The sequence below is a fragment of the Rhodospirillaceae bacterium genome, assembly GCA_040219235.1.
Taxonomy (GTDB): domain Bacteria; phylum Pseudomonadota; class Alphaproteobacteria; order Rhodospirillales; family Rhodospirillaceae; genus WLXB01.
On sequence record JAVJSV010000016.1, the window covers coordinates 55329 to 112999 of the forward strand.

Annotated in this window: 56 protein-coding genes and 1 tRNA gene (2 of these 57 cut by a window edge); 43 read left to right on the plus strand and 14 right to left on the minus strand. The window is 51.7% G+C overall.

Annotated elements, in window-relative coordinates; translation table 11 throughout:
* The 27 genes from RIC29_14810 to RIC29_14940 all read left to right on the plus strand — a co-directional run.
* Positions 1 to 123, plus strand: the 3' end of a protein-coding gene (locus RIC29_14810; GenBank protein ID MEQ8736195.1) for a hypothetical protein. It extends 207 nt beyond the left edge of the window; the window shows 123 of its 330 coding nt (coding positions 208-330); its start codon lies off the left edge, out of view; its stop codon occupies positions 121 to 123.
* Positions 124 to 138: 15 nt separating this feature from the next.
* Positions 139 to 471, plus strand: coding sequence for a cell division protein ZapA (gene zapA, locus RIC29_14815; protein MEQ8736196.1), 333 nt, complete (start codon positions 139 to 141; stop codon positions 469 to 471).
* Between the two features lie 194 nt (positions 472 to 665).
* Positions 666 to 1277: a 5-formyltetrahydrofolate cyclo-ligase gene (locus tag RIC29_14820; GenBank protein MEQ8736197.1), complete on the plus strand. Its 612-nt coding sequence runs from the start codon at positions 666 to 668 to the stop codon at positions 1275 to 1277.
* Positions 1274 to 2092 (plus strand): TIGR00282 family metallophosphoesterase, encoded by an 819-nt coding sequence (locus RIC29_14825; protein ID MEQ8736198.1) that lies wholly within the window; start codon positions 1274 to 1276, stop codon positions 2090 to 2092. Before RIC29_14820 ends, RIC29_14825 begins: the two co-directional genes overlap by 4 nt.
* 126 nt (positions 2093 to 2218) lie before the next feature.
* Positions 2219 to 2962 carry a YebC/PmpR family DNA-binding transcriptional regulator gene (locus RIC29_14830; protein MEQ8736199.1) on the plus strand — a complete coding sequence of 248 codons (744 nt, stop codon included), beginning with the start codon at positions 2219 to 2221 and terminating at the stop codon, positions 2960 to 2962.
* Positions 2963 to 2989: 27 nt separating this feature from the next.
* On the plus strand, positions 2990 to 3508 hold the full coding sequence (ruvC, locus tag RIC29_14835) for a crossover junction endodeoxyribonuclease RuvC (GenBank protein ID MEQ8736200.1): 519 nt from the start codon (positions 2990 to 2992) through the stop codon (positions 3506 to 3508).
* A complete protein-coding gene (gene ruvA, locus RIC29_14840; GenBank protein ID MEQ8736201.1) occupies positions 3505 to 4140 on the plus strand; it encodes a Holliday junction branch migration protein RuvA in 636 nt (211 codons plus the stop codon). The genes ruvC and ruvA overlap by 4 nt, the downstream gene beginning before the upstream one ends.
* Positions 4133 to 5170, plus strand: coding sequence for a Holliday junction branch migration DNA helicase RuvB (gene ruvB, locus RIC29_14845; protein ID MEQ8736202.1), 1038 nt, complete (start codon positions 4133 to 4135; stop codon positions 5168 to 5170). Before ruvA ends, ruvB begins: the two co-directional genes overlap by 8 nt.
* Positions 5167 to 5637 (plus strand): YbgC/FadM family acyl-CoA thioesterase, encoded by a 471-nt coding sequence (locus RIC29_14850; GenBank protein MEQ8736203.1) that lies wholly within the window; start codon positions 5167 to 5169, stop codon positions 5635 to 5637. Before ruvB ends, RIC29_14850 begins: the two co-directional genes overlap by 4 nt.
* Before the next feature lie 6 nt (positions 5638 to 5643).
* On the plus strand, positions 5644 to 6369 hold the full coding sequence (tolQ, locus tag RIC29_14855; GenBank protein MEQ8736204.1) for a protein TolQ: 726 nt from the start codon (positions 5644 to 5646) through the stop codon (positions 6367 to 6369).
* Between the two features lie 2 nt (positions 6370 to 6371).
* Entirely contained in the window at positions 6372 to 6812 is a 441-nt protein-coding gene (locus tag RIC29_14860; protein ID MEQ8736205.1) for a biopolymer transporter ExbD, read from the plus strand.
* 11 nt (positions 6813 to 6823) lie between these two features.
* Positions 6824 to 7645 (plus strand): cell envelope integrity protein TolA, encoded by an 822-nt coding sequence (locus RIC29_14865; GenBank protein ID MEQ8736206.1) that lies wholly within the window; start codon positions 6824 to 6826, stop codon positions 7643 to 7645.
* Between the two features lie 41 nt (positions 7646 to 7686).
* Positions 7687 to 9021, plus strand: coding sequence for a Tol-Pal system beta propeller repeat protein TolB (tolB, locus tag RIC29_14870; protein ID MEQ8736207.1), 1335 nt, complete (start codon positions 7687 to 7689; stop codon positions 9019 to 9021).
* Positions 9022 to 9211: 190 nt separating this feature from the next.
* The gene (gene pal / locus RIC29_14875) at positions 9212 to 9712 is read left to right on the plus strand and encodes a peptidoglycan-associated lipoprotein Pal (GenBank protein ID MEQ8736208.1); all 501 of its coding nucleotides are present in this window, start codon (positions 9212 to 9214) and stop codon (positions 9710 to 9712) included.
* A 139-nt stretch (positions 9713 to 9851) separates the two neighbouring features.
* Complete coding sequence (gene ybgF / locus RIC29_14880; protein ID MEQ8736209.1) at positions 9852 to 11159, plus strand: tol-pal system protein YbgF; 1308 nt, start codon at positions 9852 to 9854, stop codon at positions 11157 to 11159.
* A 3-nt stretch (positions 11160 to 11162) separates the two neighbouring features.
* The gene (gene tilS, locus RIC29_14885; GenBank protein ID MEQ8736210.1) at positions 11163 to 12203 is read left to right on the plus strand and encodes a tRNA lysidine(34) synthetase TilS; all 1041 of its coding nucleotides are present in this window, start codon (positions 11163 to 11165) and stop codon (positions 12201 to 12203) included.
* Positions 12204 to 12409: 206 nt separating this feature from the next.
* Complete coding sequence (gene ftsH / locus RIC29_14890; protein ID MEQ8736211.1) at positions 12410 to 14347, plus strand: ATP-dependent zinc metalloprotease FtsH; 1938 nt, start codon at positions 12410 to 12412, stop codon at positions 14345 to 14347.
* A gap of 326 nt (positions 14348 to 14673) precedes the next feature.
* On the plus strand, positions 14674 to 15471 hold the full coding sequence (gene folP / locus RIC29_14895; protein MEQ8736212.1) for a dihydropteroate synthase: 798 nt from the start codon (positions 14674 to 14676) through the stop codon (positions 15469 to 15471).
* A 92-nt stretch (positions 15472 to 15563) separates the two neighbouring features.
* A complete protein-coding gene (gene glmM / locus RIC29_14900; GenBank protein ID MEQ8736213.1) occupies positions 15564 to 16931 on the plus strand; it encodes a phosphoglucosamine mutase in 1368 nt (455 codons plus the stop codon).
* A 24-nt stretch (positions 16932 to 16955) separates the two neighbouring features.
* Positions 16956 to 17792 carry a bifunctional hydroxymethylpyrimidine kinase/phosphomethylpyrimidine kinase gene (gene thiD, locus RIC29_14905; GenBank protein ID MEQ8736214.1) on the plus strand — a complete coding sequence of 279 codons (837 nt, stop codon included), beginning with the start codon at positions 16956 to 16958 and terminating at the stop codon, positions 17790 to 17792.
* Between the two features lie 10 nt (positions 17793 to 17802).
* The gene (locus RIC29_14910) at positions 17803 to 19680 is read left to right on the plus strand and encodes an SLC13 family permease (protein ID MEQ8736215.1); all 1878 of its coding nucleotides are present in this window, start codon (positions 17803 to 17805) and stop codon (positions 19678 to 19680) included.
* Positions 19681 to 19812: 132 nt separating this feature from the next.
* Positions 19813 to 20982 (plus strand): phosphoserine transaminase, encoded by a 1170-nt coding sequence (locus tag RIC29_14915; GenBank protein MEQ8736216.1) that lies wholly within the window; start codon positions 19813 to 19815, stop codon positions 20980 to 20982.
* Between the two features lie 5 nt (positions 20983 to 20987).
* On the plus strand, positions 20988 to 22565 hold the full coding sequence (gene serA / locus RIC29_14920) for a phosphoglycerate dehydrogenase (GenBank protein MEQ8736217.1): 1578 nt from the start codon (positions 20988 to 20990) through the stop codon (positions 22563 to 22565).
* Positions 22566 to 22696: 131 nt separating this feature from the next.
* Entirely contained in the window at positions 22697 to 23857 is a 1161-nt protein-coding gene (locus RIC29_14925) for an ATP phosphoribosyltransferase regulatory subunit (protein MEQ8736218.1), read from the plus strand.
* Between the two features lie 6 nt (positions 23858 to 23863).
* On the plus strand, positions 23864 to 25153 hold the full coding sequence (locus tag RIC29_14930) for an adenylosuccinate synthase (protein MEQ8736219.1): 1290 nt from the start codon (positions 23864 to 23866) through the stop codon (positions 25151 to 25153).
* 141 nt (positions 25154 to 25294) lie between these two features.
* Complete coding sequence (locus RIC29_14935; protein ID MEQ8736220.1) at positions 25295 to 27457, plus strand: protein kinase family protein; 2163 nt, start codon at positions 25295 to 25297, stop codon at positions 27455 to 27457.
* Positions 27458 to 27937 carry a hypothetical protein gene (locus RIC29_14940; GenBank protein ID MEQ8736221.1) on the plus strand — a complete coding sequence of 160 codons (480 nt, stop codon included), beginning with the start codon at positions 27458 to 27460 and terminating at the stop codon, positions 27935 to 27937. It begins immediately after the preceding gene.
* On the opposite strand, the gene RIC29_14945 is transcribed toward RIC29_14940, so the two are convergent.
* On the minus strand, positions 27934 to 28914 hold the full coding sequence (locus tag RIC29_14945) for an RluA family pseudouridine synthase (GenBank protein ID MEQ8736222.1): 981 nt from the start codon (positions 28912 to 28914) through the stop codon (positions 27934 to 27936). The two genes, RIC29_14940 and RIC29_14945, sit on opposite strands and share 4 nt — an antisense overlap.
* Positions 28915 to 28996: 82 nt before the next feature.
* On the opposite strand from RIC29_14945, the gene RIC29_14950 reads away from it, so the two are divergent.
* The 4 genes from RIC29_14950 (at position 28997) to RIC29_14965 (ending at position 31803) form a co-directional block, all read left to right on the plus strand.
* A complete protein-coding gene (locus RIC29_14950; protein ID MEQ8736223.1) occupies positions 28997 to 29311 on the plus strand; it encodes a hypothetical protein in 315 nt (104 codons plus the stop codon).
* A gap of 14 nt (positions 29312 to 29325) precedes the next feature.
* Positions 29326 to 29748, plus strand: coding sequence for a M67 family metallopeptidase (locus RIC29_14955; GenBank protein MEQ8736224.1), 423 nt, complete (start codon positions 29326 to 29328; stop codon positions 29746 to 29748).
* 93 nt (positions 29749 to 29841) lie between these two features.
* Positions 29842 to 30966 carry a histidinol-phosphate transaminase gene (locus RIC29_14960; protein ID MEQ8736225.1) on the plus strand — a complete coding sequence of 375 codons (1125 nt, stop codon included), beginning with the start codon at positions 29842 to 29844 and terminating at the stop codon, positions 30964 to 30966.
* Positions 30967 to 30969: 3 nt separating this feature from the next.
* On the plus strand, positions 30970 to 31803 hold the full coding sequence (locus RIC29_14965; protein ID MEQ8736226.1) for an aspartate/glutamate racemase family protein: 834 nt from the start codon (positions 30970 to 30972) through the stop codon (positions 31801 to 31803).
* Positions 31804 to 31808: 5 nt separating this feature from the next.
* Here RIC29_14965 and RIC29_14970 read toward each other — a convergent pair whose 3' ends face one another.
* Positions 31809 to 32444: a hypothetical protein gene (locus RIC29_14970; protein ID MEQ8736227.1), complete on the minus strand. Its 636-nt coding sequence runs from the start codon at positions 32442 to 32444 to the stop codon at positions 31809 to 31811.
* 219 nt (positions 32445 to 32663) lie between these two features.
* Here RIC29_14970 and RIC29_14975 point away from each other — a divergent pair, with 219 nt between their 5' ends.
* On the plus strand, positions 32664 to 34019 hold the full coding sequence (locus tag RIC29_14975; GenBank protein ID MEQ8736228.1) for a hypothetical protein: 1356 nt from the start codon (positions 32664 to 32666) through the stop codon (positions 34017 to 34019).
* Between the two features lie 117 nt (positions 34020 to 34136).
* Positions 34137 to 34784 (plus strand): hypothetical protein, encoded by a 648-nt coding sequence (locus RIC29_14980; protein ID MEQ8736229.1) that lies wholly within the window; start codon positions 34137 to 34139, stop codon positions 34782 to 34784.
* Here RIC29_14980 and RIC29_14985 read toward each other — a convergent pair.
* The 7 genes from RIC29_14985 to RIC29_15015 all read right to left on the minus strand — a co-directional run bounded on the left by RIC29_14985 (position 34781) and on the right by RIC29_15015 (position 41021).
* Complete coding sequence (locus RIC29_14985) at positions 34781 to 35218, minus strand: hypothetical protein (GenBank protein ID MEQ8736230.1); 438 nt, start codon at positions 35216 to 35218, stop codon at positions 34781 to 34783. The two genes, RIC29_14980 and RIC29_14985, sit on opposite strands and share 4 nt — an antisense overlap.
* 217 nt (positions 35219 to 35435) lie before the next feature.
* Positions 35436 to 36557 carry a molybdenum ABC transporter ATP-binding protein gene (gene modC / locus RIC29_14990; GenBank protein ID MEQ8736231.1) on the minus strand — a complete coding sequence of 374 codons (1122 nt, stop codon included), beginning with the start codon at positions 36555 to 36557 and terminating at the stop codon, positions 35436 to 35438.
* A gap of 3 nt (positions 36558 to 36560) precedes the next feature.
* The gene (gene modB, locus RIC29_14995; protein ID MEQ8736232.1) at positions 36561 to 37256 is read right to left on the minus strand and encodes a molybdate ABC transporter permease subunit; all 696 of its coding nucleotides are present in this window, start codon (positions 37254 to 37256) and stop codon (positions 36561 to 36563) included.
* 4 nt (positions 37257 to 37260) lie between these two features.
* The gene (gene metC, locus RIC29_15000; protein MEQ8736233.1) at positions 37261 to 38466 is read right to left on the minus strand and encodes a cystathionine beta-lyase; all 1206 of its coding nucleotides are present in this window, start codon (positions 38464 to 38466) and stop codon (positions 37261 to 37263) included.
* A gap of 67 nt (positions 38467 to 38533) precedes the next feature.
* Positions 38534 to 39112 (minus strand): carboxymuconolactone decarboxylase family protein, encoded by a 579-nt coding sequence (locus RIC29_15005; GenBank protein ID MEQ8736234.1) that lies wholly within the window; start codon positions 39110 to 39112, stop codon positions 38534 to 38536.
* Between the two features lie 23 nt (positions 39113 to 39135).
* Entirely contained in the window at positions 39136 to 40005 is an 870-nt protein-coding gene (locus RIC29_15010; protein MEQ8736235.1) for a sulfurtransferase, read from the minus strand.
* 23 nt (positions 40006 to 40028) lie between these two features.
* The gene (locus tag RIC29_15015) at positions 40029 to 41021 is read right to left on the minus strand and encodes a cysteine synthase A (protein MEQ8736236.1); all 993 of its coding nucleotides are present in this window, start codon (positions 41019 to 41021) and stop codon (positions 40029 to 40031) included.
* Positions 41022 to 41140: 119 nt separating this feature from the next.
* On the opposite strand from RIC29_15015, the gene RIC29_15020 reads away from it, so the two are divergent.
* Together RIC29_15020 and RIC29_15025 are read left to right on the plus strand one after the other, a co-directional pair.
* Positions 41141 to 42379 (plus strand): bifunctional alpha/beta hydrolase/OsmC family protein, encoded by a 1239-nt coding sequence (locus RIC29_15020; GenBank protein ID MEQ8736237.1) that lies wholly within the window; start codon positions 41141 to 41143, stop codon positions 42377 to 42379.
* A 30-nt stretch (positions 42380 to 42409) separates the two neighbouring features.
* A complete protein-coding gene (locus tag RIC29_15025; protein MEQ8736238.1) occupies positions 42410 to 43447 on the plus strand; it encodes an NADP-dependent oxidoreductase in 1038 nt (345 codons plus the stop codon).
* 246 nt (positions 43448 to 43693) lie between these two features.
* Here the strand turns inward: RIC29_15025 and RIC29_15030 are convergent, their stop codons facing one another.
* Complete coding sequence (locus RIC29_15030; protein MEQ8736239.1) at positions 43694 to 44152, minus strand: hypothetical protein; 459 nt, start codon at positions 44150 to 44152, stop codon at positions 43694 to 43696.
* Positions 44153 to 44301: 149 nt separating this feature from the next.
* On the opposite strand from RIC29_15030, the gene RIC29_15035 reads away from it, so the two are divergent.
* On the plus strand, positions 44302 to 44832 hold the full coding sequence (locus RIC29_15035) for an ester cyclase (protein MEQ8736240.1): 531 nt from the start codon (positions 44302 to 44304) through the stop codon (positions 44830 to 44832).
* Positions 44833 to 44953: 121 nt separating this feature from the next.
* Entirely contained in the window at positions 44954 to 46048 is a 1095-nt protein-coding gene (locus RIC29_15040; GenBank protein ID MEQ8736241.1) for an EAL domain-containing protein, read from the plus strand.
* On the opposite strand, the gene RIC29_15045 is transcribed toward RIC29_15040, so the two are convergent.
* The 4 genes from RIC29_15045 to RIC29_15060 form a co-directional block, all read right to left on the minus strand.
* Positions 46035 to 46970 (minus strand): sulfotransferase family 2 domain-containing protein, encoded by a 936-nt coding sequence (locus RIC29_15045; GenBank protein MEQ8736242.1) that lies wholly within the window; start codon positions 46968 to 46970, stop codon positions 46035 to 46037. The two genes, RIC29_15040 and RIC29_15045, sit on opposite strands and share 14 nt — an antisense overlap.
* Positions 46971 to 47194: 224 nt before the next feature.
* Positions 47195 to 47503 carry a hypothetical protein gene (locus RIC29_15050; GenBank protein ID MEQ8736243.1) on the minus strand — a complete coding sequence of 103 codons (309 nt, stop codon included), beginning with the start codon at positions 47501 to 47503 and terminating at the stop codon, positions 47195 to 47197.
* Complete coding sequence (locus tag RIC29_15055; protein MEQ8736244.1) at positions 47496 to 48107, minus strand: RNA polymerase sigma factor; 612 nt, start codon at positions 48105 to 48107, stop codon at positions 47496 to 47498. The genes RIC29_15050 and RIC29_15055 overlap by 8 nt, the downstream gene beginning before the upstream one ends.
* A 139-nt stretch (positions 48108 to 48246) precedes the next feature.
* Positions 48247 to 49515: a D-amino acid dehydrogenase gene (locus RIC29_15060; protein ID MEQ8736245.1), complete on the minus strand. Its 1269-nt coding sequence runs from the start codon at positions 49513 to 49515 to the stop codon at positions 48247 to 48249.
* Positions 49516 to 49688: 173 nt separating this feature from the next.
* Between RIC29_15060 and RIC29_15065 the strand changes: the two genes are divergently transcribed.
* The 6 genes from RIC29_15065 to lon all read left to right on the plus strand — a co-directional run.
* Positions 49689 to 51233 carry an NAD(P)H-hydrate dehydratase gene (locus RIC29_15065; GenBank protein ID MEQ8736246.1) on the plus strand — a complete coding sequence of 515 codons (1545 nt, stop codon included), beginning with the start codon at positions 49689 to 49691 and terminating at the stop codon, positions 51231 to 51233.
* A gap of 135 nt (positions 51234 to 51368) precedes the next feature.
* Positions 51369 to 51455: transfer RNA gene (locus tag RIC29_15070), tRNA-Leu, on the plus strand.
* Between the two features lie 131 nt (positions 51456 to 51586).
* Entirely contained in the window at positions 51587 to 52942 is a 1356-nt protein-coding gene (gene tig / locus RIC29_15075; protein MEQ8736247.1) for a trigger factor, read from the plus strand.
* Between the two features lie 61 nt (positions 52943 to 53003).
* Positions 53004 to 53663 (plus strand): ATP-dependent Clp endopeptidase proteolytic subunit ClpP, encoded by a 660-nt coding sequence (gene clpP, locus RIC29_15080; protein ID MEQ8736248.1) that lies wholly within the window; start codon positions 53004 to 53006, stop codon positions 53661 to 53663.
* A 209-nt stretch (positions 53664 to 53872) separates the two neighbouring features.
* Positions 53873 to 55138, plus strand: coding sequence for an ATP-dependent Clp protease ATP-binding subunit ClpX (gene clpX, locus RIC29_15085; protein ID MEQ8736249.1), 1266 nt, complete (start codon positions 53873 to 53875; stop codon positions 55136 to 55138).
* Between the two features lie 168 nt (positions 55139 to 55306).
* A protein-coding gene (gene lon / locus RIC29_15090; GenBank protein ID MEQ8736250.1) for an endopeptidase La crosses the window boundary here: on the plus strand, positions 55307 to 57671 show its 5' portion. Its footprint extends 44 nt past the window's final position; the window shows 2365 of its 2409 coding nt (coding positions 1-2365); it begins with the start codon at positions 55307 to 55309; its stop codon lies off the right edge, out of view.

Here is a 57671-nt window from a genome sequence, read left to right on the forward strand (position 1 = left end):
GCCGCAACTCAGGTCGCTGATCGCTTAGATCAGACGATTGAAACGCTTGATACTTCAGATGCTGGCGATACTTCAGAATCCGTTAAGGATAGCAGTATCCATGCACAAGGCGCTCCGGGCTAAAGGTAAAATATAGATATGGCCCAAGTTTCGATAACTCTGCGTGGCAGAACCTATCAGATCGCTTGTGATGATGGACAAGAGGCTCATTTGAGTCGTTTGGGACGGTATCTGGACGAGCGTGCCACCAAGCTGCTGGAGTCAACCGGCCCCGTATCCGACAGCATGCTGTTGGTTATGGTGTCGCTGTTGATCGCAGATGAGCTCTCCGATGCGGCTGGGGAACTCGAAAATTTGAGGCGTAGCGGCAAAGGTGAGGCCCGGATTGAAGCCGAAGAAGCAATCGTGACCGCAATAGACGCAATGGCAACACGCATCGATAGCCTTGCTGAAAAGCTTGAACGTCCCTAAGTTGCGGCTGTGGAGCTGTCTGGTGCGTCAGGCTGTGGTTACTCCCAGGGGCGATATCGTAAGATCGGGAGCTGCCTCTCGTAGGGCTCTGGCTCTATGATCGCGGCGCCCACATTAACCCTGTGGCCCATGGCGAGGTCACGTTAGCCGACGGCTGTGACGGCTCCACGTTCTTTTTAGTATAGGTTTTGAGAATGTCACAATCGGCCCAGGGCCAAAGCCAAGCCGAAAAGGCTGCCCTCAGGTCTGAGATGCTCGCATTGCGGAAAACCCTCAAAGCCAGCCATCCAAGAGCTTCTAGCCAGCTTAGCGCGCAGTTAGAGCGGCATATTAAGTTTGGCCCACAAACTGTGATTGCGGGCTACTTTGCGATCGGTGACGAAATCGACCCACAAGAAGCACTCATGCGACTGCAAGACCGAGGAGCCACACTCTGCTTGCCCGTTGCAGGTCAGTCCGGTGAAGTTCTGACCTTTAAGGCTTGGCGGGTTGGTCAACCGCTAGACCGCGGACGTCACAAGACTTATCAACCGGGCGCGCACTCTGACGAACTTGTGCCCAGTGTAGTTTTGGTTCCAGTGGTCGCATTTGATAGTGCAGGGTTCCGGCTTGGGTTTGGCGGCGGGTACTATGACCGAACTTTAAGTTATCTAAGGCAAAGCAATAATATAGTAGCCTATGGAGTAGCGTTTGATGAACAACAGGTTGAGGCCATTCCTGTTGAGCCATTTGATGCTCAATTGGATGGTGTTTTTACGCCGACACGATTTATTGAAACCGAATGTGTTGGGCAGGTCTCGCTATGAGGGTGATGTACCTTGGCGACATTATGGGCAAAGTCGGTCGTCAGGCTGTGATTGACTTAGTGCCAGAGTTACGCGACCGGCTTGGCCTGGATTTTGTTGTCGCTTGTGGGGAAAATGCAGCCCACGGCTTTGGCATCACAGTCAAGATTTGTGAAGCTTTGTTCGCGGCTGGTGTCGACGTCATTACGACTGGCAATCATGCCTGGGATCAACGGGAGATCATTGATTACATTCCAACGGAACCCCGCTTATTGCGGCCTCTGAATTACGCAGAGGGCACACCAGGTCTCGGCGCTGGCCTTTATCAAACAGCAGATGGACGTCGTGTCGCCGTATGTCAGGTCATGGGTCGTTTGTTCATGCCGCCGATTGATGACCCGTTCCGCGCTTTGGAAGGCTTTCTGGCCGGGACTCAACTGGGCAGGGATGCAGATGCGATTATTGTGGATATTCACGGTGAGGCGACCAGCGAAAAGACGGCCCTTGGGTGCGTGGCGGACGGCAGAGCTTCGCTTGCTGTAGGAAGTCATTCCCATATTCCGACAGCGGATACGCGTATTCTTCCTGAAGGCACTGGGTATCAAACTGACGCAGGGATGTGCGGACCTTATAATTCTGTAATCGGCATGGATGCGGGGATTGCTTTACGGCGCTTTGTGGCGAGCCTTCCAGGAGAGCGGTTGGAGCCTGCGACGGGACCTGCGACGCTGTGCGGCGTGGTGGTGGCCACCGATGACCGTACCGGCCTGGCGGACACAATTCATCCCATCCGTGTAGGGGGCGAATTGGCGGAAATCCTTCCCCCAGCCGCGTAACATCGCTTGACAGCGGCAGGCTCCGCTTGTCATTCAGAGGCCCAACGTTTGCTGGGTGAGAAACACAACATCTGGTATGCTACAATAAAGTGGGTCGCCGCTATTGGTGGCCGCAAGGACGGTGTTATGGCGGGTCATTCCAAATTCAAGAATATCATGTTTCGCAAGGGTGCTCAGGATAAGAAGCGCTCTAAGCTGTTTACCAAGCTGGCAAAAGAAATCACTGTTTCGGCAAAAATGGGTATGCCTGACCCGGATCACAATCCGCGGTTGAGAGCTGCCATTGCGGCGGCGCGCGCCCAAAGTATGCCCAAAGACAATATCCAAAGAGCCATAGATAAGGCGACCGGTGGTGACAGTGAGAATTATGAAGAAGCCAGATACGAAGGCTATGGGCCGGGAAACGTTGCGCTGATTGTCGAAGCCTTGACAGATAACCGCAACCGCACAGCTGCAGAGGTCAGAACGGCCTTCAACAAGGGCGGCGGAACAATGGGTGAAACCAATAGCGTTGCTTTTAGTTTTGACCGTGTTGGCCTGGTTAAGTACTCCGCCGATGCCGCAAATGAAGAGGGCATTATGGAAGCGGCCATTGTGGCAGGCGCAGCTGATGTTGAGTCCTCAGAGGACGGGCATGATATTTACTGCGATCCCAATGATCTCAATATCGTACAAAAAGCCTTGGAAGATGCTCTAGGCGAGCCTGAAAGCGCCAAATTGGACTGGCGTCCACAGACTACAGTCGAGCTTGACAAAGAAAACGCTGAAAAGCTTTTCAACCTGCTTGAAGTGCTGGAAGACAACGATGACGTCCAAAATGTCGCGGCCAATTATGAGATCGACGACAGCATTTTAGCTGAACTCGGCTGACTGACGTCTGAACCACAGGAATTACGAATGGCCATTCGGCTCTTAGGGTTAGACCCAGGACTTCGCGCAACGGGATGGGGCGTTATAGATGTCGATGGTAACCACCTTAGCGCAGTGGCGAATGGGACGGTGTGCGCATCTGCCAAAGATGATCTCGCAATTCGGCTGCAGTTTATTTTTTCACATCTCACCGAGATCATAGACATTCATCGACCAAATGAATGCGCGATCGAAGAGACATTCGTTAATAAGAATCCGACCTCAACGCTCAAACTGGGGCATGCGCGGGCCGCAGCGATGCTGGCTGCTTCAAATGCCGGATTGAGCGTTTCTGAATACACACCGAATGCAGTCAAAAAAGCGGTCGTTGGGGCTGGTCATGCGGATAAACACCAAGTTGAGACCATGGTCGCGATGCTGCTCCCTGGCCACAAAGCGGCGTCGTCTGATGCTGCAGATGCGCTGGCAGTGGCGATTTGTCATGCCCATCATCGGGTATCCGGCCAGAGATTAGAGCGCGCCATCGCCGGGGGAGCCGCGCGATGATTGCGAAGCTAAAAGGCATCTTAGATAGTGTTGGCGATGACTGGGCCGTTATTGATGTTTCCGGTGTTGGGTACCAGGTGTTCTGTTCGTCGCGAACGCTAAGCGAGCTGCCCCAACAAGGCGAGGCGGTTACGCTGTCTATTGAAACACATGTCCGTGAAGATCACATACATTTGTATGGGTTTGCGTCAGCCCGGGAGCGCGAGGCATTCTTGCTGGTCACGAAAGTTCAGGGTGTTGGGAACAAAGTCGCATTGGCGATTTTGTCTGCCCTCAGTCCCGATCAGATTGCCGAGGCTGTCGCAGCTCAGGATAAAACCCCCTTCACACGCGCTTCTGGTGTTGGTCCTAAGTTGGCGGCCCGGATCGTGACTGAACTTAAGGACAAGTTTGCAGCGATCGGATCTTATGCCGCATTAGCGTCGGTAAAGCCCGGAGTAAAAACATCAATATCAGAAACTCAAGCAAAAGCCGGACTGGTTGACGACGCAGTGTCTGCTCTGGTTAACCTTGGCTACGGTCGGGCAGATGCGTTTGGCGCGGTATCTCGGGTGCTTCAAAACAACCCTGCCGATATGACGCTGGATATCGTCATCCGTGACGGACTGAAGGACCTTTCAAGTCATGGCTGAAGACCGGGTCATTTCAGGCGGCGAACAACAAGACGATGCGGATGCGAAACTTCGCCCACAGCGTTTAAGCGAGTTCATCGGCCAACAGTCGTTGCGTGAAAATCTTAGCGTTTTTATCTCAGCGGCTGCGGCCCGAAGCGAGCCCCTTGATCACGTTCTTCTGCATGGGCCACCGGGTCTGGGTAAGACAACGCTGGCGCAAATCGTCTCCCGAGAGTTGGGCGTCGGGTTCCGGGCGACCTCTGGACCAATGATCGCGAAAGCTGGCGACTTGGCGGCGATCTTGACCAATCTTGAGGCGCGCGATGTGCTGTTTATTGACGAGATACATCGCCTCAATCCCGCCATAGAAGAGGTGTTGTATCCGGCTATGGAAGATTTCCAGCTGGATCTCATTATAGGCGAGGGACCAGCGGCTCGTTCGGTACGGATAGAATTGCAACCTTTTACACTTGTTGGCGCAACAACGCGTTCAGGTCTTTTGACGACACCCTTGCGTGACCGCTTCGGTATTCCGTTGCGCCTTGAATTTTATGAGCCTGATGACTTAGTCAGTATTGTTACCCGTGGCGCAGCCATTCTTAACCTGAAAATGGCATCTGATGGTGCGTTGGAAATTGCAAAGCGCTCAAGAGGGACGCCCCGGGTTGCGGGACGTCTTTTGCGCCGTGTCCGGGATTTTGCTGCAGTTGAAGGCACCGAGATTGTTGACGCCAAGGCTGCGGATGCTGCTTTACAAAGGCTCGACGTTGATATTCTTGGTCTTGATGCTATGGACCGTCGTTACTTGATGTGCATCGCTGAATTCTACGGCGGTGGCCCGGTTGGCGTGGATACATTATCGGCGGCTTTAGCAGAGGAACGCGATACGTTAGAAGATGTGGTTGAACCCTTCCTTATACAAAAAGGGCTGATCCAGCGAACGCCTCGGGGTCGTATGTTGTCTGAGAGTGGCTATCGACACATTGGGGTGTCTGCGCCGCAACAACGAGAGCAACCCCAACTTGATATGCTTGGTGAGGCGGAATGACCGTATCCTTACCGCGCTCTTCAACCGGCGTGATGGACGGTCCAGTTCATCTTTATCCGTTACGCGTTTATTACGAAGAGACAGACGCGGGACGTATGGTATATCACGCGAATTATCTCAAGTTTGCTGAGCGCGCCCGCACCGAGATGATGCGTGTCAATGGTCTTAATCATATTGAAATGATCGAGACGCATGGCTTGGTGTTTGCTGTTCATTCGGCTGACGTAAAATACATTCGTCAGTCCAAGCTTGAGGATGAACTCATCGTTCAGACTCACCTGGATCGTCTCGGTGGTGCCTCAATGGTGATGCATCAGCGGATCAATCGGATGGATGAGTCTGGCATTGGCGAGGCCGTTGCGGATTTGAAAATCAAACTGGTGGTTGTCAATGAAGAGGGCAAGCCGCGGCGCTTGACCTCCGCCTTGAAAGCTACACTTGAACGTTTACGTAAACAGAAGGGTTAGTTGGGTATGGATGTTGAAACAGTCGGTGCCGTTGGGGAAGTTGCTACACAACTAGACTTCTCTCTTTGGGGCCTATTTCTGCAAGCGGACTTTGTGGTGAAGTCAGTGATGCTATTTTTGGCTGCGGCATCTCTTTGGAGTTGGGCGATTATTTTCGATAAAGCTCTAAGGCTTCGGTCTTTGACAAAACGTGCAGAGCGCTTTGAAGAAAAATTCTGGTCCGGCAGTTCATTAGAGGAATTATATGACCGTGTTGGGCCACGCCCGCCCGATCCTATGTCATCAATTTTTGTTGCGGCTATGCGGGAGTGGCGTCGCTCGCCTTCCAAAGGTCGTGAAAGTAAGCAAGAGAACATTGGTGTTCTGGGACAGCGGATTGACCGTGTTATGCGGATCAGCTTGGAACGGGAGATGGACCAATTGCAACGCCGAATGACGTTTTTAGCGTCAACGGGGGCGGTTGCACCTTTTGTTGGATTGTTCGGAACCGTTTGGGGGATCATGAATACGTTTAGTGCGATTGGTGCTTCAAGCGACACGAGTCTGGCGACAGTTGCACCCGGCATTGCGGAAGCCCTTTTTGCGACAGCGCTTGGGCTGGTCGCCGCTATTCCAGCGGTCATTGCATACAACTCCATTTCATCGGATATGAATCGCTATGCCTTGCGCCTCGAAAACTTTGCTGGAGAATTCGGAGCGATTTTGTCCCGGCAACTTGAGGAGCGCAGTTAGATATGGGTATGTTTGTACAGCCCAGCGAAGGTGGCGGCGGCTCGCGTCGCAAGCCCTATCGGCCAATGGCTGAGATTAACGTGACTCCCATGGTCGATGTTATGCTGGTGTTGCTGGTCATTTTTATAGTCGCTGCGCCGCTTTTGACCACTGGAGTTGATGTTGATCTGCCGGAAGCAAAAACGCCAAATTTACCTCAAGACAATCAAGCCCTGACTGTGAGCATAAATAAGGATGGTGTGACGTTGCAAAGCACGCCAGTCGAATTGAAAAATTTAGGCGCACGCCTGAAAGCGGTCACTGAGGCAAATCCTGACGTTCGTATTTATGTTCGTGCGGACAAGTCACTTGCCTATGGCACCGTTATGGACGTGATGTCAGAGATTTATCAAGCCGGGTTGAGGAATGCGGCGTTGGTTACCGATCCACCGAAAGCCCGTTAGGCAACACAACTGTGAGAAAAAGCTTCTTACTTTCGACGGTGCTGCATGGCTTCGTGATTTTGGTCACGGTGGTTGGACTACCGTTTTTCGAGCGCGAAAAGATTGCGGTAGATGATACTATTGTTGTTGAGCTGGTTGAAATTGCTGAGGTGACGGCAGCGCCACCACCGAAGCCAAAGCCAGAACCCGAGCCTGAACCTAAGCCCGCTCCGGCACCCCCAGAACCGGAACCTGCTCCTGCGCCCGCAACACCGCCAGAGCCCGAACCTGCTCCTGCGCCACCACCGCCGCCGGAAGCTCCTGCGCCTGAGTCTGAGCCCAAGCAAGTTGCTGAAGCACCTCCCGTACCTAAGGTCAATGCTCCACCCCGCAAGCCTAAGCCTCCTAAAAAAGAGGACTCTTTTGATCAACTCGTAAGTCTGGTGAAGAATTTAGAGCAGGAAGTTTCAAAAAGGCCGACGCCTCCTCAAGAGCCAAGCCAAGCTGAACCTGATGACCGTGTCAGAACCTTGCTGAATGCAGATAGAGCTACTCTGAGTGAGCGTGATGCTATACGTGCGCATATTGAAAATTGCTGGCGGATTGACCCTGGTAAAGAGGGACTTCAGGACTTGACAGCGGATATCAAAGTTTCAATTCAGCCTGATGGCAGTGTGCGCCAGGCTGTTATAGAAGACACAGCTCGGTATTTTTCAGATCCGCCATTTAGAACATTCGCGGACAGCGCGAGAGCTGCTGTATTGAGTTGTAGCAATATCCCAATCTCGCCACAAAGATACGAAATATTTAAAGAAATCGTTTTTACATTTTCTCCACAGGGTCGCCTCAATTAAACTCAGTTTCTTGATGGTGCTATGATGAAGGCAAAAGAAGGATGTTTGGTGTGCGTATAAGCTGGCTTTCATTGGCAACAGCGTTTGCAGCGCTTTTAACTGCTGCCACAGCACAAGCCCAGGTTCAGATCGATATCACGCGGGGACGTGTCGAGCCCATGCCGATTGCGGTCGCGCTCTTCTCTGGAAACGGTGACGCCGCCGCGAGCATTGGGCAAGATGTGAGTTCTGTCATTTCTAATGACTTAGAGCGATCAGGTCTTTTTAACCCGATTGATCGGGATGCCTTTATTCAAGCCTTACCCTCGCTAGATGTGCAGCCGCGTTTTGCGGATTGGCGCGCACTGAATGCCCAAGCCTTGGTGCAAGGCGAGATAGAAACACAGCCCAATGGTCAGGTTCGGGTTGCTTTCCGCTTATGGGATGTTTTCGGCGGACAACAGATGATTGGGCAGGCCTATGTTACCCAACCAGAGAATTGGCGGCGCGTTTCGCACATTATTGCTGATGCTATTTACACTCAGATTACCGGCGAAACCGGTTATTTTGATACGCGCGTTGTCTACGTGTCAGAGAGTGGGCCGGGTACGGCACGTGTCAAACGGCTCGCGATTATGGATCAAGATGGGGCAGGACACCGCTTTCTCACCGACGGGTCTGCGCTTGTTTTGACCCCGCGTTTCTCGCCGACAGCGCAAGAAATCACGTATCTCTCGTATTTTCGCAATGTTCCCCGTGTCTATCTCTTTAACATTGATACGGGACGCCAAGAGCTGCTGGGGGACTTCCCGGGCATGACCTATGCGCCGCGGTTTTCACCAGATGGTAATAAAGTAACTTTTTCCATGGCCGCCGATGGCAATTCAGAAATCTATGAGATGGATCTCAGAACTCGTCGAACATTGAGGTTGACCAATCACCCTGCGATCGACACCTCTTCCTCCTATGCCCCGGATGGTAAGCAGTTAACATTCAACTCGGATCGCGGTGGAAGCCAACAAATCTACGTGATGAACTCAGATGGATCAGAAGCGCGTAGAATTAGCTTTGGGAGTGGCCGCTACGCAACACCGGTCTGGTCGCCCAGAGGTGACCTCATTGCCTTTACACGTATGAGTGGTGGTAACTTCTATATTGGGGTTATGGAGCCCAATGGTGAAAACGAGCGTTTGTTGGCTCAGGGCTTCCTTATGGAGTCTCCCACATGGGCCCCAAATGGCCGGGTTTTAATGTATTATGCGCAGTCACCGACCCGTGCAGACGGTTCTGGCGGACGCACTCGGCTTTATTCAATTGACTTGACCGGGTACAACCAAAGAGAGATGTTAACACCTCAAGATGCTTCAGATCCGGCGTGGTCACCCTTGATTCCTTAGTGAACAAGGGTGAAAAAAGGGGACCTTTTTGAGCTTTAACGTGTCTTTGTTAAGTGTGGACTTAATGGAATCACTTGCGTCCTAGTGAACAACTGATAAAAGTCCTACCGAACACCTAAGAAAATAGGTGTTAAAAGTCGCCATTTTGTGCATATTTACGTCATTCTTGTGACCGAAGGGAAGAAATAAAATGATGGTCCGTTTCACTAGCGCCGTCGCCGCTATCGCTCTTTTGGCTGCCTGTGCATCCGATCCAAAGGATGACATGGGTTCCGACTCAATGGGAAGCACCCAGCCAGCTCCTGCTGCTCCGGCAGCACCATCCGGCCCAGCTATGGATTCTGCTGAGTACTTCAACCAAGTGGTTGGCAATGGAGTTTACTTTGGCCTCGACCAATACGATCTGAACAGTGCAGCGCAAGCCACTCTTCGGGGTCAAGCGTCATGGTTGAGTCAAAACCCTTCACGTTCGATCGTTATTGAAGGGCACTGTGACGAGCGTGGCACCCGCGAGTACAACCTCGGTCTTGGTGAGCGCCGTGCAAATGCTGTTAAGGATTACCTCGTCTCTCTTGGTGTGACACCAAGCAGAGTTCGTACGATTTCTTATGGCAAAGAACGCCCTGTGTGTGTTGCGTCCAGTGAAGACTGCTGGAATCGTAACCGACGCGGTGTGTCTGTCGTACAATAGCGGTTAGCACTTCAACTCACTTCTGAGTTGTTGCGTAATTAAAACGGCGGCTCTCTGCATAGCAGGAGCCGCCGTTTGCCTTATTTCCGCCTTGCATTCGCGATATCCAACATACTCTTTTCTGGAAGATTGCCGCGCTATGTCACGTCTGTTGTTAAATTTTACATCATTAACGAACCTTTTGGCCGTCACTTGTTTGACCTCGATGTTGGCCACCACCACGCATGCTCAGTCCCCGCTTGATGTTCGTGTTTTGAGTGAACGGGTTGAGCAGCTTGAACGACAGCTCTCCGCCCTCCAAGGACAGGGGGGCTCCTCGGTCCAAATGCCGCTTTCGCCGCAACAAACAGGCACAGACGCGCAACAGATGCCGACCGACGTGGCCAGCCGATTGCAGGTTCGTGTGCTGCAACTTGAACGCTTAGTCGAAACGATGACAGGTCAGGTGGAAGAGGCACGCTTCGAGATTTCTAGGCTGAGGTCTGAACTGCAAAGACTATCGAGTGATGTGTCTTATCGCTTGGCCGTATTGGAGCAGGCTGCTGGTATTTCTTCTGCAGTTGCTAATGCGCCAGGTGAAGCAGGAGCATTGGTTCAAGATCAATCCAATGTGACTCCTTCAGCGCAATTCGGGGGTATGGCTGAAAACAACTTTGCTCAGTCTGAAGCTCGCCCAGAAGGACGTATCGAACCAGATATGAACATGCCGATGTCCACGCCAGTTCAAGCCCAGCCTCAATTGCAATTGCAACGGCCAGCCGGGCAAGCCACTGTGACGTCTTCAGGTGTTAGCGACTTGGAGAGTGGAGGTACTTTTAGGGCACCAGTTCAGCCAGGACCAATTAATCAGGGTAATACGTTTGGCGTTCTCAGAACCGATGAAGAAGGCACTCCACTGCCTGCTGCGCCTGGTTCCACAAGCGCGCCCATTAGCCAGCCAGCTCCGCAGGCGTTTCAAGCGCCACCAGCCATGCAAGCGGCACCCTCACCTGGTCCGGTGTCAGCGGCAAGAATAGGAACAGCATCAAGCGCAAACACGGCATTTATTGCATTGCCGAACGGTACACCCCAGCAGCAATATGATTATGCTTTTGATATCCTGCGGCAGGCTGACTATGCCAGTGCAGAACGCGCCCTTCGTCTATTTCTTGAAGCACACAGCACAGATGCCCTTGCCGGAAATGCCCAGTATTGGTTAGGTGAAACCTATTATGTCAGAGGCGATTTCGAGCAGGCGGCTGTAGAGTTCTTATCAGGATACCAGACGTATCCGACCAGTTCTAAGGGGCCTGACAACCTTCTGAAACTTGGCCTGTCTATGGCGCGTCTGGGCCAGACTGATGGTGCCTGTACGGCACTGACAAGATTGGCAACGGAATACCCATCAGCCAGCGACACAATCCGTCGGCGCGCGCAGACCGAGAGGGCTCGGTTAAAGTGCAGTTAAGCTATGGTGCTGGCTGAACTCAATTCCTCAGAAACCGCCGATGACGAGGGTGCTCTCACGTCTGAGTCTTTTGCCGGGCTCATGGCGCACTATCAGGGCTTGGATGCCGGAGTGAGACTTGCGGTCGCTGTTTCGGGAGGGCCCGATAGTATGGCGCTGTGCCACCTCGTTCACGATTGGGCAAAAACGAATAACCTCACGGTCGTAGGCTTAACAGTTGACCACCAACTCAGGCCAGAAGCAGCGGCTGAAGCTCAGAAAGTTAAGGGATGGCTCTCTGAGATTGGGATGGCACATGAGACGCTTGTCTGGGAGGAAGGGCAAAAAGTTAAGCTTTTTGATCGGAGCCCTCAGGCTGCTGCGCGTGCCGGGAGATTCGCTACAATGTTTAAATGGTGCAGGGGAAATGGTGCTCTTGCTTTGCTAACCGCGCATCATGCGGATGACCAAGCAGAGACCTTTTTGTATCGGTTAATCCGCGGGTCTGGTGTGGATGGCTTAGCATCAATCGCCAGCGAAATAGAGCGAAATGGCATAAGGGTCTTGAGACCGCTGCTCAGTGTTTCGAAAGCGTCGTTGATTGCGACGTGCGAATACTTCAAACAGGACTGGGTGACAGATTCAAGCAACACGGACACAATGTTCGCACGTGTGCGCATTCGAAAGTTGTTATCAGAACTCAGAGGAGAAGGACTGACAACAGACCGACTGCTGAAAACTGTAGGCCATATGCAGCGCGCAAAGGTTGCGATTGATGTGTCTGTTGAAGCGCTCATAGATCATGCCGTGAATAAGATGGAAATCGATTTTGTAGATCTTGATGTGGATTTACTTCTTCAAGCACCTCAGGAAGTGGGTTTGAGATGCCTCTCTCGGCTTCTGGTTCGTGTTGCCGGTTCGGATTATCCCCCTCGTTTTGACAGCTTGGAGAGCGTCTATCAGTCTCTCGAGACTAATCACTGGTCAGACAGAACTTTAAATGGTTGTCAGATCCGCCGAAAAGGCGCACGCCTACTAATTACTAAAGAAAACAGAACTTATTGATATTATTGATAAAAATTCTAAATTCATCATCGCCTAAGGCTCTGTTTTATATATGGACACTTAAGACATTTATATGAGGCGCAATTGCCACCTTGCGTTCATGGGTTCGAACCCTATTTAATTAAGGTTAGACCTGCGGTTACTTGCTGGTGAACGCGGAACGGCATGATAAAAAGCTACACGTAAAGTTTAGAGAAGGGTTAGACGTGAACATCAGTAAAAACCTTGTCCTTTGGGTCGTAATCCTTGTTTTGATTGTAGCGCTATTCAATCTATTCCAGGCTCCAACAACCCGTAATCAAAGTCGTGAAGTCTCCTTCACTGAATTTATGGCCTCAGTCGAAGGCAACGAGGTGACAAGTGTCACCATTCAAGGCGACAACATTACCGGAAAGACGCGTGAGGGTGTGCAGTTTCGCACATATGCGCCAAATGATCCGACGCTGGTGCCTGCGTTGCGTTCAAATGGTGTAGACATCAAAGCTGTTCCTGCTACGGACGGTGAAACGACATTGTGGAGTATTTTAATATCTTGGTTCCCGATGTTGTTGCTGATCGGGGTCTGGATCTTTTTTATGCGTCAGATGCAGGGTGGCGGCGGCAAGGCCATGGGTTTTGGCAAATCTCGCGCCAAGCTTCTGACTGAGAAGCAAGGACGTGTGACATTTGAAGACGTCGCAGGTATTGATGAAGCTAAACAGGAACTCGAAGAAGTCGTCGAGTTCTTGCGTGATCCGGGCAAATTCCAACGTTTGGGCGGAAAAATACCCAAGGGTGTTCTGCTTGTGGGGCCTCCTGGGACAGGTAAAACATTGTTGGCGCGCTCAATTGCGGGTGAAGCAAACGTTCCATTCTTTACGATATCGGGTTCAGATTTTGTCGAAATGTTTGTTGGCGTCGGCGCTAGCCGGGTGCGCGACATGTTCGAGCAGGGCAAGAAAAATGCACCTTGCATTATCTTTATTGATGAAATTGATGCTGTCGGCCGGCATCGCGGTGCTGGTCTTGGCGGTGGCAATGATGAACGAGAGCAAACCCTCAACCAGTTGCTGGTTGAGATGGATGGGTTTGAGGCCAATGAAGGTGTGATCCTAATTGCAGCAACAAACCGTCCGGATGTTCTTGACCCGGCTTTGTTGCGCCCCGGTCGTTTTGATCGTCAAGTTGTTGTGCCGAACCCCGACATCTTGGGTCGCGAAAAAATTCTAAAGGTACATACCCGCAAGACACCAATTTCTCCCGACGTGGATTTGAAGGTGATTGCTCGTGGGTCTCCTGGCTTCTCCGGCGCGGATCTGGCGAACCTCGTGAATGAAGCTGCGCTGTTGGCCGCTCGAAAAGCCAAGCGTGTGATCACGATGTTAGAATTCGAAGAGGCCAAAGATAAAGTGATGATGGGCGCTGAACGGCGGTCCATGGTCATGACTGAGGATGAGAAAAAGCTCACCGCTTATCATGAGGCCGGACACGCATTGATTATGATGCATGCTGAAGGGCATGAGCCGCTGCATAAAGTGACGATTATTCCGCGCGGTAGAGCCCTTGGTCTCACTATGTTTTTGCCAGAGCGAGACAAATATAGTCAGTCACAAATGGAACTGAAGGCCATGATCGCAAGTCTCTTTGGTGGTCGGGTCGCTGAAGAAATGATTTTTGGTATTGAGCGAGTTACCACGGGCGCATCAGATGATCTGAAACGTGCGACGGACATTGCGCGTCGTATGGTGACCGAGTTCGGGTTCTCAGATAAGCTGGGTCCACTGCGTTATAATGCGGATCAAGAAGAAGTGTTTTTGGGTCACTCTGTGTCCCAACAGAAAAATGTGTCAGACGCCACTGCTGAACTGATCGACCAAGAAGTGCGGCGCTTTGTGGAAGAGGGTGAGAAAAAGGCCCGCCAGATACTTGAAGAACGCAAGGACGATCTCGAAGTTATTGCTAAAGGTTTGCTCGAGTACGAGACACTCTCGCGCGCTGAGATCGACGCTTTACTTCGTGGAGAGGACATTGATAAGTCGGACAAACCGACAACGCGCCCTCGTCCTCCAGGGCGCAGAACATCTGTACCCACAACGGATGGTAGTGACGAAGAGTCAGATTCCGGTGGCATAAGCCCTGAACCGGAACCCCAACCCAATACGTGATCGCGTTTAAAAGTGGGCTGCCAAATCCGGCCTCGCTCAGAAATGAGCGGGGCCTGTCCATTTATTGTATTCCCAGCGGACTGGTTTCTGGCCCATTGGCGAGGTACTTGGTTAAGGGGGGGTACGCCCTACCATTTCTTGGTGTATCGCAAGCATTTGCAGCCGTTGAGGTGATTACTGACCAAGAGGGGCTCCTTACTAGGTATGGTGCTTCCGTCGCTGCGTTTGAGCCATGGCGCCAGGTTCTGCATGGTGAGGTAAAGTCTCGGCTATCAACCTTGTTAGATTTCTTTTCGTCCGAAAGACCTCCTTATACAGACTTAGACTTGAACGTTCCTAAAATTATGGGCGTTGTGAATGTTACTCCTGACAGTTTTTCTGACGGCGGCGACCATGACACAGTAGAACGTGCAATCGCTCATGGCATATATTTAGCAGAAGCAGGAGCGGACATACTAGACGTTGGTGGTGAGTCAACTCGACCGGGTGCCACGCAAGTATCGCCGGAGACTGAGCAGCAGCGCGTTCTACCGGTTGTCAGAGCTCTTTCATCACGCGGATTCACGGTTTCGATTGATACGCGCCATGCGCCTACCATGGCTGCTGCAATAGAGGCAGGCGCAAAGATCGTTAATGATGTGACAGCTCTTACAGGAGACTCCGCCGCGCTCGGCTTGGTGCGACGGAAAAAGTGCTGTGTGGTCCTGATGCATATGCAGGGTGCGCCAAAGACAATGCAGGATAAGCCCACATACACCTGGGCACCTATGGATGTCTTTGACTACTTAGAAGCACGTGTTCAAACATGTATCGATGCTGGGATAGACCGAAGAAAAATCTGTATCGATCCTGGGATTGGTTTCGGTAAAACTGAAGACCACAACTTGGATTTGTTGAAATACTTATCAATTCTCCATGGGGTGGGATGTCCGATTCTGCTTGGTGCATCCCGGAAGAGTTTCATTGGTAGAGTGTCGGGTGTAGATAACCCAAAAGCGCGACTACCTGGGTCACTCGCCGTTGCTTTGGATGGCGTACGCCAAGGGGCACAGATCATTCGTGTTCACGATGTCGCTGAAACACACCAAGCTATTCTTATGTTAAATGCCGTTCAGGGCAGATAAAGCCCTTGTGGCTTGATTCACACGAGGGCCTAGGTCATTTACTTGACCTGAATTAATATCGACAATCTGAAGAGTTAAGTGGTTGGGGCACTATGGCAATGACGCGCCTATTCGGAACAGACGGGATACGTGGCACTGCGAATACGGCCCCGATGACCGCAGAAATGGCATTGAAGCTTGGAATGGCGGCTGGTCACACGTTTCTACGTGGTCAGCATAGACATACCGTTGTTATTGGAAAAGATACCAGGCTGTCTGGTTATATGCTGGAGCCGGCCCTAACGGCGGGCTTTACATCTGTGGGTATGGACGTTGTTTTGGTTGGTCCAATACCTACGCCTGGCATTGCAATGCTGACGCGGTCTTTAAGGTGTGACTTAGGTGTAATGCTCTCTGCATCTCATAACGCGTACGAAGACAACGGTATTAAGATTTTTGGGCCAGATGGTTTCAAGCTGTCAGACGAGATAGAAGAGGGTATCGAAGACTTAATGGCCAGAGGTACAGATGACTTACGTGTTGAGTCTTCTAAGCTTGGTCGTGCACGGCGCCTCGATAACGGGACTGGAGCTGTTCGTTATATTGAATTTGTCAAAAACACCTTTCCAAGGAGTTTGAGACTCGATGGTCTCAAGATTGTGGTCGATTGCGGTCATGGTGCAGCCTATAAAGTTGCTCCTGCAGTTTTGTGGGAACTGGGTGCAGATGTTGTAACGCTTGGTGTTGATCCCGACGGTTTTAATATCAACAAAGACAGCGGATCCTTGCACCCGCACCTGATGGCAGAGCAAGTCAAAGCAAATCATGCTGATTTTGGAATGGCGCTAGACGGTGATGCTGATCGCATCGTCGTATGTGATGAGAAGGGTGTCGTTGTAGATGGCGATCAAATCTTAGCTGCAATCGCTAAACGGTGGCAGGTATCTGGTGAACTTACAGGTAATTCCGTTGTTGCTACTGTTATGAGTAATTTGGGACTAGAGAGATACCTTCAAACTCTTGGGTTAACTCTTGAGCGTACACAAGTCGGAGACCGCTACGTTTCTGCTCGGATGGAAGAAGGGGGGTTTAATCTGGGCGGAGAGCAGTCAGGTCATGTTATTCTGGGCCGTCATGCAACTACTGGGGACGGTTTGATGGCCGGACTCCAATTGCTTGCGGCCCTGGTTGAAAGTGAAAAACCAGCCAGCGAAATGTTATCATCCTTTCAACCGGTGCCCCAGATTTTGAAAAATATCCGCATGCAAGACCGGTCCACAGCAGAGCGTGCTCTTGATCATTCCGATGTTAAGAGTGCTATCGCTGATGCGGAAAGCGAAATTGCTGGCTCGGGGAGAATTTTAATTCGGCAATCAGGCACTGAACCTTTGGTAAGGGTTATGGCCGAAGGGGATGACTCGGCAAAAGTGAACGCCGTTGTGGATACTTTAGTATCCATCATCAAAAAGGCTGCTGTATAGTGGGCAAGCTGCAGGTGCGAAGATATGTCTATTAGTCCCAATTTGGGTCGCATACTTATTGTGGCAGGCTCAGACTCTTCTGGCGGAGCTGGAATACAAGCTGACATTAAAACTGTGACGGCATTAGGTGGTTATGCAGCAACAGCGATAACAGCCGTGACGAATCAAGATACAACAGGGGTGCACAGCGTTCATACGGTGCCGTCCAATTTTATTGGACAACAGATTACTTCGGTCTTGGCGGATATTGGCGCTGACGTGATCAAAACGGGTATGCTTGCCAGCGCAGAAATTGTTGGCGTCGTAGCCAAGGTGTTGACAGATTATGGAAAAATTATACCGCGCGTTGTTGATCCGGTTATGGTTGCCAAAGGTGGGCATCATTTGAGTGATGCTGACGCGATTGATTTTCTAAAAAACAAACTGCTAGCAGGCGCTGCAGTTGTCACACCTAATTTACCAGAGGCAGAAGTCTTGACCGGGCGACGTATCAAGACGCTATCCGATATGGAAGACGCAATCCCAGATCTTGTTTCTTTAGGCGCGCAAGCAGTTTTGTTGAAAGGCGGGCACCTTGAGGGAGATTCTCTTGTAGATATTCTAATTGATAGCGATCAGGTCCATAGATTTGAAGGACCAAGAATAACAACCACATCTACGCACGGAACTGGATGTACACTTGCATCGGCGATCGCGACCGGACTGGCCCAAGGGCTTAGTCTTTATGACGCGGTCACCCGTGCTCGAAAGTATGTGTTTGATGCGATCAAGAGTGCGCCCGGGTTAGGGCGTGGTCACGGCCCACTAAATCACGCCCATACGGTTCAAGAGTCCTGGACCGCCAATGGCTTGCAGGCTTAACTGAATTATTATGGCTGGTTTTGAAGCAACGTTTCAGATGTGGGTGGTATTAGGTTTGGCAGTGACCCTGCTGACTCTTTATGTCACCCAATGGCTTTCTCTAGAAATCAGTTCTCTCGTCGTCCTAACAGTCCTGCTCCTTTTCTTTCAGATATTTCCACTGACAGGCACCTATGATGTAAATCTTCTAAATGCGGAAGTTTTACTAGGCGGTTTTTCTAATTCAGCTTTAATTGCGGTGATGGCTCTTCTTGTGGTCGGTGAGGGCATCGTTAGAACAGGTGCCCTGGAAAGTCTGGGCTCGGTCATATCAAGCACGCGGCTTCCGTCCATCGTCTTGCTCGCCTTTGTATTGCTCTTGGTCGCCGGATTGTCGGCGTTTCTAAATAATACACCTATCGTGCTGATCTTTATTCCGATCCTTCAGGCTTTGGCGCATAAATCTGGTTTGTCAGCCAGCCGTACGATGATGCCTTTGTCGTACGCGGCCATTCTTGGTGGCATGACGACGCTGGTTGGATCGAGCACGAACTTGCTAATCTCCAGTTCCATGAGTCAGCAGGGCTTACGGCCACTTACATTCTTTGAAATCACACCGCTAGGACTGATACTCGCGGCCGTCGCGATTATTTATGTATTGTTTATTCTTCCTGTGATTATGCCAGAACGCAAGTCTGCGTCATCAAAGGTGCAAAGCGGACGTCACTACATCTCGCAATTCGTTGTTCCAGCCGACTCAGACCTCATGGGCGAAAAAGCTGCTGCTGGTGCCTTTAAATCTTTGCCAAATGCAACTATACGGATGATTTATAGAGGGAACGAGGCCGTATTCCCGCCCTTCGATGACTACGTTATTCATGCAGGCGATACATTTGTATTGGCCGCGACCCGCCAGACGCTGATTAAAATAGCCAGTAAGCACCCTGGCCTTTTCCATCCGCCACTTCCTTACGGTCTGGACCTACAAGAAACTCGCGTCAAAGAGTATGAAGAGGCCTCTGATGCAGATGAGTCCGAAACACCGGAGGATCGCGACACTGTTCTTGTGGAGGCAATGATTACGCCGACATCTCGAATGGTAGGTTTAACGCTTGAGCAGTTCGAGCTTCAGCAAAGCCAAAGAGCTATCTTTTTAGGTATTCAGCGTCGTGCTCAAATGACTGCCGCACGGATGACGAATATCAGATTGCAATCCGGTGATGTATTGTTGCTCAAAGGGCGACCGGATCGTTTAGAGGCATTGCGGCCTGAGCGCGATGTCGTGCTGATTTCAGGAACACGCGGTATTATTCCAAACCGCACACATGCAAAGCGGGCTGTGTTGATTTTCGGCGGAGCAATTGGGTGCGCGGCGGTTGGTCTTATTAGCATAACCACCGCCGCAATAGCCGCTGCAACACTTATGATCCTGACTGGGTGCATGAACTTGAGGCAGGCCGGCCGTGCAATCGACAAGACAATTTACTTGTTGGTTGGAACGTCTTTAGCACTTGGAACGGCTATGACGGCAACGGGAGGCGCTGCTTATTTAGCTAATGTCATTGTCTCAGTGTTCGGTGCGGCATCGCCGCCGGTTATTCTCTCCGTCTTTTTTCTTGTGGTTGCGCTTTTCACAAATGTTTTGAGTAACAACGCGTGTGCTGTTCTTTTTACACCCATAGGGGTGGGGCTGGCGGCCAACTTAGGAATTGACCCCCGTTTGTTTGCCATCACATGTTTGTTTGCCTGCAACTGCTCTTTTGCAACCCCTATGGGCTATCAAACAAACCTGTTGGTCATGGGGCCAGGGCAATATCAATTTGGTGATTTTGTCCGTGCTGGGTTGCCTCTTGTTATATTGGTTTGGTTGGCCTTTTCTTTCGCGGCGCCTTGGTATTGGGGGCTCTAAGCCAGAAAATTGGCTCCGTTGACGCCGTGTGATGGCCTCCGTAGTATTCGCGCCGACTGAGGCAGCAGGTTGCATGTATGATGCCCAACTTCACAGTCCATTGCTTGAGTGTATTAGGAAGGTTTCATCAAGATGAACGTCATCGCAAAGCCCAAGGCTAGGCCCAGTAATCCGAATTTCTCATCAGGCCCCTGTGCCAAGCGCCCAGGGTGGTCACCAGAGGTTCTTGCTGACGCGCTTGTTGGTCGCTCGCATCGAGCGAAACCTGCGAAAGCTAGAATTCAAGCTGTTTCAGACCTCTCAAGAGAGATTCTCGGTATTCCAGACGATTACTATATTGGCATCGTTCCCGCGTCAGATACGGGGGCAATGGAAATGTCCATGTGGTCCATGCTTGGAGAACGTGGCGTCGAGATGTTGGCCTGGGAGAGCTTTGGTGATGGCTGGGTGACAGACGTCGTAAAGCAGCTAAAGCTCAAGGATACCCGGACGCTGAAAGCTGACTATGGCCAATTGCCAGACCTGAGCGCGGTTGATTTCGACAGGGACGTTATTTTCACATGGAATGGAACGACATCAGGTGTGCGCGTGCCAGATGGCAACTGGATTTCTGATGATCGCAAGGGGCTGACATTTTGTGATGCAACCTCAGCAGTTTTTGCGATGGATCTACCGTGGCAGAAATTAGATGTGACTACCTATTCCTGGCAGAAGGTGCTCGGCGGTGAAGCTCAACACGGGATGCTGGTTCTCAGCCCTCGCGCAGTAGAACGTCTTGAATCTTACTCTCCACCTTGGCCGATGCCGAAACTGTTCCGTATGGCGAAGGGGGGAGAGTTCGACGCTAGTATTTTCTCAGGTGCAACCATCAATACCGTTTCTATGCTTTGTGTCGAGGACGCCTTGGACGCCCTTAAGTGGGTTCAATCTGTCGGTGGTCAAACCGGTGTGCAGAAACGTTCAGAGGATAATCTCGCCGCGTTGTCGGCTTGGGTAGAAAAGACGAGTTGGATCGAGTTCTTAGCCAGTGACACGGCCGAACGGTCTTGCACATCAATATGTCTCATTATTACGGCTGACTGGTTTACGTCTCTGCCGGTTGACGGACAGGAGGCGGCGGCAAAGAAAATGGTGTCGTTGCTGGATGGTGAAGGCGCTGCGTTTGATATCGGAGCATATCGAGACGCACCGCCGGGTCTGCGCATTTGGGGTGGGGCCACAGTTGAAACCAAAGATATTGAAGCTCTGTGTCCGTGGCTTGAGTGGGCTTATGAGCAAGTCATGACCGAGCACGTGGGATAAGAGATATGCCAAAGGTACTTATTTCTGACAAGCTGAGTGAGCAATCTGTCCAGGTCTTCAAAGACCGCGGTATAGATGTTGATGTTAAAACTGGGATGTCTGCGGAGGAACTGATTGCTTGCATTGGCGAGTATGATGGCCTCGCGATTAGGTCGAGCACAAAAGTAACCCCAGACGTTCTGGCTGCTGCGAAGAACCTCAAGGTTGTCGGGCGTGCAGGCATTGGCGTTGACAATGTCGATACACCAGCAGCAACACAAAGTGGTGTTGTGGTTATGAACACGCCGTTCGGCAATGCCATAACGACGGCTGAGCACGCGATATCCATGATGATGGCGCTCGCCCGGCAGATTCCTCAAGCCAATGAGTCGACGCACCAGGGCAAGTGGGAGAAGAGCCGCTTCATGGGGGTTGAGCTCTATGGCAAAACCCTTGGTTTAATCGGGTGCGGCAACATTGGGGCTATTGTTGCTGACCGGGCCCTTGGGCTTAAAATGAAGGTTGTTGCTTTTGACCCGTATCTTTCGGCTGATCGTGCAATTGAACTAGGCGTAGAAAAAGCCGAGTTTGAAGAGCTGCTATCTCGTGCAGATTTCATCACCTTGCATACGCCGTTAACCGATCAAACGCGCGGCCTGATTAATGCCTCTGCTCTTGCCAAGATGAAAAAAGGTGTGCGCATTGTTAATTGCGCAAGAGGCGGACTTGTCATTGAATCCGACCTTAAAAAAGCGCTCGAAGACGGTCACGTTGCTGGTGCAGCGTTTGATGTTTTTGAGAACGAACCAGCAAAAGAAAATATTCTGTTTGGAATGGAGAACGTCGTCTGCACGCCACATCTCGGGGCGTCAACGTCTGAGGCGCAAGAAAATGTAGCTATCCAAGTGGCTGAGCAAATGTCGGATTACCTTAACACTGGTGCCGTCACCAACGCTCTCAATATGGCTTCTGTTAGCGCTGAGGATGCGCCACGTCTTAAGCCATATATGAAATTGGTAGAGCAACTTGGCGGCTTTGCAGGGCAGATTACACAGAGTAGCATTAGTGAAGTCACGGTTACTTACTCTGGTGCTGTTGCCCAGTTAAACACGCGACCGCTTACAGCCATTGCGATTCAAGGATTGCTGTCGCCGCTCATGGAAAGCGTTAATATGGTCAACGCTCCGGTTATTGCGCGAGAGCGCGACATCGAAATCACAGAAGTCAAAAAAGAAGACTGTGAACAGTATCATACGCTAGTTACGTTAACGGTTAAGACTGAGCGTCAAACCAGGACGGTTTCAGGGACTCTTTTTGGCGACAGTTTACCGCGGTTGGTAGAGGTTAACGGCATTAACTTAGAGGCTGAAGTTGGTCCTCACATGCTGTTCCTCACTAACGACGATACGCCGGGATTTATTGGTGCTTTGGGTACGACCCTTGGAAATGCAGGCGTCAATATTGCATCTTTTCACCTTGGGCGGCCAACAAAGGGAAGCGAAGCTATCGCACTTCTCCTACTTGATCAGGAAATAGGAGATGACTTGCTATCCGAAGTCAGAAAATTACCACAAGTCCATCAAGCGCAAACGCTAGACTTCTAGGAATTGTCTGGGAATTAGATTGCTCTTGAGGGGGCAGACGGTTAGAACATCTTTATACGAAGGGGTGAGGGCGCTTCACTCGTGTATTAGTGCGCTTGCTGCTCCCTGAGACCAATCAGGCCTATAATCTTATGTCCGATACAGCTAGCCAGACCTTGCTGCCAGAAGGCTTGCGCGACGTGCTCTCACCGGATGCCGCTCGCGAAGCGACGGTTGTTGAGACCCTTTCCTCATGCTTTGAAGCAAATGGGTACGAGCGTGTGTCGCCCCCACTTGTAGAGTTTGAAAGCACTCTTCTGTCTGGGATGGGCGCTGCGACAGCAGATCGAATATTTCGGATGGTTGATCCGATTTCACAGCGCACTCTTGGGATCCGAGCGGACGTCACGGCACAGATCGCACGCCTAGCATCAACAAGACTGCAGAGGGCACCTCGGCCTTTGCGATTGATGTATGCAGGCCAAGTCCTGCGTGTGAAAGGTCATCAGTTGAGGCCCGAACGACAATTCTCACAGGTTGGAATTGAGTTGGTTGGCCCGGACAGTGTTGCAGCAGATGCTGAGGCTATCATGGTTGCTGCGGAGGCGGTCATGGCACTCGGCGTCAAGGGTCTGACAATTGACTTGGCGCTGCCGCCGTTGGTGCCGGCTATACTTGAGGCTACAAGGGTAGAAATTACCTCTGACGATGAACTTTATTCAGCACTCAACCAAAAAGACACAAAACGCATTCAGGAACTTGGCGGCGATTGTGCACAGGTTTTAGTTGAATTGGTTGAGGCATCGGGTCCTATAGACTCTGCTAAACGAAAGCTAAAAAATATCAAGCTGCCGGAAAAGGCGTCCGCATACTTGACGACACTTTTTACAGTAGGAGATCGACTGAGCCATGAGGCACCTGGATTGTCTCTTACCGTAGATATGGTCGAGAATAGAGGCATTCAGTATCATACAGGACTAACCTTTTTTCTTTTTGCCAAGGGGAGCATGAGAGAAATCGGGCGCGGGGGGCGCTACGAAATCGACCACGGCGAAGGTGTCATTGAACGGGCAACCGGCGCGACGCTGTTTGTCGACTCTTTGCTGCCAGTTTGCCCAGCAGAGAACCAAGCTCCACGTCTTTATGTTTCGTTTGGTACGCCGCGAGAAGACATTAAGAAGCTGCAGACTGATGGGTTTAGGATAATAGCATCGCTATCCACTGATGATGATTCAATGGAAAATGCAGTTAAATTAGGATGCACACATATTTTACAAAACGGTGTCGTGACCGATGTTCCCAGTAAAGGATAAAGCGACGTGACAAATGTAGCAGTGATCGGCGCACAATGGGGCGACGAGGGAAAAGGCAAGGTTGTTGATTGGCTCTCTGAGAGGGCCGACATGGTAGTGCGTTTCCAAGGTGGTCACAATGCAGGCCACACTTTAGTGATTGACGGCGAAACCTATAAACTTAGTCTCCTGCCATCAGGTGCTGTTCGCGGTAAACCCTCCATTATTGGCAATGGCGTAGTGATAGATCCCTGGGCCTTATTTGAAGAAATTGACAGGGTAACTGGCCAAGGTGTTCGTATTGATCCTGATATTCTTCAGATTGCTGACAATGCGTGTCTGATCCTGCCACTTCACCGGAATTTAGACTTAGCAAGAGAAGACGCGGCTGGAACTGCCAAAATTGGTACCACTGGCCGTGGCATAGGCCCAGCCTACGAAGATAAGGTTGCTCGTCGAGCCATTCGAGTTTGTGACCTTGCAGATCCGGACACGATAAAATTCAAAGTTGATCGTTTATTGGCTCATCACAACGCTTTGCTTAAAGGTCTTGGACAAGCTGAAATTGATCGCCAGGAGTTGATTACGGCCATTACAGAGATGGCGCCAAAAATACTGCCGTACGCAACTTCTACGTGGGAGAAACTTGATGAAGCACGCCGAAGCGGTAAGCGGATTTTATTTGAAGGTGCCCAGGGGATAATGTTGGACCTGGATCATGGAACATATCCTTACGTCACGTCTTCTAACACGGTTGCTGGACAAGCGGCAGTTGGCTCAGGGCTAGGTCCTGATGCCGTCGGCTATGTTCTTGGAATCACCAAGTCTTATACGACGCGCGTTGGTTCCGGACCGTTTCCCACGGAATTAGACGATGATGTTGGCAAGACCCTTGGCACCCGAGGCCGGGAATTTGGTACTGTGACTGGCCGCCAGCGCAGATGCGGCTGGTTTGACGCGGTCATGGTCCGGCAAGCCGTTAAGGTTGGTGGAATTACAGGGATTGCCTTAACTAAATTAGATGTCTTGGATACGTTGAAGGAACTCAAGGTTTGCGTTGCTTATGAGTTGAAAGGCAAGACAATCATGCGTTTTCCATCCGCAATGGCAGAGCAGGCAGCTGTAAAACCAGTATATGAAACGCTTGACGGGTGGAACCAAAGTACCGAAGGCGCGAGATCATGGGCTGATTTGCCTGCGGAAGCGATCAAGTATATCCGCAGAATTGAAGAGCTTATTGATGCTCCGGTCGCATTATTATCGACCAGTCCAGAACGCGAAGACACTATTCTAGTGCGCGATCCGTTTGCGGATTAGGGGAAGTCGTCAGCTTGTATCGGCAAACGGAAATGATCTAGCGGTTAATTGTTCTGTAATTGTCATATGTTGATGTAAACTGCCGAAATTGCCGTTTACCCGGCAATTGTCCTTTTTGCGTGCGCGAGTATACGACGCTCCATGGCTGAACAGGTAGCAGATTTAGAAACGGAATTGGCTTCGCCCAGTGATCAGGCGTCGTCGAATACTGGTGAGTCTGGCGCCAAAGCGGATTCAAAAGTGCCAAACGAAGCTGGACGCCAGGCTGAAAATGCGAAACAGCCCATTCCACCGCCTGAACAAGCCGTTGGCGGTAATGCTATAACCGTTCGTGATCGCTACAGTATTTATTACGACAAGCCTATTCCCAGCCTTGATATGCCTAACGCTTTAGCTTTTGAGGTCGAGGATAGAAAGCAGCCCGGACGTGCTTTGTATGCACTCGTCAGTAAGCCGGAGATGTTGGCCCGCATTAGTGTGATGCGGATTCTCAAGAGCAATGAGATTCCACACATGCTTCCGATGGTCGATTGGGGAGCCGCTGATTGGCCTCCGGCTGAGCGCAAGTGCATCATCATCATCTATCATCGACCGCTTGGCGGTCGGGTGATGGATAGCTTGACGGTCGTTCGTGACAGAATTCCGGATCATCAGTTTCCGAAGCTCATCATTAAACCTATTGCAGATGCTCTGATTGAGCTTGGCCAAAAAGGGATTACTCACCGCGCTATTCGACCAGACAATCTCTACTTCATGGACGAGACTCGCCAAAAGATTGTCCTGGGGGATTGTTGTACCGCGGTTGCCGCCAGTGAACAGCCGGCTGTGGTTGAATCAATCGAGTCTGGCATGAGCAACGTTTATGGTCGCGGCTCCGGCATGTACGCAGATGATATGTACGCCTTTGGCGTCAGCCTCATCATTCTCGCGCTTGGGCGAAATCCTATGGCTGGGAAATCTGATGCGGATGTTATTGATCGTAAAATCAAAGAAGGCTCGTATGCAGCGTTGGTTGGGGACGAGCGTCTGCCGGTCTCTTTGATTGAGTGTTTGCGCGGCTTAGTAACGGATGACCCAGAGCAGCGGTGGCAAGTTCAAAATATTGACCTTTGGATCAATGGTAAGCGGCTGACACCTGTTCAAGCGAAGGCCGAGGCGCATTCACAGCGCAGTTTCAAATTCGCTGGGAAGGAGTTTTGGTCATGCCGTCCCCTCGCTGTGGAGTTGCACCGCCATTGGGATGAGGCTGTTAAAGTTATAAGCGATGGCACATTAGAAATATGGATACGTCGTGGCTTAGAGCAGTCAGACCTTGCGGATGCAATCTCCGCTGCGACAAAGACGTCAAAAGCTATGCCCGGAGACCAGAAAGAATCCGATGATGTTCTGGTCGCTAGAATTCTTATGCTGATGGATCCAACAGCACCTATTCGATATCGCACTTTTTGTTGTCATATCGAGGGCTTTGGATCGGCATTGGCAATCGCGATGCTGCAGAAAAAATCGCTCCAGCCATATATTGATTTTATCAATAAGGATCTATGGCGTTATTGGGTTTCGGCCCAAACGACTTATCATCCTGATCATGGCCAATGGGAAGGCGTGTTCAGAGATCTAAAAAACTATCTCAAGGATACAAATTCAGGGGCAGGGATAGAACGCGTCGTTTATGAACTTAATGAGTGGCTGTATTGCCTAAGTCCCCTTATTGCCAATCAATACGTATTAGAAGTTAAGAGCGTACTGCCAGCCCTTGATATCGTCTCGAAGACAGCAAATACAAAAATGTGGCCGGTAGACCGTCACGTTGCGGCTTTTCTAAGGGCACGTTATGCGAAGGGGACTGGAACGCAAATTGACGCGATGAATGATGATCGACCGGACCGCGCAGCGACAGGAATGTTGAGTGTTTTGGCGATTGTGCAATGGCGGCTGGGACCAGAAGCTGTTTTTGGTCTTGCGAGTTGGGTTGGTGGTCTCATGGGGCCTATTATCAACAGCTACCAGAATCGCCAGAAGCGTAAAGAAATTGAAAAAGAAATTCCTAAATTAGTGCGCAAAGGCAACTTACCGGAGCTTTATAATTTTCTCGATAATCCTGAAGAGCGGCAACGAGATGCCGAGGGTTTTGCTTGGGCTAAAGCTGAGTATGCTGCGGCTGAGAAGCAGATGTACGAGCTTCAGCATGGCCAGATGGACCGCGATGAAAATGCGTTGAAGACGGGGCGTCAGGCCGGGGCAGCTGTTGCTGTTGTGATCATGCTGTTGGCTTATGCGGTTGCCCTTATTGGAGAGGCGTTTTAGATGTCTAGTACGCCAGGCCGCAGTAAAATGAATAAGAGCCGGATTTTCTTGTACCTCATGTTGGCGATTCCGATTGGTTTGATGATCGTGCCAACGATGATCGTGCTTATGTTCTCGCTGTTACCAAGCGCTGTAGCTTTTTTGATGGAGCGTGGAAAAGGCATCTATGCTGGACTTTGCGTGGGCGCTATGAATCTTGCGGGGGCATCACCTTATCTTGCTGACCTATGGTTTTCAGGTCACACCACAGAAGGTGCCTTTGAAATTATCACGGACGTTTTTGCCGTGCTTGTTATATACGGATGTGCAGCTTTCGGGTGGGCCATCTATGCGTTCACGCCGTCTTTTGTTTCAGCCTTCATGGCAATGACGGCCGGCCGGCGGATCGCTGCGTTGCAGACCACTCAAAAAGATCTCGTTTTAAAGTGGGGCTCAGACGTGCAGTCTGTGTATGAACCGGAGGCCGAGAAAAAGAACTAACGCTCTTTCTTGTCCGTTTGGATCGCGTCTAATTTTGACACAAGTATGGTGAAATCGTTAGGTAGCGTGGCCTCAAAGGTAAGTTTCTCATGGGTCTCCGGGTGTTCAAAACCAAGAACGGCAGCATGCAATGCCTGCCGCCCTAATACTTTTATAGCCTCTACAATATTTGGAGGTGTTCCGCGTTTGGCATCCCGCCCGTAGACCTGATCTCCCAATAAAGAGTGTCCTAAGCTTGTCATATGAACGCGTATTTGATGAGTGCGGCCAGTTTCCAATTCGCAAGATACATGACTGACCAAATGACCGAAGGTTCGCATCACCTTGTAGTGTGTGATAGCTATTTTTCCACCGACAGCGATGACAGACATCTTTTTTCTATTTCTAGTACTTCTTCCAATAGAGTTTTCCACGGTTCCACTCAATGGAGAGGGGACACCCCATACCAGGGCATCGTATCGTCGTTTGATCGTATGGGAAGAGAATTGCTCACTAAGGCTATGATGGGCTCGTTCCGTTTTTGCGATGACCAAAAGACCTGACGTGTCTTTGTCGATTCTGTGGACAATACCTGGACGCTTCACGCCGCCTATTCCACTCAAGGATTCTCCGCAATGCGCAAGAAGCGCATTTACAAGGGTTCCGTCGGCATTACCTGCGCCGGGGTGAACAACAAGACCCGAAGGTTTGTTGAGAACAATCAGATGGTCATCTTCATATTGAATGTCGAGCGGAATTTCTTGCGGTATTGGGTAGTCTGGTTTTGGAAGTGGTGGCGAGAGTAAAAGAGTATCGCCAGTTCTTACGCGATGGTTTGGGTCTTTTACAACTTCACCATCAAGTGTGGCATAGCCATCCTCGATTAGGGCTTTAACGCGAGAGCGCGATAGATCAGGTATGATGTCGGTTAAAATGCGGTCAAGTCGGATGCCATGTTGCTCTTCTTTGACCGTGCAACGAAAATGATTTTCAGACAATTCAACACCAAACACGTTAAGAGCAAATGTGGTACAAGAGGCGCATCAATTATAAAGTAAGTTAGTTAATGAGGGTCTTAGCATGAAAGCAGCGCAAATGCTTGTGTGGGTTATGTCTGGTATGCTGATTGCATTACTGGCCCTTTTGGTTGTTGGGTTGTCCCTTGGTTGGCATATCGACGATGATTTCGTTGTGGCGACGCCTCAAGAAACTTTAAGCGAAAAATTTTCTCTTACACTTCAACAGCCCGCCGGAACGATGATCGGTAATGTTTCTGAAGTTAACGGGCTTGCAGCCGTGTCCTTATCTGGAGGTGGCATAGGCCCACGTGTCTTATTTCTTAACCTGACAACAGGCGCGGTCGTTGGTGATTTAACTTTGGAATTTTCAGATTAAGTGATCCCGAAAAAATGACTAGCACTTTAAGTATCTCAGATGAGGCGCGAGCTCTAATGTGTGAAGCGGCGGAGCACGCCTTTCCAAAAGAATGTTGCGGTTTGCTGATCGGTGCGGGCGCGGACTCCGTCATTGTTTCCCAGGCGGTTGTTGCTCCAAACCTTTCAGAAGATCCGAACCGGTTTCTGATAGACCCACAGGTTCAGTTTGATTGGCTACGAAAGCTGAGGGGCACAAAAGAACGCATTGTGGGCCACTTTCATAGCCATCCAAATGGGTGTTCTGAACCTTCAAAAATTGATGCTGAAATGGCCATAGAAAGAGATCAATATTGGGTCATTATTCCTGTAAAAGATGGTGTGTCAGGCTGTCCACATGCCTATATAACACGGCAATCAGAAAGCCCTTTTTTGAAAGCAGCGCTCATTATTGAGTGACTGCCAAGCGTGGCTTACACATTGTTGCCCAGCTGTTCTTCTGGCATGCTCAAGGATGTGCAGAGCAGAAACAGGCAATAGGCTCAATTCCACATGAAGACTTTAAAAAACTCAGGTTTTGATCGTCGACATCTCTTCAAATCCGTCAGCGCAGTGATTGCTGGTGTGGCCGTCAGTGGGCTTCGGCCTGCTAGTGTTTCAACAGTTTATGCGGCAGCTGTAAATAATCCTATTCGGCTATTGGCAAACGAGAACCCATATGGGCCGTCTGAAAGCGCTCAGTCAGCAATGGCGGGGTCCTTGGCCGATGGCTGGCAATATGTAGGATCTGATATCCGCACCTTAACAACCCTCATCGCAGAACGTGAAGGCGTGCCTACAGACCATGTATTCGTGACTGCGGGGTCTGGTGAACTCTTGAAGATGGCCGGGTTGAGTTTTGGGTTAGAGGGCGAAATTGTTGCCGCGCGACCTACATTCTCCATGTTGATTGCCTATGCCAAACAAATAGGCGGCACAGTTCATGAAGTCGACGTTGATCAGAGCATGCAGCATGACTTGGCGACTATGGAAGAAAAAGTCACCAAGGATACGAGTCTTGTTTACGTCTGCAATCCAAACAATCCGACCGGAACATTACTGGACGCTGATGTGTTGCGGTCTTTCATTAACAGTGTCGAGCCGCGAGCGACTGTTTTTGTTGATGAAGCATATGTAGACCTACTGACTGACTATGAACACAATACTATGATGGACCAAGTCAAGGCGGGTAAAAACGTTATTCTGGCGAGAACCTTCTCTAAAATTCATGGAATGGCTGGCTTGCGTGTCGGTTACGCGATTGCACGGCCTGATCTCATTCAAAGGCTCAGGCCGTTGCAAATGAGTTTCGCCAACGTGATGGGAATACGTGCAGCGATTGCAAGTTATCAGGATGCCGAATTTCAGACCTTTAGCCGCACCAAAATAAGGCAATGTATTGATCTTACCCAAACCGCTTTTGAGGATCTGGGTCTAGCATACACGCCATCGGAAACGAATTTTGTAATGTTCGACACGCGCGGCTCGGTTAAAGACTTCGCCACCGCAATGCGTGAGCGAGGATTGTTGGTGGGGCGGTCCTATGCTCCCTTCAACAGTTGGTGCCGTGTCAGTATGGGAACTGTTGAACAAATGGCCATTTTTGCAGAAGCCACACGCAACTATTTTACGGGGTAAAGAGTGACGTATCGTATTGGGGTTATTGGAACGGGTGGAGGGCCAGCCAACAGCAGTGCGCCGCCTGCGGGTATTGCAGAGATCGCAGGTGATCGTTTTGCACCCGAACTTATCGAGACACGTTTGCGCACCTTTCCGATGACTCCCTATGATCGAAGCTTAACAACATTGGCCTATATCGACTGTGCCATAGAAGCAGAGAAAAACGGCTTTGATGCGGTATTTATAAATACCGTTGGCGACTATGGCCTCGGAGAAATACGTTCAGCGACAGATATGGTTGTTGTTGGCGCGGGTGAGGCCACCATGGCTATGACGTGCCAAACCGGAGCCCGGTTTTCCATTGTTACCATTTGGCCACCGAAGCTCAATTTTATCTACCAAGAACGCTTGCGGACCTGTGGCATGGAAGGCCGGTGTTCATCTGTGCGCAACGTACTGAGTGATAATGAGGTAGAGGGTGTTGAAGGCGCCGGAAGTACGGTTTTAGGACTGGCTGATCATAATGCGCAATTGATCGATCGGGTGCTTCAAGAGATTGAAAATGCGGTTCTAGAAGATGGTGCAGATACAATCATGCTCGGATGTACATGCATGGCACCGATTGGGCCCCAGATTGCGGCGCAGTCCGCTGTCCCGGTTTTAGAATCTATGCGGACAGGCTATGCGGCTGTTGAGTCTCTGTTGACCCTGGGCCTTCGCCACAGTCAGATAACTTATCCAAAAGCGCGCAAAGAGAACTTAAGCGCGGTTGATAAGCTGATTTCAGGACAAGGCAATCTTGACTTGGGCGGAGATTGTGAAGTGTGCATCGTTTCTGATATGGCCGCAGAATAAATGCCTTAGAGCGTGCTTGCAATTTTGTATATTCTTACGGACTCGACCCTTGCCACTGGCTGTGGCGTTTGTGAGGATACTGTTTGGGCAAGCTGACGGCAACGCTTAAACCCCTTCCACCAATGCCGCATTGAGGCCGCAATAGGTTGTGCCATGTCCTGCCTAAAGACGATGTCGTTGAACAGTTCTTTTGTATCCTCAAGTGTATGAAGATGAAGGAGTTCAGAAATCCGTTTCATTACAATGTCATGGGATTTTTTTGTGTCATCGGAGTCTGCGATCCGCACACGTTGCATAATGTCGAACACGAGGTCAGAGACCAGTCGATCTGACCGATCAGCAACGGTATCAATGCTTTCATTAATATCAGCGAGAATATCTTCTGCGATGTCGTCCTGATAAAGTGTTCGTATCTTTGCGGCTTCCATCGCGACGATGGCAGCATAGTAATAATAACGGAGCGGATGAGCTTCGAGGATGCCTCTTTTGTCTTCTAAACTCAGAGGCGTATCATCTAAGAAATTTGCTAGGCGATGCTCCCAAATAGGATAGCTTTTTTCAACAGTTTCGGCGACATCGTAGAGAAAAAGCTCTGCCGCATCTCGTGTTGTAACTGTGATTTTCGGAACCTGTTTTTCCATCTCTGTCACCACATGTTGTACGTTCCAGTTATGATAACAACGTTTTGTGGCTCATCAGGTTGCATCGATATTTGAGGCTTAGCTGTAAAGCCCAGCAAAATAGTACTTTTAGTCATCTCTCGCGCAGATACGACTTTTAAATGTTTTGTATAGAACTTCGCGCGAAGATAGACGTTGATGTCATAAAGCCTCAAAATGTGGCTAATGCAGGATGTTCTGATGGCGGCCAAGGCGACAATACAGGAAGAACGACAGGAGCGGCGTGGTTCGCCAGAATTCCGGCTGCGGGCGCAGCAGGGTTATTCGGTGTTGCGCAAGATGATAACCAGTCATGGCAGCTCGGAGATCGGTGATGATCTCAAAAACATGCCAATGATTGAAGATGTCATGCGACAAAAGCCAGAGTTGGTTGGCGCTCTGCTAAAATCTGCCTGGCAATTACGTTCAAATGAAAAACTAGCAGAGTTTTTTAAGTCGGCTGTGACGCCCGAAAAAGTTGTAGACGGGCAAGATGAATCTATCTTGCCCTGTGATCGGACGTACGAAAGCACACTCCAGTCGCATCTGTTTGGTACCGTGCGTCTTTACATGAAACAGAAAGAGAATGCTTGGGTCCAGCGAAGAGTGTCGCGTCCTGAAAGTTTAGACAAAGAAGCCGTCGGTGGGTTTGTTAACTTTTTTCGCAAGCTGTTCGGTATGAAGCCTATCGTTAACGAAAATGTGGTCCGTGAATCCTACCCGAGCCGTGGGCTCTATGAGATATTAAAGCCTTACCTGTTGCACGCAGACCAATTTAAATACATCACGGCTTACTCGGGCCTGAGTGCTAAAGGTGCCTCGATTATTGGCGACATATTTGAGAATCTCAGGTCATCTACAGCGCTAAAGGTCGCTTGCACATTAAGCCCTGACGCTTTGTTAAGCGCCCGTGGATGCGCCCGTGCTTACGCTGAGTCCGGGATCTTCGCCGAGGTATTGGAAGAAGAAAAAGAAGTCGCTAGAAAACGCACACCACAAGAGATGCGGCGCGACAGTGAAATTGCACTGCGGATCAAACAAGATACGACCGTAATTTTTGCTGACATTCTCAATAATCATATTGAAAGCTTAGACTTTGTGAAACGCCATAAAGCAGGGGCTGAAGCTGTTGTCAGAGCACTTGCGCCGCTTTACCAGGAGGAAACGTGGTCTATTTTGGCAGAGGATGGAGCCGTTGAGAACGTTATCAACTGTCCGCCGACTGTCGCAAAGGAACTTGGCAAAGATGCGCGATATATTAACGCGCAAGTTTCTAAGTACATCACTCAGATGCATTATCCCGATATCGGAAGAGATATTATTGCGATTCTCCGTAAAGAGTTGAATGAAGAAAATTTCAGACGCTCTTTGCAAGATGAAGCAGCCATTAAGGTATGGGAGACCGTTCCAGGTACCTTTAACAATCGGTTCAAGTACCAACACGATGCTAAGGCTGGAGTTAAAGAGATCAAAAATTTCAAAGACTTATTGGGTGAAGCGAAACCCATCGTTGCTGATATGAGGAACGCTTTGGGACTTGAAAAACCAAAGCGGTAATTTATTGGATTTTAGGGCACATTATAGTTTTACGAATAGAGAACCAGATTTGCGCAAATCCTATGCGACGAGTAGTTTACAAAAATATTTTACAGCTAACGTAACGGGGCGGCAGCAATGGGCGATACGGAACGGGCACATCCAGATGCAATTTTTCTACGCTTTACCGGCTCAAAGGGCTATGGCTTTACCTATATAGACGAAGAGGCCTACGCAGCGGCGGCGGATCATTTTCTAGCCATAGCACTCGCGCGGGAAGAAGAAGATACCCCAGCAATGCGGCGAAAGGTCTGTCATGATCAGTTATGGCGGGTGTTTTCTGATCCCATGGGAGAACAGTATTCCTGGCATAATGTCCGATGGATTGCGGCAGCTACGGTGCGCGATAAGTTCGGCTACGAAGGCCCTTCACCTCGCGTAGTTGTTGTTGAAAATGCTGAGGATGACTCTGGTATCGTTATTCGTTCTGGCGACGAATTTCTGAGTCACCCCGGCTGGCCGAGGGCTTTAATCATTGGTCACCCTGCGATTGGCGGTGGGCCGGCTACATTTTTTTCGTCGGATGAGAGTTTTCAACTGACGGCTAAAAGCCCGATGTCAGATGACCTGTGGTTGCCGCAAATCGTTGCGCGTCTGTATGAAGTAACCCCATCTGTTGTAATGGGAATGCCGAAATCTGACAAAGAGGGGAAGATGCAGGTTCAATGCAGAGCGCTCGCGTTTGGGACAAAAGCGAGCTTAAAAGAACGAGTGAACGCGGCTTAAGAGTCGTCTGTATCTTCGAGGCTGATCAGGGCCTCAATATCGCGATCTGCCAGCTTCACCGCTAAGATGAGTTTGGTCACTCTAACGTCTAGCGGTTCTTTTTCATTCTCGTTGTCGTCCGCATTAAGGCCATCAGCGTGCACTGCCGCTTCAAGCCGTTCTGACATTGCTGCGACACCATCGTGACCCAGAGCCCTCACGCTTAGCTCCGGGCCACGCATCAAAAATCCAGAGAATTTTGCAATGTCTTCCAGAATCGAATCCAGAGCGTCTTGATCATGGCTGTATTGCTGTGCCCATGTGTACAATAGCTGCCGGATACCGCCGTCAATGGGCCGTATATCAATGTCTTGGGCAACCCATGCCCGATCTAAGACCTGAAATGCCGATTTTCGCTTGCTTCCGAAGCCAAGGATATCGAGACTAAGAGCCATGGTAGATGATCCAAATACGCCCAAGCCCGACTTGCCTGGTGTTCAAGAGTGCCAAAAGTGCTCCGCGACCTTCAGGTGGGAGCCCAGTAACCCTTTAGCGGAAACGTCTCCACTTGTCGCCCGCTTGGTTAAACCAAGTGATACCTGCGATTGTGGATACGGTAAAATCGGTTCTACGACTCCAACAACGGCAGATTAGGGCCTTAGCAATCCTGGCCTAGGATAATCCGATTCTATCATTGTCGAGCGTGACAGCTTTGATGAGCGAATAGATAGGCATATTTTTTTGGAGACTCAATCTCTCCGCTGCCAGTCGCGTAATCTGGGCCCAAAGAAAAACAGGTCGCTTTGCAGAACCAATGTTAACCTGCACATCGACCACTGGCCGTCGTGGAGATTCTAGAATTGAGTTGATGTTACCTTCCAGGATGTTCAACACGCTTACTTTTTCAGGACGTTCCAAAGCTAAGGAAACATCCTGAGGTCTAACTTGGACCCGCACATGTGCGCCTGCAGGAAGGTTGAGCTTTGTGACCATTAGGACTTGGCTGGAGACGGAAAGGCGTGAAAGGCCATGCCTTTGATCATGGTCGGTTACGATCGCCGCTAATACAGTTCCCGCATCGCCACCTTCAGCCAAAGGAGTCAGATCCATTTGCCCCGTGATGTCTTCAACAGAACCAAACGCTTTGACCTGCCCATGGTCGAGGACGGCGAGCCACGTTGCGAGCCGGCGGATCTCAGACAAGCTATGAGAAACGTAGAGGATCGGTAGGTTCAAGTTGTGTCGAAGGTTTTCCAGATAAGGCAAAATTTCGGCTTTATGGCTCGGGTCTAGCGCCGCGAGAGGCTCGTCCAACAACAGAAGGCGGGGGTTCGCCAACAACGCTCGTCCAATGGCGACGCGCTGACTCTCGCCCCCCGATAAACGGTGAATGGGCCGGTCTAAGAAACCTTCTAATTCCAACATTTTGACAATGGCGTCGAAGGAGAGTTCCGGACGTTCTGACGGGGGATTAAACCGTCGGCCAAAGTTTAGGTTACCCTTGACGTTCAGGTGAGGGAACAAACGGGTGTCTTGGAAGACGTATCCTATTCGACGTTGTTCCGGCGGCACCCAGGCCCCGTTTTGGGTGTCGCACAATACGGTGCTATCGACTTCGACGCGGACAAAGTCAGGACGAAGAAGTCCTGCGATAATTTTGAGAAGAGTTGTTTTTCCAGAACCTGAACGCCCGAATATTGCGGTTACGCCGGTATCGGGTGTCTTGAGGCTGGCGTCTAGACTAAAGACGTTTGAGCCATCTACAAATCGATGTCCTGCTTCAACTGTGAGCATCAATCACTTCCCAATCAGCTGAATACTGCTGCGGCGGGCTAACCATTCCGAAACGAGCAAAGCAACAAATGCCAGAAGCAATGAGAGCGCCATAATGCGCAAGGCTACCGGGTCACCACCCGGCGTTTGAGTGGCTGTATACAGAGCTAGTGGCAAGGTCTGGGTTTCACCAGGAATGTTCGCAGCAAAGGTTATGGTCGCGCCAAATTCACCAAGAGCACGGGCAAAGAACAGCAACGCACCGGTCAGAATTCCAGGCATCACCATAGGAAGCGTAACAGCAAAAAAGGCTTGCCGGTGATTGGCTCCGAGTGTGGTCGCAGCTTCTTCTAAACGAGGGTCAACAGCTTCTAGCGCTTGGCGAATGGGGCGCACGAAAAGCGGGAAAGCGACCACAGAGGCGGCAATGGCTGCACCTTGCCACGTAAACACAAGGCTTACACCGAACCAATCGAAAAGCGATGCTCCGATTACGCCTTGCCGCCCGAGTAAGATCAGCAAGAGATAGCCGATGACGACGGGCGGCATAACCAGGGGAATGTGCACGATCGCGTTCAGCACAGATTTCCCCCTGAAGTCTTTTCGCGCCAAGACCCAGGACAGAGCGAGCGCGACAGGAAACGTCCACACAATACTCCAGATCGAGATTTTCAGGCTGACCTGCAGGGCCTCGAGTTCGAGCGGGGAAAGGGCGATCATGTTTTTATGCGGCCGCGCTAAAGGAATTCATTGCATCAAAAGCTTGCGCGAGGTCATCAATCAGGTCTTTGGGGTTTTCTAATCCAACGTGCAGGCGAATGGTTGGGCCTGTGGCCTTCCATTCTGAAACTGGGCGTTTGATAGAGTCTCCGGACGTTGACATGGCGAGGCTTTCATAACCGCCCCAACTGAAACCGCGCAGAAAGATGTTCAGCGCATTCAGAAAATGATCGACTGCGGCCTGACTGACGCGCTGCTTAAACATAACACCGAACAAGCCGTTTGCTCCCGAAAAATCGCGCTGCCATATTGTGTATCCTGGGTCTGACTTAAGAGCTGGATACATCACCCGTTCGACTTCGTCCCGCTCGCTTAGCCAAGTGGTTACGGTGCGTGCGTTTTCTTCGTGACGTTGCAGCCGAACACCAAGAGTGCGTAGTCCACGGAGTGCCAGGTAGGCATCGTCCGGGCTTAGTCCATAGCCAAACAAAAGGGAGGTCCATTTTAATTTTTGATGCATGTCGTCGTCGTCAACACACAGCGTACCGATGGCAACATCTGAGTGGCCGCCAATGTATTTGGTACCTGACTGCACAGAGATATCAATGCCAAGCGCGGGGGAGTCGATGAGCAACGGCGTCGCCCAGGTGTTGTCGGCCATGATAAGAATGCCATGCTGTTTAGCGACGGCTGCTATTGCTGGAATGTCGGTCATGTCGAATGTGAGTGAGCCGGGACTCTCAAGAATAATCATTTTGGTGTTTGGCCGGATGAGCTTTTCGACGTTTGCTCCAATTGACGAGTCAAACAGTTCGGCATTTAATCCCCAGCCCTTCAGGCGGTCGCAGCAGACAAGGCGAATAGGGCCATACACATTTTCGGCCACCAGTATATGATCACTGCTGCTGCACAATCCCAATATTGAGATGAGAATCCCAGCCATGCCGCTGGGCAGGGCCAAGCAGTGCTTGTACCCTTCTAGATCAGCGATGGCCTCTTGCAATGCCCAATGGGTCGGTGTTCCGGCGCGACCATAGGCGAGCACACCAGGTGGATGCTTGGATCGCTGCCGCATTTCTTCAACGGTTGCTGAGACAACGGTCGAGACCCTGAAGACCGGGGGATTTACAGCACCATCAAAGCGCTCTGGGTGCGCTCCACCATGAACGAGGCGCGTATCCTGATGCCGTCCGTCCCTCTTGTTTGACATTCTGTGAATCCCCCACCGTACCTTGACCGCATTGTGGCCTGAGTCGGGAGAAAACGAAAGCAGTAGCTCAAGCTGCGTCGGCGTTAGGCCCCAGTTTCTTTAGAGCCGCCAGTGGGCTGGCTTCTATGTCTGTGGACAAGGTTGCATTCCATTTGTTGAGAAAACCGAAGAGGGCGATGACGCTCACAATTTCGCAGATTTGGTTGTCGTCAAAGTGCTTCTTGAGTTCATCAAAATCTTCATCTGTGACTTCAACCGGAGCATGGCCTGCGCCCTGTGCGACCCGCATCGCGGCGCGCTCTGCATCGCTAAACAGAGGGCTGCGCTCGTAGTCCCAGATGGCTCTAATTTTCTCTTCATCAATACCGGCCATATCAGCGCCGTGCACAGTGTGAGACTGACAATAAACACAGCCAGCAGCGGAGCTGGTGATGATGGAAACCAGGCGTTTAATTTCATTCGAGACCAAGCCGTCTTTTCCGTAAATGGCCCAGGTCAAGCCGCTGAGACCTTCCATCAAGCCAGGCACACGAGCAAAGGTCAGGCCATCATTGGCCTTGAACCCCATCTTGGATTGGCCCTGCTTCATGCGCTCCTGAAACTCAGCGGGCAAGGATTCTATGGGAAGGGGATCAATACGTGGCATGAAAAATCCTTTGCGAGTGTTGATTAGGCGGTCGGTCCCGTGACCACTGGCGTATCAGCATCACTTCCCCAGTCAATCCAGGAGCCATCGTATATGGCGACATCCTCTTTGCCGAGCAGATAAGCCCCAAGAGCAACGGTGCAGGCTGTTACGCCAGAGCCACAGGTTGTGGTGACAGGCTTCGAGAGGTCAATGCCTGCGGCCTCAAATTCAGATTTAAGGCCATCAGCCGATTTGAAGGTTTTCGTTTCTGGCGTGAATAAGTAATTCCATGGCAGATTCAGGCTATTGGGAATATGGCCAGAGCGCAGTCCTGCTTTGGGTTCTGGGTCCGTCCCAGCAAATCGTCCGGCCGCGCGTGCATCAACAACTTGGTAGGCTGCGGCCTCAATGTTGTTTTGAATGTCCGACTTATTGCGGACACGCGGTTGAGCGTCTTGGCTTGCTCTGTAGGTCTGAGGAGTAACGTCGGGAACATCAGTTTCCAAGGTCCGGCCTTCGGCTTTCCATTTCGACAGGCCGCCATTCAAAACAGCCACTTTTTTATGGCCAAAGGCTCGGAACATCCACCACACACGTGCGGCAGCGCAGCCGCCACCAGCGGCATCATAGATCACCACAAGGGATTGATTGCTGACGCCGAGAGCTCCGACTTTTTGGTTAAAGACTGCCGCAGACGGCATGGTGTGATCTTGGTCGGCGTCTGGGTCGGCAACGTCATTAATGTCGAAGAAAACTGCGCCGGGCAGGTGACCGCTTGCGTACTGTTCTGTGGCTGGTCCTGTGCCGCCGGGCACAAAATATGAGGCGTCTAAAACGATGATATTCTCGTCGGCGAGGTGATTAGCGAGCCACTCCGTGGAAACGAGGGCGTCGGGATTGGCGTAACTCATGGACGGGCTTCCGTGTCTGTCGGTTAGTCCCCCATCCAAGGCGGGATTGGAAGGCCCTTGGAGCGGAGAAATTCAGGATTATAAATCTTACTCTGATAACGGCTGCCATGATCGCACAAAATTGTGACGACGTTCGCGCCGGGATTTAACTTTTTCCCAATACGGATGGCTGCTGCCACGTTAATTCCGGTCGAACCGCCCATCACCAGGCCATCATGCAATACCAGATTGTAAATGGTCTCTAGCGCTTCTGGGTCGAGGATCCGTTCTGAGTCATCTATGGGGGCGTCTTTGAGGTTGAGCGTGACACGGCCTTGCCCAATCCCCTCAGTGATTGAGCCGCCTTCGCTGGTGAGTTCGCCCTTTTTGATGAAGTTATGAATCACCGATCCGCCCGGATCAGCGGCGACGGTGAGAACGTCTTTAGACCGTTCTTTGAGCGCTATGGATATCCCCGCGAGGGTACCCCCGGTGCCAACAGCGGTGGTGAAGGCATCGACTTTACCGTCCAGGGCGTCCCAAATCTCAGGGCCTGTGCTTTGAATATGGCCGTCGCGATTGGCGATATTGTCAAACTGGTTGCAGAAATAGCCACCAACCTCATCAGCCAGGCGTTTCGCCACATGAACATAGTTGTTCGGGTCTTTATAAGGAACAGCGGGCACTTCCTTCAGAACAGCCCCGCAGGCTCTGACCGTATCTTTTTTCTCCTGGGCTTGGGTGTCTGGCATCACAATGATCGATTTATAACCCAGCGCGTTGCCGACCAGGGCGACGCCGATGCCCGTATTACCGCCAGTCGCCTCCACCAGAGTACCGCCGGGCTTGAGCAGACCACGTTTTTCGGCATCTTTGATCATGTATAAGGCGGCGCGATCCTTTACAGAACCGCCTGGGTTCATGAATTCAGCTTTGCCGTAGATATTGGCACCCGAGACCTCTGAGGCCCATTTCAGACGAATGAGGGGCGTATTACCAATGGCGGCGATAAAATCTCCGTGTACGGGAGTCTTCATGGTTTTGTCCTAGAACTTGCGATGATAGGACCGCAGCATAGGATTAAGCACCGCGCGGTCCAAGAAGAAGCCGGCCCAGATGGGCTCACATGTCTGTCATATGAGAAGGATTCCCCAAAATGGTTGAGAGCCGTAAAATAGAATTCCCCGGTCATTCAGGCGAAGCCCTGGCTGCACGCCTGGATATGCCGGACGGAGACCCTAAAGCTTATGCGTTATTTGCCCACTGCTTTACCTGCTCAAAAGACGTTTTTGCGGCGTCTCGGATCGCCTCTGAACTGAGTGCCCATGGGATTGCGGTGCTGCGGTTTGACTTTACGGGGCTGGGAGCTTCCGAGGGCGAATTTGCCAATACGAATTTTTCTTCAAACGTCCAAGACCTGCTGCACGCCGCAGACTATTTGAGAGATAATTTTGAAGCACCCGCTTTGCTGATCGGGCATTCCCTGGGCGGTGCTGCGGTTCTGGCTGCGGCCCCCGAGGTGGGGGAGGCGAAAGCTGTTGTGACCATCGGCGCACCCTCGGATGCAGCGCATGTGTCTCATAACTTTGGCGCAAAGCTCGATGACATTGCCAAAGACGGTGAGGCGGAGGTGGAACTGGCGGGCCGCACGTTCAAGATTAAGAAACAGTTTCTGGACGACATTGAGGGGCAGAATGTGCTGGACGCGGTGGCTGGCATGAAAAAGGCGCTGTTGGTCTGCCAGGCCCCGCTTGATGAAACCGTGGGCATCGACAATGCCACCAAGATTTTCGTGGCGGCGAAACACCCCAAGAGCTTTTTGTCGCTGGACAGCGCCAATCATCTTTTGAGCAAGAAATCCGATGCGATTTATGCGGCGCAATGCATTGCGGCCTGGGCGACACGTTATATCGGTGTGCTGGAAACCAAGGCTGATGCAAGCAAGTCTGAATCCGATCAACCGGAAGAGGGCACCGTTGAAGTCGCAGAAGCCGGGACGGGTCAGTTTACACAGACCATCCGCGTCGGGCCGCATGTGCTGACGGCGGATGAGCCTGCGGGAGTTGGGGGTGATAACCGAGGCCCGACGCCCTATGACTATATTTTAAGTGGTCTGGGGGCTTGCACCACAATGACGCTGAGAATGTACGCCAATCGTAAAGACTTGCCCTTGGAGAAGGTTTCTGTGGTTTTGAAACACTCAAAAATTCATGCTGAGGCGTGTGCTGACTGCGAGACCAAAGAGGGTAAAATCGATGAAATCTCCCGCACCATAACTTTGACGGGAGACCTCAGCGAAGAACAGCGTGCAAAACTGCTCGAAATAGCCGACAAATGTCCCGTGCACCGCACTTTGGAGAGTGAGGTCAAGATCCGCACAAAGCTTGATGATTAGCCGAAGCAAAGAACCTGAAAGACGCCACGTATGAGTTCCGAACCGAAGATGAACACGCAATGGGTTCTGGCTGAACGGCCGGTAGACCGCGCGGTCCGGAAAACGGACTTCAGGCTTCAGGAAACACCGATTCCAAAGCCCAAAAAGGGCGAGTTCGTCATCCGGGTGATTTATGCCTCTCTGGCCCCGGTGATGCGGTTTTACATGCTTGATGGCGCTGGGATCGAAGCCCCACTTGAGATTGGCGAGGTGATGCGCGGTCGTGGTGTTGGGCAGGTGGTCAGTTCTAAGAACCCAGATTACGTCGCCGGAGACATCGTCCACGGCAAGATGGGCTGGCAAGAATACGCGGTTGCCGACGGCTCAGACTACTATCTGATGTTTAAGGTCAATCAGCGCGTTGTGCCGGTTTCAACGGCACTCGGTGTATTGGGTATGACAGGTTTTACGGCCTATTTCGGGCTGTTTGACATTGGCAAACCCAAGGCTGGCGAGACGGTTCTGGTGTCGGGCGCGGCAGGCGGTGTTGGTTCTAATGTGGGGCAAATAGCCAAGATCAGAGGCTGCAAAACCGTTGGCATCGCGGGCTCGCACGAGAAGTGTAAGCTGCTGACGGAACGCCTTGGCTACGATGCCGCGATCAATTATCGCGATGGCGATATAGGCGCGCAGATGGATCAAACCTGCCCCAAGGGGATTGATGTGTTTTTCGACAATGTGGGCGGCGAAATCCTTGATGAAGGTTTGGCCCGGATCAACAAATACGCGCGGGTTGTGTCCTGCGGACAGATCAGTCAGTACATTGGTGATGGTAGCCCGCGACCTCTCAAAAATGCATATAAAATCGGGCGTCTCAATGCTCTGATGCAGGGCTTCCTGATTTACGACTATGCGCCACGTTTTGCTGAGGCCGAAAACGATATGGTGCAGTGGATCAACGAGGGGCGTTTGACCTATCAGGAAGATATTCTGGATGGCATCGAGCGGATGCCTGAAGCTCTGATCCGGCTGTATGACAGCAAAAACCAGGGCAAGCAGCTGGTGAGAATTAGTCCCGATCCGTTCTAATTAAGTTCAGTTTTTTGGCCCCCCCCCTCGGTTCGAGATTTTCTGTTGGGGCTCTCCCCCTTGGAACGAGATTTTCTTGTTGGGGCTCTCCCCTTGGTTCGAGCCCATGCACGACTGGTTCCTTATTAACGAGCCCATGCACGTATGATTGGGGGAACGAGCCCATGGAACTGCCTCGGCCCACCCCCTTGGAACGAGCCCATGCATAATAAAGTTACCCGTTAGCAAAATTACGTGCTGGCAAAGTTACCCAGCGGCACCCCAGACGGCGACAACGATGGTCAGGATGCCAAGTGCTAAATTGGTGGCAACGATTTTGCGGACTTTCTGCAGAATCTGGCCTGCGGTGGCGAAATCGCGCGCATCGGCGGCCATCTTAAAGGCGCGGAAAGGACCGTGATTGAGATAGAAAAAGAGCCCGGTCATGATCAAGGCCAGGGTGAACATGGTGTCCACATGGGCACCCGCGCTGCCAAAGCCCGAGAGCACAAAGAACATCATGTGAATGCCCGTGGCCCAGAGAATGATGACGGTCACGGCAACCCAGCGGAGGAATTTCTGTAGGGTTCTGCGCCACAAGGGCAGGGCTTCTTCCGGCGGAACCCCAGCCATGGAGGGCCGCAGCGCCATGTAGGCAAAGAACATTCCGCCCACCCAAATCACGGCGGCGAGGGTATGAAGGGTATTGGATAGGTTCCACAGCATGGCAACAGGCTCCTAGCGGTCATATTCAACAGGGGTCTTAATTTTAAATTTTAAACGTCTATTGCAGTATTAGGCGTGGTCGCCGTGTGCAGCAAGGTTAAGATGCACGATGTTCAAAATGGTATGCTGATCTATTTGGGAGAACGTCTGTGCGCAGATTGACGGCGGTTTTTGTATTTCTACTGGGCGGTCTGAGCAGCGCTGCCGCGGCCACCGAAATCCATTGTGATGGCCAGGAAGAAAACCTGAGTCGTTATCTGGCGCTATTTGAGGTCTTGTTTGTGCAGCGGGATGGCAGCCGCGCCGGCGAGTTCTATGCAGATGAATTCATTACTCACAACAGTGATGCCAATGGGGCAGGGAAGGTTATTGGCCGTCCGGCCCAGCTTGAGCGGATGTTTAATGCGTCGAAACAGGCCTCGCCAGACCGGGTTTTGGTGAATGACCTGATCATTTGCAAAGACGATATGGTATCGACCCGGATGACCGTATCTGGCACGCAGACGGGTGTGATGATGGGCGCGCCAGCAACGGGCCGGAAATTTCAGTTCACGGCGATGGATATTTTCCGGTTTGAGGACGGCAAGGTGTTGGAGCGGTGGGGCAATGCGGATCATCTTGTGCTGATCCGGCAGTTGGGCCTGGACGTTGACCTCGCATTGCAACCCATTTCCGACTGACAGTGCCGATTAACAGTACCGACTGACAATATCCAAACGCCTGACTGAGGTTTGTCTGATTGTTAAACATCTATTCTCGCTTTGGGGCCGTATAGAATGCGACCCTAATAGGAGAATATGAATGCAATGCCCTGAGTGTGAATCCTTTGTTGATATTTCGTTTCCTGAGACGGACCTCATATTTTGGCTACCCTTGGAATATTCCCATGAAAAGGTGATGTCGCTGTTGCAAGAGAGCAATTTCAAGTATGAAGTGCTTGAGCCGCAAGTTATTCGGGCGTCGCTGACAACGTCCTCTCTCAATCCGTTTCTGATTCAAATCGGCGGCACGCTGACCGGGCAGGAACAGCGCGGCTCAAATGCCCTGGCGCTGCCCAGAGGCACGAAGCCAGATTTTCGTAATCTGGCCCGCACGATGACGTTGGAGCGTATGGTGGGGCTGTCGGGTGGGCAGTGGCTGCAACACCTGATTCAAGAAGACCGGTTTACATCTTTTTTTCAGCCCATCATCTGGGCCGAAACCGGCGAACTGAAAGGGTATGAAGCCCTCTTTCGGGGCATGGAACCTGACGGCAGTATTTTGTCGCCAGGATACATCTTCGACACAGCAGAAACAGCTGGCATGATGTTCCAGGTCGACCTGGCGGGACGGCGGTCTGCGGTGCAAAACGCCGCGAAGCAAAGCATTGGCGATGCAAAATTGTTTATCAATTTCAATCCGACGGCGATCTATGACCCGTCTTATTGTTTGCGCACCACGGTGTCTGCGTGTGAGGAACTTGGGCTGAGGCCAGGACAAATTGTATTTGAGGTGACGGAAACGGATGAAGTGACCGACGTTAATCATCTGCGAGGCATCCTCAAATTTTACCGCAAAGCCGGGTTCCGCGTGGCGCTCGACGATGTCGGTGCGGGCTACGCGGGCCTCAATTTGCTGAGAGATTTAGAGCCCGATTATATGAAGATCGACCGGCATCTGATCATCGATATTGATGCCGACGATTTTAAGCAAAATATCGTTCAGCATCTGATTTCCATGGCCCACCGTCAAAGAATTAAAGTGATCGCTGAAGGCATTGAGACCCAGGCCGAGAGTGAGTGGTTAAAGGACGCCGGTGTCGATTTGGTGCAAGGATATTACTATGCCCGCCCAAGCGCTGAACTTCTGAGCAATGAGCAAAAGACCTCTGTCAGAGAGATTTTCAAACACCAGTGAATTTTACTTTGATGGAGTTTGGCGCAATTCTTGTTAGAGACTTTTTGACGCCATTTAAATCCTGCGTTGAGGCGGGGATCACGTCAATTAAGCCGTTAGATTTGCGAAGAAGAACGTCAACGTGGTCAGACCTAGAGCGATGTTTAACGGAGTTCAAAAAGTTGGGTTGAGACTCTAACTGCCTCAACAATACGTTGTCGTATTGATTAACCTCATCCGAGAAACCTTTGATTTTTTTCCTGATAGTTGAGGAGATGTCAGACCTAGCTTGGTTGGAGACTTGATAAAGTAAGTCGTTTTGACTGTATGTTTCAAGCAGCACAGAGACCAAATCGTCAAGACGTTCAGTTTTGCAAATTGCCATGAATTTTTTAGAGTTTGTTAGCGCCCGTTCAAATGTGCTCTCATCTACAGGTGAAGTTAAATCTGTGTCTCCAGCAAATTGCCGGGTCATCGGATTTGCGATGAGTTTGCCGCTTTCAAAAAGGGATTCGATGCTGTCCTCAACGCTCCAGCCACCCTTATGAGATCCAAATATGTAGTGAGATATGAGTCTTTCTGCCGGATTTCTGACAACTGATATCCAATTTGTGTGATCAGTTTTAAAGGGTGGCATGCCAAAGGGTATATGCCCTGAAGCAGACATAAATGAGTCAATGCCTGCGTTCAGCTGTGTTGTTGTTTCGGGTTTATCTTGTCCAAGGAATTGTTGGTAAAGGGTGCCTTGAACGTTAACAAACTGACCGTCACCTTTTTGACTCAAGGCCAGGAGTATAGTGCGCAAACTTGTGCCGCCCGATCTTGGAACATGCATAAAAACGATGGGTCTACGAGGATCGTTTTCATCAGTTTTGGCGGTCTTTGCGCGACGCACATATCGAAATTCTTCGGTGTTGCTTCGAGCTTTATTGGGAAGCGGCATGTTTTTATTTCTACCCGGCGAAAGATTAGCTTTCCTAGCGCCGAACCTTAGCAAGGTTCAAGCGCCGGACGGGATATATTGTTGACCAGAGCTCGTTTTAAAACGGGTCTTTATTGGTAAGTGTGCTCAGCACTGAATTGGCAAAAGTGCTCAGTACTGACTCGTCATGGCACCATCGTCCGCGCCGTCATAAGTGAGGAAACTGCTTTGTCTTACGATTAAGGCTAAACGGCTAACAGGAGCATAACTGTCAGACCAGCTATGAAGACTGCTGCTGCCACTAAAGAAGCGCCTAGGCTTATAAGAGTTGCCAATGCCTGACTGTTCCATGATGGATTATCAAATATCTCAGAAACCAGCCGCCACGCTGGGGCTGAACTGCGCGCAAGATAGCGTGCGACCGTCGCGCCGATGCCGCGGCGATGGGTTGTCTTGAAGGCATCGAGGGTGCGTGCCTTTGCGGTAGCCCGTCGCGCAGGGCGAGGGGCAGGGACATCCAGGGCCAGCAGGCTTTCAAGATCAACATCACGCATGGGTGGGCCTCGCAGTGTCGTCCGGCTGTAAGGTGCCGCTCAAGATTTTCCGGGCCTCATGAATACGCCAAGACACTGTGGTTTCGGCGCAACCTAGTGTATCAGCGGCTTCGCGGTGGCTGAGACCGTCGCGAAAGACCAGCAGCACAGCCGCTTTGATTTTGCGCGGGAGCTGATCAATCAGCCCCAGGGTTTCCCGTGCCGCGGCCTGACGCTCGGGAGAGGGCGTATTGGCGACCATATCGAACCCCTCGGGCAGGGGGCGCTCGTGCTTGCGGTAGGCTTTGCGCAACCAATCCTTGGCCGTGTTCTGGGTTAGGCGGTACAGCCACGTGGTGAATTTCGCCTCAAATTTATAGGTATGGAGCTTACGGGCCATTTTGATGCAGGTGTCTTGGGCGATGTCTTCCGCATCGGATCGGTTGCGGATCATCTGAAAGGCGATGCGGTAGATCAGCTCGTAGTGCTGATCGAACAGAACGGTGAAGGCGTTGTGGTCACCTGCGATGGCAGATTTAAGCAGGTCTGACTCAGGTGAAAACTCTACACTCCCGCTGTCGGCGGGCTGCTCTGGATATGGCTCGTATGGCACCTTCTCCGGCATCTGTGCTCTCCCTTCAGTATAGGGACGTGATAGAGCGTGATAGCCTTGGGTGAATTTGTGGCTTTTTTCAGGTCAACATAATTGAATTAATATTATTCATATAAAACAATAAGATATTTATTTTTTCTCATGTAAAAAATTAGCTATAAAAGCGATCTAACCCAAGTCCATCCAGGTCGATTTCTGGCGTGCGGCCAGAGATGAGATCGGCCAGCGCCTGCGCTGCGCCGCAGGCCATCGTCCATCCCAGGGTGCCATGGCCGGTGTTGAGGAATAGATTTGCATAGGATGTGCCGCCGATAATGGGCACGGAATCAGGTGTGGCGGCTCTAAGACCGCACCAGGGTTCGATTTGAGAATAGTCCGCAGCTTTGGGAAACAGCGATTGGGTGTCTTGGATGATGGGAGCCAGGCGGCGTGGATTGAGGGATTTATCCCAACCGGCTAGTTCTGCCGTGCCAGCGGCCCGCAAACGGTCGCCCAGACGCGTAACAACGATGAACTTGCTTTCGTCGGTAATGCTGCGGCTGGGCGCGGCGGGGGCGGCGGTGATGGCCGTTGTGAGCGAGTATCCCTTGGCAGGGTAAATCGGCACATCCAGACCTAATGGCCGCAGGAGCCGGGGTGTTTCACTGGCCAAGCAGACCACATAGGCATCCGCTTCGAGGGTGCCCTGATCTGTGGCGAGGCCCGTAATCTCGCGGTTGCGGGTGACTAGTGCCCTGACCGACGTGCCATAGCGGAAGGTGACGTTAGAGTCAGAAGCCACTTTTGCCAGCGCCTGGCTGAACAGCTGGGCATCACCGGTTTCATCATCTGGACTGAGCACGCCGCCAACCAAAGTTGTTCGCGCGTCGGCCAGGGCTGGTTCTTCGGCTAAGACCCCGTCGTGATCCAATATTGTTTGAGGAAAGCCCAAATCGGTCAGCTTTCTAGCCATTTCCTGGCCTTTTGCGGCGGCCTGTTGATCGCGGTAAATGTAGAGGATGCCGCCGGTGCTTTGGTCATACTGCAGGTTATAGCGCTGCCTGAGGGCTCCTAGCACCGTCCGGCTATAAGTGGCGACACGCAGGGCGCGTTCGAAATTAGTCGCTGAACGTGCCGTTGTGCAGTTGGCCAGAAACCTCAAACCCCAACGCCACAGGGCTGGATCCCATCTTAGGGGTTTAAACAGCAGCGGTGCGTCGGCCTGAAACATCCACTTAAACGCCTGAAACGGCATCGCCGGCGACGCCCAGGGGGCGGCATGGGTGGCCGAGACCTGACCGCCATTGGCGAAGCTGGTTTCCTGGGCGGCGCTGTTCTGGCGATCAATCACCACAACGTCATGCCCCGCCACGCTAAGCGCTTGTGCGGTTGTGATGCCGATCACGCCAGCGCCGAGGACCACCACCTTCATTGGGGCCACCTGTATTGCTGGTGGTCTGTCGTTCCGGATTTGAGGGTATGAGGCTGAGACATTATCACTTCGGACGTTATCACTCTATTTTCAGGCGATGTATAGACGATCCTAGGTCTCGGTGCCATGCTATGAAACGCAGGTCTAATCTGATCACAACAAGTAAATAGTCAACTATTTAAATGAACTCCATGCATGAGATTGAAGGCTTAGAGATCCTGAGCACGGCCCAAATGTATGCCGCCGATGCCGCCGCGATTGGGGCCGGCAGATCAGGAGATGCCCTGATGGAGGCCGCAGGGTTTCATGTTGCGGTCGAAATACGCAAGCGTTGGTCGCGACGGCGGGTCTTGGTGCTGTGTGGCCCAGGTAACAATGGCGGCGATGGATTTGTGGTTGCGCGGTTGCTGAAAAAGGCAGGGTGGCCGGTCCGGCTTGGGCTGCTGGGGGAATCTGACAAACTTAAAGGTGAGGCGGCCTTGAATCTTAAAAGATGGCAGGCCGTTGGCGGGCCTGTTGAGGACTTGGCCCCGGACCACGTGCCTTGGGCAGATTTGGTGGTCGATGGCCTGTTCGGGGCCGGCTTGGCACGGCCTTTAGACGGGGCTGCTCGGGAAACCATTGCAGCGGTGATTGAGCGCGGAGCCCCGTGCGTGGCCATCGACGTGCCCAGCGGTGTGTCGGGGGATACGGCTGAGATTATCGGGGACGCTGAGGGATTGGCACCGCCTTGCCATCTGACGGTGACGTTTTTTCGGCCTAAACCAGCGCATGTGCTGCTGCCGGGCCGGGATTTGTGCGGTGAGGTGCAGGTGGTCGACATCGGCATTCCAGACAGCGTACTCGACCAGATCAAGCCTTCAGCACGCGTCAATGGACCGGAAATCTGGGATCTGCGGTCTGCGACGCCGTTTGATCATAAGTACAGTCGCGGACATGCCGTGGTGTTCGGCAGTGCTGAAATGTCGGGCGCAGCGCGGCTGGCCGCTGCGGCGGCGCGACGGACTGGTGCGGGTCTGGTGACTGTCGCTGGTCCAGGGGACGCGCGTGCAGAATATGTTTGTGACGCCCCAGGGCTAATGTTTCAGGCGATCACCGAGGGGACGTTCACAGAGGCGTTGGCCGATCCGAGACGCACTGCCGTGGTGATGGGGCCAGGGTATGGGACTGGCGATCGGACCCAAGCGCAGGTGCTGGAGGTTTTGCGGGCCTCGAAATCTGGTGCGCGGGGTGTGGTTCTGGATGCGGATGCTCTGACCAGCTTTGCGGATCAGGCGGAAACCTTGTGGGCCGCGTGCAGGGATGCCGGATCTGTTGTTCTGACGCCGCATGAAGGTGAATTCTTTCGTCTTTTCAATGGAATAGACCACACTCTTGATAAAATAAATCGGGTGCAATTGGCGGCCCAAATGAGTGGCGCGACGGTTGTACTCAAGGGCAGCGACACCGTTATCGCGGCGCCTGATGGCCGCGTTGCTGTCAACGTCAACGCACCGCCTTGGTTGGCCACGGCGGGCTCCGGCGATGTGCTGGCGGGGGCCATCGGGGGGCTTTTGGCAGCGGGCATGCCTGCTTGGGCGGCGGCCTGCGCGGGCGTCTGGCTGCATGGGGCCGCGGCTCAGAAAGCGGGGGTGGGTCTCGTTGCCGAGGATCTTGTGACAGCTTTGCCTATCGTCTTGGGCTCCGCCTTGCCCGGCACTTTGGAGCAGATTGAAGGCCGACTTTAACCAATTTGTTGAGTGGTGGCTGCTGAACCTGTCGGATTTATCCACCATTTCGTCCCCGTATAGCGTGGAAGAGTGTTGCGTATTGGCGGCCTTACGATTAAACGAATGCGGCGTTACAGCCAGTTTGGCCGGAATGCGGGTGTGGCGGAATTGGTAGACGCGCCAGGTTTAGGTCCTGGTGGCTGCAAAGTCGTGGGGGTTCAAGTCCCTTCACCCGCACCATTCCGGGATAAATGGCCGCTCCTGGCGATCCATTGTCAGGTTTGACGACGCACTAATTTATGGCGGAGACGCCGCATATTCAGTCGAGCCAATAGGGCACGCTGATAGGACGCATGACTAAGGGTGAAAAGATGCAGATTACCGAAAAGACCTCTGAGGGCCTGAAGCGCGAATTAAGCGTAATCATTGCCGCCACGGAAATTGATGGAAAAGTGACCGATCGCTTGACTGAAGTGGGCAAGCAAGTCCGCCTTCCTGGCTTCCGCCCCGGTAAAGTGCCCATGAGCCTGCTGAGAAAGCGCTTTGGGGAATCTGTGCGTGGCGAGGTGATTGAAGCCACCATTCAGGAATCAACGCAGAAAGCCATTGAAGAAAAAGCACTAAAACCCGCCGTTCAGCCCAAGATTGATCTGGTGGCGTTTGAAGACGGCAAAGATCTTGAGTTCTCCATCGAGCTCGAGCTTCTGCCTGATATTGAAATGGCTGATATTTCCGCGTTTAAGGTTGAGAAACTGGTGGCCAAGGCTGGCGACTCTCAAATTGACGAGACCCTCACCAAGATGCTGGAAAACAACAAGAAATCCGTGCCCCTGGAAGATAAACGGCCAGCGGCAGAGGGGGATGTTGTGGTCATGGACTTTGTCGGTAGCGTTGACGGCGAGGAATTTGAAGGCGGCAAGGGCGATGATTTCCAGTTGGAGTTGGGCTCTGGACGGTTCATCCCCGGCTTTGAAGATCAAGTGGTCGGTATGGAAATCGATGGCAAAAAAGACGTCAAAGTGACCTTCCCGGAAGACTACCACAGCAGTGATTTGGCCGGGAAATCTGCCGTTTTTGCGGTCACACTCAAGGGCATCGAAGTGCTCGAAACGCCTGAGGCCGATGATGAATTTGCGAAGTCGATGGGCTTTGAAGATTTGGCCAAACTGCGCACGGCAATCGGCGAGCAGATCGAACAGGATTACACCTACCTGTCGCGCATGAAGGTGAAGCGGGAATTGCTCGACCATCTGGCTGACCATCACAGCTTCGATGTTCCAGAAACGATGCTGGACGCTGAATTCGACACCATTTGGAAGCAGGTTGAGCAAGCCAAAGAGACAGATCAACTTGACCCCGACGATAAAGGTAAGAGCGACGATGAACTGCGCAGCGATTACCGCGGTATTGCCGAACGCCGCGTCCGTCTTGGTCTGCTGCTGTCTGATGTCGGCGCCAAGAACAGCCTGACGGTTGCGCCCGAAGAACTGTCCCAGGCGATTGCCAGGGAAGCCTCAAGGTTCCCCGGCCAGGAACAAGCAGTGGTGAACTATTACCAGAGTAATCCTCAGGCCATTGAGCAGGTCCGTGCACCGCTTTTTGAAGACAAGATCATTGACTTCCTGCTTGAGCTTGCCCAGGTGACAGAGAAGACTGTGACGCCGGAAGAGTTGATTGAGCTGGCCGGAGCCACAGAAACCGATGGCCCCGTGCCAAGCGCGAACTAGAAATTTAAAGCTGGGACTTTAAAGCTGGCCGCGTTTTAACCTGAATTGTTGAGAGACCCGTATGCAGGACCGCGATCCGATTGAAGTTTATAACAATACCCTGGTGCCCATGGTGGTCGAGCAGACCAACAGGGGTGAGCGGTCTTATGACATTTACTCCCGGCTGCTGAAGGAACGCATTATCTTCCTGACGGGACAAGTGAACGACCAGGTTTCAACGTTGATTTGTGCACAACTTCTGTTTCTTGAGTCTGAAAACCCGACCAAAGACATCGCGTTTTACATCAACTCCCCTGGGGGTGTGGTGACGTCTGGTCTGGCGATCTACGACACCATGAAATACATCCGTCCAGATGTGTCGACGGTGTGCGTGGGCCAAGCCGCTTCCATGGGGTCGTTGCTCTTGGCCGGTGGTAAGGCGGAAAAGCGCTATGCCTTGCCAAATGCACGGATCATGATCCACCAGCCCTCGGGCGGGTTCCAAGGTCAGGCGGCGGATATCGAAATACAGGCGCGTGAAATTCTCGCCCTGAGAGCGCGCTTAAACCAGATTTATGTGGATCATACCGGTCAGACTCTCAAGGCCATCGAAAAAGCCATGGACCGTGACAATTACATGACGTCGGAAGAAGCCAAAGCCTTCGGCCTGATCGACACGGTTGTTACCAAACGGCCTAAGCCAGACGGTGATGAAGACGGCGATTCTGATAGCTCAAAGTGAGCGGACAAAGCGTTCATCGACGGGCTTTCCAGGGCGAATAGAGGGGTAAGACTGTTTGGGCCGCCCTTTCACAAATAGGGCATTAACCTGATATAGACGGATTTGTCGTTGTATTTGGCGGAAAGCCTCGTCTAACATCAGGCAACGCAAGATGTGGTGGCTAGACTGACGTGTACCCACAGAATCGGTTTAGCGCGCGGAGATAAAGAATGACTAAATCGTCCAGTGGCGATTCCAAGAATACCCTGTACTGCTCTTTCTGCGGAAAGAGCCAGCATGAAGTGCGCAAGCTCATTGCCGGGCCGACGGTGTTCATTTGTGATGAATGCGTTGAACTGTGCATGGACATCATCCGGGAAGAGAACAAGACCAACCTGGTGAAGTCTAAAGAAGGGGTGCCGACACCGCAGGATATCCTGACCGTGCTGGACGACTACGTGATCGGTCAGGCACATGCGAAACGTGTGCTGTCGGTGGCCGTGCACAACCACTACAAGCGTCTCAGCTCCAACGCCAAGAATGATGACATCGAGATTGCCAAATCCAACATCCTGCTGATCGGCCCAACGGGCTGCGGTAAGACCCTGTTGGCCCAAACATTGGCGCGGATTTTGGATGTGCCGTTCACAATGGCTGACGCCACGACGTTGACCGAAGCTGGCTATGTTGGGGAAGACGTTGAGAACATTATCCTCAAGCTGCTGCAAGCGGCCGACTATAATGTCGAGCGCGCCCAGCGCGGCATTGTCTACATTGATGAGATCGACAAGATCAGCCGCAAGTCGGATAACCCCTCTATCACCCGTGATGTTTCAGGTGAGGGTGTGCAACAAGCCCTGCTGAAAATCATGGAAGGCACCGTTGCCTCGGTCCCGCCACAAGGGGGACGTAAGCATCCGCAGCAAGAATTCCTGCAAGTGGATACAACAAACATTCTGTTTATCTGTGGGGGCGCTTTCGCCGGCTTGGACAAACTAATTGCCCGCCGTGGTAAGGGCACCTCAATTGGGTTCGGCGCAGACGTCCGCAGCGATGATGATCGCCAGACCGGTGAGATTTTGCGCGATATTGAACCTGAGGATCTGCTGAAATACGGCCTGATTCCTGAGTTCGTCGGACGTGTGCCGGTGCTGGCGACGCTGGAAGACCTCGACGAAGGGGCCTTGATCGAGATTCTGACGGCTCCCAAGAATGCGCTGGTGAAGCAGTATCAGCGTCTGTTCGATATTGAAAACGTCAATTTGAGCTTTACGGAAGATGCGCTGGCCGTGATTGCGCGCAAAGCCATTGCCCGCAAAACCGGTGCCCGTGGATTACGCTCGATCATGGAAAGCATTCTGCTCGACACCATGTTTGATCTGCCAAGCCTGGATGGCGTGGAAGAAATCGTGGTCAACGGCGAAGTCACAGAAGGCCGGGCCAAACCGCTTTATATCTATGCGGACCGCAAGGAAGACCTGAGCACGCCGGCCTAAAATCTTCCGGGTGAGCCGATTGCGCCAGCAGCATCGGCTCCCTACATAGAGTTATGTTCCTTGAAGCTGCCAAGCACTTCAGGTCAAAAAAATAACAAAAGGTGTCTCTAAAGTTTAGACGCCGGGTGCGTTCTTCCCCTGGATGCGCCATTTAGCGAGGTAAAACACGTGAGTTCCAATAAAGGTCAGCTTTATCCAGTTCTGCCGCTGCGCGATATTGTGGTTTTTCCGCATATGATTGTGCCGCTCTTCGTGGGGCGTGAAAAATCAGTGAAGGCCCTGGAAGATGTCATGGGGGATGATAAGCAAATCATGCTTGTTGCCCAACGTGATGCGGCTGTGGACGATCCAGCTGCTGACGACATATATGAGATTGGCACCATTTCGACGGTGTTGCAGCTTTTGAAACTGCCAGATGGGACCGTGAAAGTACTGGTCGAAGGCGGGCAACGGGCCAAGATTGTCGGCTACAAAGAAAACACCGAGTTTTTTGAAGCTTATGCCGAGGCTTTTGCTGAAGAGGCGGATGAAGAGCCGGACCTTGAAGCTTTGGCGCGCTCGGTGGTCACTGAGTTTGAGCAGTACATCAAACTGAACAAAAAGATTCCGCCGGAAGTGTTGGTGTCGATCAATCAGATTGAAGAGCCTGCCAAGCTCGCGGATACGGTTGCATCGCATCTGGCGCTTAAAATTTCTGACAAACAGGAATTGTTAGAGCTTGGTACGGTCGCTGAGCGCCTTGAGAAAATTTACGGCGTGATGGAAGGCGAAATCAGCGTTCTTCAGGTTGAAAAACGTATTCGCAACCGGGTTAAACGTCAGATGGAGAAAACCCAGCGCGAGTATTATTTGAATGAGCAAATGAAGGCCATTCAGAAAGAGCTCGGTGAAACCGAAGACGGGCGTGATGAAGCGTCCGAGTATGAAGAAAAAATTGCCAAATCGCGGATGCCCAAGGAAGCACGCGAAAAAGCTGTGGCCGAGCTTAAGAAGCTTAAGGCGATGAGCCCAATGTCGGCAGAGGCGACGGTGGTCCGCAATTACCTCGAATGGATCACTGACATTCCGTGGAAGAAGCGCTCGAAGGTCAACAAAGACCTTAAAGTTGCCGAAGACCAGTTGGACAAGGACCACTTTGGTCTCGATAAGGTCAAAGAACGCATTATCGAATATCTCGCTGTGCAACAACGGACCAAGAAACTCAAAGGCCCGATTTTGTGTCTCGTCGGTCCTCCGGGTGTTGGTAAAACATCGCTCGGCAAATCTGTGGCCAAGGCGACAGGCCGCAACTTTGTGCGGATGTCATTGGGTGGGGTGCGTGACGAGGCAGAAGTGCGTGGTCACCGCCGGACTTACATTGGGTCCATGCCCGGTAAAATTATTCAGGGCATGAAGAAGGCGAAAACGTCCAACCCCTTGTTCCTGCTCGATGAGATTGACAAGCTTGGTAATGACTGGCGTGGTGATCCGTCATCGGCGTTGCTTGAAGTGCTTGATCCCGAACAGAATGCGACTTTCCAAGATCACTATCTTGAAGTCGATTACGACCTTTCAGATGTTCTGTTCCTGACCACATCCAACTCGCTGCGCATGCCCGGACCACTGCTGGATCGCATGGAGATCATCCGGTTGTCCGGTTACACGGAAGACGAAAAGCTGGAGATTGCCAAGCGTCACTTGATCAGCAAGCAGATCGAAGTTCACGGTTTGAAGGAGCACGAGTGGAGCATTTCAGAACAGGCGCTGCGTGACCTGATCCGTTACTACACCCGTGAAGCTGGCGTCCGTAGCCTGGAACGTGAACTCGCGCGTTTGATCCGCAAGGCCACCAAAGAGATCATTGTTGATGAACTTGAGAGCATCAAAGTCACGCGCCAAAATCTAAAAAAATACGCTGGCATCAAAAAGTACCGCTATGGCGAAGCCGAGCGGGAAGACCTGGTTGGCGTCGTGACAGGCTTGGCGTGGACTGAAGTCGGTGGTGAGTTGCTGTCGATTGAAGCCGTGGTCATGCCAGGTAAAGGGCAGGTAACACTGACCGGTAAACTTGGCGATGTGATGAAGGAATCCATCCAGGCGGCGCGTTCGTTTGTGCGCAGCCGGGCTTTGGTTTATGGCATCAAACCGCGTGTCTTTGAAAAGAATGATATTCACTTGCATGTGCCGGAAGGCGCAACACCAAAGGACGGCCCGTCTGCTGGTGTGGGGATGTGCACGTCCATCGTTTCGGCGTTGACCGGAATTCCGGTGCGTAAAGATATTGCCATGACGGGCGAGATCACGTTACGCGGCCGGGTGCTGCCAATTGGCGGCCTCAAGGAGAAACTGCTGGCCGCGTTGCGCGGTGGTATCAAGACGGTGTTGATTCCAAAAGAGAATGAGAAAGACCTGGAAGAGATTCCAGATAACGTGAAACGGGATTTGAAAATCATTCCGGTCTCAACCGCTGATGAAGTTCTCGAGAAGGCTTTGACCCGGCCGTTGGTGCCATTGAGTCTTGAGGACGATGACAGTGATGAGCCAACGCCAACGA

Coding starts and splice junctions, on each gene's coding strand:
- serA (MEQ8736217.1), top strand. CDS start 20,988: ATGCCAAAGGTACTTATTTCTGACAAGCTGAGTGAGCAATCTGTCCAG.
- ruvC (MEQ8736200.1), top strand. CDS start 2,990: ATGGCCATTCGGCTCTTAGGGTTAGACCCAGGACTTCGCGCAACGGGA.
- RIC29_14955 (MEQ8736224.1), top strand. CDS start 29,326: ATGACTAGCACTTTAAGTATCTCAGATGAGGCGCGAGCTCTAATGTGT.
- RIC29_14825 (MEQ8736198.1), top strand. CDS start 1,274: ATGAGGGTGATGTACCTTGGCGACATTATGGGCAAAGTCGGTCGTCAG.
- RIC29_15050 (MEQ8736243.1), bottom strand. CDS start 47,503: ATGCGTGATGTTGATCTTGAAAGCCTGCTGGCCCTGGATGTCCCTGCC.
- metC (MEQ8736233.1), bottom strand. CDS start 38,466: ATGTCAAACAAGAGGGACGGACGGCATCAGGATACGCGCCTCGTTCAT.
- ruvB (MEQ8736202.1), top strand. CDS start 4,133: ATGGCTGAAGACCGGGTCATTTCAGGCGGCGAACAACAAGACGATGCG.
- RIC29_15005 (MEQ8736234.1), bottom strand. CDS start 39,112: ATGCCACGTATTGATCCCCTTCCCATAGAATCCTTGCCCGCTGAGTTT.
- RIC29_15010 (MEQ8736235.1), bottom strand. CDS start 40,005: ATGAGTTACGCCAATCCCGACGCCCTCGTTTCCACGGAGTGGCTCGCT.
- RIC29_15055 (MEQ8736244.1), bottom strand. CDS start 48,107: ATGCCGGAGAAGGTGCCATACGAGCCATATCCAGAGCAGCCCGCCGAC.
- RIC29_14820 (MEQ8736197.1), top strand. CDS start 666: ATGTCACAATCGGCCCAGGGCCAAAGCCAAGCCGAAAAGGCTGCCCTC.
- ybgF (MEQ8736209.1), top strand. CDS start 9,852: ATGTCACGTCTGTTGTTAAATTTTACATCATTAACGAACCTTTTGGCC.
- modB (MEQ8736232.1), bottom strand. CDS start 37,256: ATGATCGCCCTTTCCCCGCTCGAACTCGAGGCCCTGCAGGTCAGCCTG.
- glmM (MEQ8736213.1), top strand. CDS start 15,564: ATGGCAATGACGCGCCTATTCGGAACAGACGGGATACGTGGCACTGCG.
- clpP (MEQ8736248.1), top strand. CDS start 53,004: ATGCAGGACCGCGATCCGATTGAAGTTTATAACAATACCCTGGTGCCC.
- RIC29_14850 (MEQ8736203.1), top strand. CDS start 5,167: ATGACCGTATCCTTACCGCGCTCTTCAACCGGCGTGATGGACGGTCCA.
- RIC29_14940 (MEQ8736221.1), top strand. CDS start 27,458: ATGTCTAGTACGCCAGGCCGCAGTAAAATGAATAAGAGCCGGATTTTC.
- RIC29_15015 (MEQ8736236.1), bottom strand. CDS start 41,021: ATGAAGACTCCCGTACACGGAGATTTTATCGCCGCCATTGGTAATACG.
- RIC29_15030 (MEQ8736239.1), bottom strand. CDS start 44,152: ATGCTGTGGAACCTATCCAATACCCTTCATACCCTCGCCGCCGTGATT.
- RIC29_15040 (MEQ8736241.1), top strand. CDS start 44,954: ATGCAATGCCCTGAGTGTGAATCCTTTGTTGATATTTCGTTTCCTGAG.
- RIC29_14935 (MEQ8736220.1), top strand. CDS start 25,295: ATGGCTGAACAGGTAGCAGATTTAGAAACGGAATTGGCTTCGCCCAGT.
- RIC29_14985 (MEQ8736230.1), bottom strand. CDS start 35,218: ATGGCTCTTAGTCTCGATATCCTTGGCTTCGGAAGCAAGCGAAAATCG.
- RIC29_14910 (MEQ8736215.1), top strand. CDS start 17,803: ATGGCTGGTTTTGAAGCAACGTTTCAGATGTGGGTGGTATTAGGTTTG.
- RIC29_14925 (MEQ8736218.1), top strand. CDS start 22,697: ATGTCCGATACAGCTAGCCAGACCTTGCTGCCAGAAGGCTTGCGCGAC.
- RIC29_15045 (MEQ8736242.1), bottom strand. CDS start 46,970: ATGCCGCTTCCCAATAAAGCTCGAAGCAACACCGAAGAATTTCGATAT.
- zapA (MEQ8736196.1), top strand. CDS start 139: ATGGCCCAAGTTTCGATAACTCTGCGTGGCAGAACCTATCAGATCGCT.
- RIC29_15025 (MEQ8736238.1), top strand. CDS start 42,410: ATGAGTTCCGAACCGAAGATGAACACGCAATGGGTTCTGGCTGAACGG.
- tolB (MEQ8736207.1), top strand. CDS start 7,687: ATGTTTGGTGTGCGTATAAGCTGGCTTTCATTGGCAACAGCGTTTGCA.
- RIC29_14950 (MEQ8736223.1), top strand. CDS start 28,997: ATGAAAGCAGCGCAAATGCTTGTGTGGGTTATGTCTGGTATGCTGATT.
- RIC29_14980 (MEQ8736229.1), top strand. CDS start 34,137: ATGGGCGATACGGAACGGGCACATCCAGATGCAATTTTTCTACGCTTT.
- RIC29_14975 (MEQ8736228.1), top strand. CDS start 32,664: ATGGCGGCCAAGGCGACAATACAGGAAGAACGACAGGAGCGGCGTGGT.
- tilS (MEQ8736210.1), top strand. CDS start 11,163: ATGGTGCTGGCTGAACTCAATTCCTCAGAAACCGCCGATGACGAGGGT.
- clpX (MEQ8736249.1), top strand. CDS start 53,873: ATGACTAAATCGTCCAGTGGCGATTCCAAGAATACCCTGTACTGCTCT.
- tig (MEQ8736247.1), top strand. CDS start 51,587: ATGCAGATTACCGAAAAGACCTCTGAGGGCCTGAAGCGCGAATTAAGC.
- RIC29_14970 (MEQ8736227.1), bottom strand. CDS start 32,444: ATGGAAAAACAGGTTCCGAAAATCACAGTTACAACACGAGATGCGGCA.
- modC (MEQ8736231.1), bottom strand. CDS start 36,557: ATGCTCACAGTTGAAGCAGGACATCGATTTGTAGATGGCTCAAACGTC.
- RIC29_14860 (MEQ8736205.1), top strand. CDS start 6,372: ATGGGTATGTTTGTACAGCCCAGCGAAGGTGGCGGCGGCTCGCGTCGC.
- RIC29_14960 (MEQ8736225.1), top strand. CDS start 29,842: ATGAAGACTTTAAAAAACTCAGGTTTTGATCGTCGACATCTCTTCAAA.
- RIC29_14830 (MEQ8736199.1), top strand. CDS start 2,219: ATGGCGGGTCATTCCAAATTCAAGAATATCATGTTTCGCAAGGGTGCT.
- tolQ (MEQ8736204.1), top strand. CDS start 5,644: ATGGATGTTGAAACAGTCGGTGCCGTTGGGGAAGTTGCTACACAACTA.
- RIC29_14915 (MEQ8736216.1), top strand. CDS start 19,813: ATGAACGTCATCGCAAAGCCCAAGGCTAGGCCCAGTAATCCGAATTTC.
- RIC29_15020 (MEQ8736237.1), top strand. CDS start 41,141: ATGGTTGAGAGCCGTAAAATAGAATTCCCCGGTCATTCAGGCGAAGCC.
- ruvA (MEQ8736201.1), top strand. CDS start 3,505: ATGATTGCGAAGCTAAAAGGCATCTTAGATAGTGTTGGCGATGACTGG.
- thiD (MEQ8736214.1), top strand. CDS start 16,956: ATGTCTATTAGTCCCAATTTGGGTCGCATACTTATTGTGGCAGGCTCA.
- RIC29_15065 (MEQ8736246.1), top strand. CDS start 49,689: ATGAACTCCATGCATGAGATTGAAGGCTTAGAGATCCTGAGCACGGCC.
- pal (MEQ8736208.1), top strand. CDS start 9,212: ATGATGGTCCGTTTCACTAGCGCCGTCGCCGCTATCGCTCTTTTGGCT.